General features: G+C 37.0%; 45 protein-coding genes. 39 read left to right on the forward strand and 6 right to left on the reverse strand.

The genetic code is table 11. From position 1 onward, the window contains the following. Positions 1–213 precede the first annotated feature (213 nt). The gene (locus tag ACEN31_RS04235; protein WP_407108738.1) at positions 214–1,212 is read left to right on the forward strand and encodes a bile acid:sodium symporter family protein; all 999 of its coding nucleotides are present in this window, start codon (positions 214–216) and stop codon (positions 1,210–1,212) included. Between the two features lie 164 nt (positions 1,213–1,376). Here ACEN31_RS04235 and ACEN31_RS04240 read toward each other — a convergent pair whose 3' ends face one another. After that, complete coding sequence (locus tag ACEN31_RS04240) at positions 1,377–2,042, reverse strand: DsbA family protein (RefSeq protein ID WP_407108739.1); 666 nt, start codon at positions 2,040–2,042, stop codon at positions 1,377–1,379. Positions 2,043–2,127: 85 nt separating this feature from the next. After that, positions 2,128–2,718 (reverse strand): CYTH domain-containing protein, encoded by a 591-nt coding sequence (locus ACEN31_RS04245; RefSeq protein ID WP_407108740.1) that lies wholly within the window; start codon positions 2,716–2,718, stop codon positions 2,128–2,130. 156 nt (positions 2,719–2,874) lie between these two features. Here ACEN31_RS04245 and ACEN31_RS04250 point away from each other — a divergent pair, with 156 nt between their 5' ends. Genes ACEN31_RS04250 through mgtE form a run of 5 tightly spaced genes read left to right on the forward strand, consistent with a single transcriptional unit; the run spans position 2,875 to position 7,269 of the window. After that, on the forward strand, positions 2,875–3,555 hold the full coding sequence (locus ACEN31_RS04250; protein WP_407108741.1) for a GTP pyrophosphokinase family protein: 681 nt from the start codon (positions 2,875–2,877) through the stop codon (positions 3,553–3,555). Further along, positions 3,552–4,367, forward strand: coding sequence for an NAD kinase (locus tag ACEN31_RS04255; RefSeq protein WP_407089249.1), 816 nt, complete (start codon positions 3,552–3,554; stop codon positions 4,365–4,367). Before ACEN31_RS04250 ends, ACEN31_RS04255 begins: the two co-directional genes overlap by 4 nt. Before the next feature lie 15 nt (positions 4,368–4,382). Then, positions 4,383–4,976, forward strand: coding sequence for a thioredoxin family protein (locus ACEN31_RS04260; RefSeq protein WP_407108742.1), 594 nt, complete (start codon positions 4,383–4,385; stop codon positions 4,974–4,976). A gap of 27 nt (positions 4,977–5,003) precedes the next feature. Continuing rightward, the gene (locus ACEN31_RS04265; protein WP_407108743.1) at positions 5,004–5,918 is read left to right on the forward strand and encodes an RluA family pseudouridine synthase; all 915 of its coding nucleotides are present in this window, start codon (positions 5,004–5,006) and stop codon (positions 5,916–5,918) included. Next, positions 5,905–7,269 carry a magnesium transporter gene (gene mgtE / locus ACEN31_RS04270; protein ID WP_407108744.1) on the forward strand — a complete coding sequence of 455 codons (1,365 nt, stop codon included), beginning with the start codon at positions 5,905–5,907 and terminating at the stop codon, positions 7,267–7,269. The genes ACEN31_RS04265 and mgtE overlap by 14 nt, the downstream gene beginning before the upstream one ends. A gap of 58 nt (positions 7,270–7,327) precedes the next feature. On the opposite strand, the gene ACEN31_RS04275 is transcribed toward mgtE, so the two are convergent. Then, positions 7,328–7,774 (reverse strand): GNAT family N-acetyltransferase, encoded by a 447-nt coding sequence (locus ACEN31_RS04275; RefSeq protein WP_138404836.1) that lies wholly within the window; start codon positions 7,772–7,774, stop codon positions 7,328–7,330. 102 nt (positions 7,775–7,876) lie between these two features. On the opposite strand from ACEN31_RS04275, the gene ACEN31_RS04280 reads away from it, so the two are divergent. From ACEN31_RS04280 to ACEN31_RS04420, 29 genes are all read left to right on the forward strand, one after another. Beyond that, a complete protein-coding gene (locus ACEN31_RS04280; RefSeq protein ID WP_407108745.1) occupies positions 7,877–8,935 on the forward strand; it encodes a M42 family metallopeptidase in 1,059 nt (352 codons plus the stop codon). A gap of 96 nt (positions 8,936–9,031) precedes the next feature. Continuing rightward, positions 9,032–9,682 carry a DivIVA domain-containing protein gene (locus tag ACEN31_RS04285; RefSeq protein ID WP_138404838.1) on the forward strand — a complete coding sequence of 217 codons (651 nt, stop codon included), beginning with the start codon at positions 9,032–9,034 and terminating at the stop codon, positions 9,680–9,682. 91 nt (positions 9,683–9,773) lie between these two features. Then, positions 9,774–11,357, forward strand: a complete 1,584-nt coding sequence (locus tag ACEN31_RS04290) for a peptide chain release factor 3 (protein ID WP_407089243.1) — start codon at positions 9,774–9,776, stop codon at positions 11,355–11,357. Between the two features lie 173 nt (positions 11,358–11,530). Next, positions 11,531–11,797 (forward strand): phosphocarrier protein HPr, encoded by a 267-nt coding sequence (locus ACEN31_RS04295; RefSeq protein ID WP_138404840.1) that lies wholly within the window; start codon positions 11,531–11,533, stop codon positions 11,795–11,797. Then, positions 11,797–13,521: a phosphoenolpyruvate--protein phosphotransferase gene (gene ptsP, locus ACEN31_RS04300; protein ID WP_407108746.1), complete on the forward strand. Its 1,725-nt coding sequence runs from the start codon at positions 11,797–11,799 to the stop codon at positions 13,519–13,521. Before ACEN31_RS04295 ends, ptsP begins: the two co-directional genes overlap by 1 nt. 98 nt (positions 13,522–13,619) lie before the next feature. Next, positions 13,620–14,624 (forward strand): biotin--[acetyl-CoA-carboxylase] ligase, encoded by a 1,005-nt coding sequence (locus ACEN31_RS04305; protein WP_407108747.1) that lies wholly within the window; start codon positions 13,620–13,622, stop codon positions 14,622–14,624. Continuing rightward, a complete protein-coding gene (locus tag ACEN31_RS04310; RefSeq protein ID WP_407089241.1) occupies positions 14,625–15,158 on the forward strand; it encodes a biotin transporter BioY in 534 nt (177 codons plus the stop codon). A gap of 100 nt (positions 15,159–15,258) precedes the next feature. Then, positions 15,259–16,455: a glycosyltransferase family 4 protein gene (locus ACEN31_RS04315; protein WP_407108757.1), complete on the forward strand. Its 1,197-nt coding sequence runs from the start codon at positions 15,259–15,261 to the stop codon at positions 16,453–16,455. Positions 16,456–16,617: 162 nt separating this feature from the next. After that, positions 16,618–16,848, forward strand: a complete 231-nt coding sequence (locus tag ACEN31_RS04320; protein ID WP_138404844.1) for a YkuJ family protein — start codon at positions 16,618–16,620, stop codon at positions 16,846–16,848. Positions 16,849–17,062: 214 nt separating this feature from the next. Further along, positions 17,063–17,587 (forward strand): YqeG family HAD IIIA-type phosphatase, encoded by a 525-nt coding sequence (locus ACEN31_RS04325; RefSeq protein WP_407089239.1) that lies wholly within the window; start codon positions 17,063–17,065, stop codon positions 17,585–17,587. Continuing rightward, a complete protein-coding gene (gene yqeH / locus ACEN31_RS04330; RefSeq protein WP_407089238.1) occupies positions 17,580–18,701 on the forward strand; it encodes a ribosome biogenesis GTPase YqeH in 1,122 nt (373 codons plus the stop codon). The genes ACEN31_RS04325 and yqeH overlap by 8 nt, the downstream gene beginning before the upstream one ends. A gap of 15 nt (positions 18,702–18,716) precedes the next feature. Continuing rightward, positions 18,717–19,034, forward strand: coding sequence for a ribosome assembly RNA-binding protein YhbY (gene yhbY, locus ACEN31_RS04335; protein WP_407089237.1), 318 nt, complete (start codon positions 18,717–18,719; stop codon positions 19,032–19,034). Positions 19,035–19,047: 13 nt separating this feature from the next. Continuing rightward, on the forward strand, positions 19,048–19,731 hold the full coding sequence (locus ACEN31_RS04340; protein WP_407089236.1) for a nicotinate-nucleotide adenylyltransferase: 684 nt from the start codon (positions 19,048–19,050) through the stop codon (positions 19,729–19,731). A 17-nt stretch (positions 19,732–19,748) separates the two neighbouring features. Then, on the forward strand, positions 19,749–20,357 hold the full coding sequence (gene yqeK / locus ACEN31_RS04345) for a bis(5'-nucleosyl)-tetraphosphatase (symmetrical) YqeK (RefSeq protein WP_407089235.1): 609 nt from the start codon (positions 19,749–19,751) through the stop codon (positions 20,355–20,357). Positions 20,358–20,389: 32 nt separating this feature from the next. Beyond that, positions 20,390–20,719: a ribosome silencing factor gene (gene rsfS, locus ACEN31_RS04350; protein WP_407093609.1), complete on the forward strand. Its 330-nt coding sequence runs from the start codon at positions 20,390–20,392 to the stop codon at positions 20,717–20,719. Next, positions 20,719–21,468, forward strand: coding sequence for a class I SAM-dependent DNA methyltransferase (locus tag ACEN31_RS04355; RefSeq protein ID WP_407093602.1), 750 nt, complete (start codon positions 20,719–20,721; stop codon positions 21,466–21,468). The genes rsfS and ACEN31_RS04355 overlap by 1 nt, the downstream gene beginning before the upstream one ends. A gap of 20 nt (positions 21,469–21,488) precedes the next feature. Continuing rightward, a complete protein-coding gene (locus ACEN31_RS04360) occupies positions 21,489–22,661 on the forward strand; it encodes a nucleotidyltransferase family protein (RefSeq protein WP_407089233.1) in 1,173 nt (390 codons plus the stop codon). A 91-nt stretch (positions 22,662–22,752) separates the two neighbouring features. Continuing rightward, positions 22,753–23,304: a YceD family protein gene (locus ACEN31_RS04365; RefSeq protein ID WP_407089231.1), complete on the forward strand. Its 552-nt coding sequence runs from the start codon at positions 22,753–22,755 to the stop codon at positions 23,302–23,304. Positions 23,305–23,333: 29 nt separating this feature from the next. Then, complete coding sequence (gene rpmF, locus ACEN31_RS04370; protein WP_138404853.1) at positions 23,334–23,516, forward strand: 50S ribosomal protein L32; 183 nt, start codon at positions 23,334–23,336, stop codon at positions 23,514–23,516. Between the two features lie 199 nt (positions 23,517–23,715). Next, positions 23,716–25,608, forward strand: coding sequence for a metallophosphoesterase (locus tag ACEN31_RS04375; protein WP_407093603.1), 1,893 nt, complete (start codon positions 23,716–23,718; stop codon positions 25,606–25,608). 196 nt (positions 25,609–25,804) lie between these two features. After that, on the forward strand, positions 25,805–26,404 hold the full coding sequence (gene clpP / locus ACEN31_RS04380) for an ATP-dependent Clp endopeptidase proteolytic subunit ClpP (RefSeq protein ID WP_138405480.1): 600 nt from the start codon (positions 25,805–25,807) through the stop codon (positions 26,402–26,404). Between the two features lie 319 nt (positions 26,405–26,723). Beyond that, positions 26,724–27,770: a sugar-binding transcriptional regulator gene (locus tag ACEN31_RS04385; protein ID WP_407089229.1), complete on the forward strand. Its 1,047-nt coding sequence runs from the start codon at positions 26,724–26,726 to the stop codon at positions 27,768–27,770. Between the two features lie 28 nt (positions 27,771–27,798). Continuing rightward, complete coding sequence (gap, locus tag ACEN31_RS04390; RefSeq protein ID WP_138405478.1) at positions 27,799–28,803, forward strand: type I glyceraldehyde-3-phosphate dehydrogenase; 1,005 nt, start codon at positions 27,799–27,801, stop codon at positions 28,801–28,803. 103 nt (positions 28,804–28,906) lie between these two features. Then, positions 28,907–30,097 carry a phosphoglycerate kinase gene (locus ACEN31_RS04395; RefSeq protein WP_407108748.1) on the forward strand — a complete coding sequence of 397 codons (1,191 nt, stop codon included), beginning with the start codon at positions 28,907–28,909 and terminating at the stop codon, positions 30,095–30,097. A gap of 33 nt (positions 30,098–30,130) precedes the next feature. Further along, positions 30,131–30,889: a triose-phosphate isomerase gene (gene tpiA, locus ACEN31_RS04400; RefSeq protein ID WP_138405476.1), complete on the forward strand. Its 759-nt coding sequence runs from the start codon at positions 30,131–30,133 to the stop codon at positions 30,887–30,889. Beyond that, the gene (gene gpmI / locus ACEN31_RS04405) at positions 30,889–32,418 is read left to right on the forward strand and encodes a 2,3-bisphosphoglycerate-independent phosphoglycerate mutase (RefSeq protein ID WP_407108749.1); all 1,530 of its coding nucleotides are present in this window, start codon (positions 30,889–30,891) and stop codon (positions 32,416–32,418) included. Before tpiA ends, gpmI begins: the two co-directional genes overlap by 1 nt. 105 nt (positions 32,419–32,523) lie before the next feature. Then, entirely contained in the window at positions 32,524–33,825 is a 1,302-nt protein-coding gene (gene eno / locus ACEN31_RS04410) for a phosphopyruvate hydratase (protein WP_407093605.1), read from the forward strand. Between the two features lie 186 nt (positions 33,826–34,011). Beyond that, positions 34,012–35,445, forward strand: a complete 1,434-nt coding sequence (locus ACEN31_RS04415; RefSeq protein WP_407108750.1) for an LPXTG cell wall anchor domain-containing protein — start codon at positions 34,012–34,014, stop codon at positions 35,443–35,445. Between the two features lie 160 nt (positions 35,446–35,605). Then, positions 35,606–36,391, forward strand: coding sequence for a PHP domain-containing protein (locus ACEN31_RS04420; RefSeq protein WP_407108751.1), 786 nt, complete (start codon positions 35,606–35,608; stop codon positions 36,389–36,391). A gap of 37 nt (positions 36,392–36,428) precedes the next feature. Here the strand turns inward: ACEN31_RS04420 and ACEN31_RS04425 are convergent, their stop codons facing one another. The 3 genes from ACEN31_RS04425 to ACEN31_RS04435 are packed head-to-tail and all read right to left on the reverse strand — an operon-like array spanning position 36,429 to position 37,364. Further along, positions 36,429–36,890, reverse strand: coding sequence for an NUDIX domain-containing protein (locus ACEN31_RS04425; RefSeq protein ID WP_407108752.1), 462 nt, complete (start codon positions 36,888–36,890; stop codon positions 36,429–36,431). After that, the gene (locus ACEN31_RS04430) at positions 36,805–37,044 is read right to left on the reverse strand and encodes an NUDIX hydrolase N-terminal domain-containing protein (protein ID WP_407108753.1); all 240 of its coding nucleotides are present in this window, start codon (positions 37,042–37,044) and stop codon (positions 36,805–36,807) included. Before ACEN31_RS04430 ends, ACEN31_RS04425 begins: the two co-directional genes overlap by 86 nt. 29 nt (positions 37,045–37,073) lie before the next feature. Then, on the reverse strand, positions 37,074–37,364 hold the full coding sequence (locus tag ACEN31_RS04435) for a helix-turn-helix transcriptional regulator (RefSeq protein WP_197104493.1): 291 nt from the start codon (positions 37,362–37,364) through the stop codon (positions 37,074–37,076). Between the two features lie 214 nt (positions 37,365–37,578). On the opposite strand from ACEN31_RS04435, the gene secG reads away from it, so the two are divergent. From secG to smpB, 4 genes are all read left to right on the forward strand, one after another. Continuing rightward, positions 37,579–37,809: a preprotein translocase subunit SecG gene (gene secG, locus ACEN31_RS04440; RefSeq protein WP_138405485.1), complete on the forward strand. Its 231-nt coding sequence runs from the start codon at positions 37,579–37,581 to the stop codon at positions 37,807–37,809. Positions 37,810–37,958: 149 nt separating this feature from the next. Further along, positions 37,959–38,708 carry an alpha/beta hydrolase gene (locus ACEN31_RS04445; RefSeq protein ID WP_407108754.1) on the forward strand — a complete coding sequence of 250 codons (750 nt, stop codon included), beginning with the start codon at positions 37,959–37,961 and terminating at the stop codon, positions 38,706–38,708. A 34-nt stretch (positions 38,709–38,742) separates the two neighbouring features. Beyond that, positions 38,743–41,091: a ribonuclease R gene (gene rnr / locus ACEN31_RS04450; RefSeq protein WP_407108755.1), complete on the forward strand. Its 2,349-nt coding sequence runs from the start codon at positions 38,743–38,745 to the stop codon at positions 41,089–41,091. A gap of 25 nt (positions 41,092–41,116) precedes the next feature. Continuing rightward, the gene (gene smpB / locus ACEN31_RS04455) at positions 41,117–41,575 is read left to right on the forward strand and encodes an SsrA-binding protein SmpB (RefSeq protein WP_407108756.1); all 459 of its coding nucleotides are present in this window, start codon (positions 41,117–41,119) and stop codon (positions 41,573–41,575) included. The last annotated feature ends 232 nt before the right edge of the window (positions 41,576–41,807 follow it).

Genomic DNA, 41,807 nt, shown 5'->3' on the forward strand with positions numbered 1-41,807 from the left:
GGCTTAGTTCCACTAAGCGAATTGGTAGAGTCTGCTTACGCAAGGTATTGAACCGCCGTGTACGGAACCGTACGCACGGTGGTGTGAGAGGTCGACTAGTCAAATAATGGCTAGTCTCCTACTCGATTCAAAGGAGTGGTAAAACGATGAGTGACATTGAAAGCGACGTGCATATTTATCAAATTACACAGAAAATAATAGGAGGATTCATCCATGAATTTATTTAAACAATTTAATAGCGCTTTTACAAGTAACCTGTCAATGTTCGTAGTATTAACGGCTTTATTAGCCTTAATGTTCCCAAGTTTTTTCACACCTTTAAGTGGTTATGTGAGTGTATTACTTCAAATCATTATGTTCACCATGGGCTTGACATTGAAAGCATCTGACTTTTCTCATGTTCTTAAAAACCCAACGAGCGTGATTATGGTTTCTGCCATCCAATACTTATTTATGCCACTGAGCGCTTTTGCAATTGCTAAATTATTCGGTCTATCAGGTGATGTGGCTTTAGGTTTAATCATAGTTGGATCAGTTCCTGGAGGGACCGCATCGAACATTATGGCTCTCTTAGCTAATGGGAATGTGCCACTTTCAGTGAGTGCTACAACGGTGTCTACATTATTATCCCCATTCGTTACACCACTTCTGATCGCGACTTATGGCGGAGCATTTATTGAAATTGCTTTTTGGCCAATGTTCTTATCCATCACACAAATCGTCTTAGTGCCAATTGTCTTAGGATTAGTTGTGTCTCATCTCTTAGGGGACAAGTCACAAAAGATCAAGACAGCGATGCCATCATTTTCATCGATGGCAGTACTGTTAGTTCTCGCTGGAACAGTATCAGTGAACCGTGAGAATTTACTAACCGGTGGTCTAACGGTTGTCCTAGCAGTATTAGTTCATCATTTATTAGCTTATGCAATTGTTTACTTTATCTATGGGTTATTCAATGCTTCTGCGATAACAAAACGTACGTGTGCGATTGAAGTTGCGGCACAAAATACAGGGCTATCCGCAAGTTTAGGTTTAACGCATTTTTCACCAGAAGCAGCCTTAGCGGGTGCAGCTGGAACGATCGTCCATACACTTGTTGGAATGATGTTTGGTAGTTTATGTGCTAAGAAAGATATGAAAGAAGCCGAGGGAGGAAAAGCAGCAGCGCGAGCAAGAAATGCGAGATCAACAGTTTTACAAAGAACATATTAATTTTAGATTTGTGTGGAGTGTCAATAGGTAAGTGAGTGAAAAACACACGCACCACCCAAACAAAAAAGGCTCAACAATCGTGGTGACATTTGTCCACAGTGTTGAGCCTCTTGTTATGCGCATAAAAAAGAAGGGCGATAGGTCAGCCCCTGTTAAATTAAGTTTTATAGAAGTCGTAATGCTGGCACATTCGCACCTGATTCTTCATGATTAGTGCCATCACATATTAAAGCATCAATCTCATCTAAGATTGTTTCTAAAGTTATTGGATAGCCTTCTAATAACCTTGCTTCGCCTGTGACGTATTCATAAATAACTAGAGAAGGGGTAGATTCAACTGACATATCGATGGCAGTCTTTTGGTCTTTTAAGAACAATTGTTTAACAAAATCCGACCGCATATCTTGTTGAAATATCTCGACATCTAGTCCAACGTCTTTGGCAAGATCAATTGCGAATTCTTCACTAAATTTAGAAATATCGCCATTGATTGTCTCCTGAAGGCGCATTAAGAAATAACGACCTAATCGTTTCCCTTGCATACAGGCTGCTTTATATGCGAGAGATGCCCGGTATACCGATTGAAAGATGTAATTTCTCTCCTGCAAGTTTATTTTTTTGATACCAAGTTGTTGCATATAGTCTTCAACTAAACGTTGATTATGAAAAGGTAGGATGTGCAAATCTATGTTTGACGTTACTAAAGCAATTAACTTTAAAACTTCATGTTGACAAGTGTAACAATTTTTCCCAAATGGATTAACGAATAAAAATAATTCAAATACACTTGGAACGCCATTGTGTCTATATTCGATTTGATATTGACTCATTTAGAAATTCCTCCTCCTTTCTTATGTTTGGTATAGTTAATATTAACAATAAAGTAAACTATTAGCGAATGATAGGCTTGTTCATTTATTCATTTGTAGAGTATCGATGTGCGCGTGATAACTTCGTTTCTGCTTGTTTGTAAGATATATCAACACTCGCTAACAGTGAATTAAATTGTTCTAAAGCAACTTCAATATCTTGAGATTCAAGTTCCAATTCGTGATCTTCAGCTTGCGGATATTGAGTATAGTCTAACGCATATAATCCATAAGGAACGTCGATATTATAACGTTCTGTAATGAGACTCATTGTTCTTTTAATATTAGTCCAGACGATATTTCTTGAAGCAATAAACTCTTGGATATCCGCTGAATAAATAATGTCTTCATTCAATGATTGTGGCACGTCTATCACTTTCTCTCGATTGAATTGAGTAAGTTCAATCGATTCAAGTTCAGACACTCTCTCTTTAATTGTCCATTCACTCGAACCATTATCAAATACTCTTAATCTCAGCGCTGCATTATTTTGCTTGAAAATTTCATCTGCTGTATCATAATAGTAATTGGATTGAATGATTTTTGGTTGATTTTGTAAATTAAAATAAGTATAAAGCTTGTCATACTCGGCTTTACTTAGTAGTGTTTTTAATTCTCTTTCAATTGAAGATACCATGTATATATCCTTTCTTAGCTAAATTATGTACAATGTAATATATACAAAAAATAAAAAAACTGTATTTCAATTACAGTCTGTTCTATATCCTATAATAACTCATTAATATATGCAAATAAATATACTTATACTAAAGTAAGAAAGTCGGTGACTGAATTGATAGAAGATAATTTTATCGAGAATTGGGACTTATTCTTAGCTCCTTATGAACAAGCTGTAGAAGAATTAAAGCTAAAACTAAAGAATATTCGAAAAGAATACCGAACTTTACATCGCCATACGCCGATAGAGTTCGTCACAGGACGCGTGAAGACACGCGAGAGTATTCTCGAGAAGATGGAAATGCGAGAAATTGAATCTGAAGATATGTTAATCGGTGTTCAAGATATTGCTGGAATCCGCATCATGTGTCAATTTGTTGAAGATATCTATGAAGTAGCCGAATTAATAAAAGAACGGACGGATTTTAAAGTATTATTAATCCGTGACTACATTCACCATCATAAGCCAAGTGGCTACAGATCATATCATATGGTCATTGAATACCCAGTGCAACGCGCAAAGAATGTAGAGACCGTCATTGTAGAGGTTCAAATAAGAACATTAGCGATGAATTTCTGGGCGACGATCGAGCATTCGCTGAACTATAAGTATCAAGGAGAGTATCCAAAGCACATTCTTGAACGACTGGAAAGAGCTTCAGAAGCAGCATTTATGCTGGATCAAGAAATGTCAGAGATTCGAGAAGAGATACGCGAAGCGACACAATTCTTCGAACAAAGATATGAGGACCCCGATACAGCAATAAATAAAGGGAATTATGAGGTGAATCAATGAAACCAACGGTACTAATTTATTCAAATACAAAACCTCAATCTCAATCTATTAAAACTGAACTCACAAACAAATTAAATAAACACCAGATTGAAATTGTGGATGAACGTGAACAACCAGATTTTATTATTTCAATTGGAGGAGACGGAACCTTCTTATCTGCCTTTCATCATTTCGAACAATATATTGAACATTCGAGATTCGTCGGAATCCATACTGGACATCTAGGCTTCTATACGGATTGGCTTAGCAATGAAGTGGATGCGGTTGTGGATGGATTATTAAATGCATCCGATCAATCGGTGTCTTATCCTTTACTCAATGTCGAAATTTATTTAGAAGATGGGCGGTGTAAGAAGATGTTAGCTTTGAATGAATTCTCCATCCGTTCAACGATGGGAACCATGGTGAGTGACGTCTATATTAAAGACCACTTCTTCGAGACTTTCCGAGGAGATGGCATTAATATTTCAACACCAACCGGATCAACAGGCTTGAATAAATCATTAGGGGGAGCAGTCATCCATCCGCGCCTAGATGCGATTCAAATGACTGAGATGGCTTCAATAAATAATCGAGTGTATCGTACCTTAAGTTCTCCAATTATTATTCCTTCAGATGAATGGTTTACTTTGAAACCAGAGAATACGCAATCTGCGATTCTTTCCGTGGATAATCAAAGTTGGTTGAATTATGAAGTATCCAAAGTGACTTGTCAGGTTGCTAAACAACGGATCCATTTCGCAAGCTTCAAACATACCCACTTTTGGGATCGGGTTGAAAATGCGTTTATTGGGAGAAAACAATCACTTTAAAGGAGAATGTTATAAATGCAGCGGATTTTGAAAGTTATAGGTCTAGTCATGACGGTTGGTTTGGTAGTGGCTTGTAGTAGCCAGAGCGATGAGTTTGAACATACCGCACTCGCCGGAGTTGAGCGAATCAACGCACCCGTTACTATTCCAGGAGATACGTCGTTGTTAACAATGAATGAGGACGCTAAAGGAATGATTTATGAATCCCTAGATAAGATAGGAACATATGCAGAAGGGACACAATCGCCTGTGGATTATTCACAGATTGAAGCAGTTCAAACAGAAGCAGATTATATTGAGTTTCTTCAAATGACGAGTGAACAAGCGAGTTTATTATATATTGGCTTTGATGAATGTCCTTGGTGTAAAGCTTTCTCACCAAAGATTAACCAAATTGCTAGTGATTTAAACGTTCCAATCTATTACTATAATACTCGAGCACACGAACAAGATGCGACCTTCCAAGGAGCCATGCAAACATTCGGTGTCGATACTGTTCCTTATGTCTTAGTGATGGAAGATGGCGAAGCAAAAGAGCGAATCAGTCATGAGTCATCTATGGAACAAATTGAACAATTCTTGACGCTCTATACTGAAGAATACCAATAGAAAATTTTAACGAGTTAGGAAGATAATGTGATTTTAACATGGGAGTATCAAGATACTTTAGAACAAACGATTAAACGCTTTTTACACTTTGAAGGGATTCCAAGAAATTTTGTAAAAGCGGTGAAGCATAACGGCGGGCAAATCTTACTGAATCAAGAAGAAGTGACCGTGAGAGCGACCTTAAACCAAGGGGACGTGTTAACACTCATTGCCCCGGATGAACACGGGCATGAGACAGTGGCACCGTCAGACATTCCAATTGATGTCGTATACGAAGACCGTGATTTCTTGATTGTGAACAAACCGAGTGCTTCGGTCTCCATTCCTTCAAAGCAGAATCCAGATAGTTCGATGGCAAATCGCATTAAAGGTTATTATGTAAGAGAAGAATATAAAGACCAAGTGATTCATATCGTCACTCGTTTAGACCGTGATACGACCGGATTGATGTTGATTGCCAAACACCGACTTGCCCATGCTTATATGGACCGGATAATCCAAAGCAAAGGTCTAACTAAAATCTATTACGGTTTATCACATAAAGTGGATTGGGACAAGCATGGTTATATCGACGCACCGATTGGGCGCAATCCTGAATCAATCATCAGTCGGATTGTGGACCCAGATGGGCAAGCCGCTTTAACAGAATTTTGGTTAAAAGAACAAGTGGAAGAGGCAAGCCTACTTAGAATGCAACTTCATACAGGGCGTACGCATCAAATCAGAGTTCACTTAGCTCACAAAGGTGGGCCTTTAGTTGGGGATGATTTATACGGCGGGGTAAAAGATTCAGTGATTTCAAGACAAGCCTTGCATTGTGGTGAGTTACAATTTATTCATCCTTTTACAGGTGATGACATCCACATTACCCAAGCGATTCCTGAAGATATGCACACGTGGTTAAATATCAGAAAAGGGGAGATAGAATATGGAGATATTTGAAAGATCTCTTGAAGAGAGTATTGAAACGTTTAAAAAATTATTGAACGAAAACCGGATGACTCGATTTAGAACCGAGTATCTAGCCTTACATAATTATGAGCAAAGTAAGATATTTGCGAATTTGGAAAAAGAGGATCGTGAAAAGATTTATCAATATTTATCTCCTTCAGAATTAGCAGATGTCTTCGACATGCTCGAATCGCAAGACGAGACGATTGATATCTACTTTGAAGAGATGTCTCCACCTTATGCTGCGTCAGTTCTAGGCGAGATGTATGCCGATAATGCGGTTGATGTGTTGAATAGCTTAAAAAACCGTGAACGTATTAATCTCTATATGAACCTAATGCCTGCAGAAAGTGCTCGTGAAATCAGCTCGCTGATTAATTATTTAGACGAGACAGCTGGGGCGATTATGACGACTGAATTTATCTCTGTTCAAGAAGGCTTAACTCTAGGTGCCGCTTATCACAGACTGAGAGAGCAAGCGATTAAAGCTGAGACAATTTACTATGTATATGTTGTAGATGAAAATAATCGTCTCGTTGGTGTAATCTCATTAAAGGATTTAATTATTAATGATGAAGATAAGCTGATTCATGACGTGATGAATACGCGTGTGATTTCGGTTCAAGTAAATGATAACCAAGAAGAAGTAGCCAAGATGGTTCAAGATTATGACCTTTTAGCGCTTCCTGTTGTTGGTTTTGACCGTGAATTATTAGGTGTTATTACGGTTGATGATGTCTTAGATGTTATGCAAGATGAAGCAGATAGTGACTACTCTGGTTTAGCGGCGGTTGACGTTAGAGAGACCCATGACACGCCACTATCAGCAGCAAGAAGTCGTCTACCTTGGCTAGTAACCTTACTATTCTTAGGAATGGGAACAGCGACTTTAATTAGTCAGTATGATGCGCTAATCGCTGAAGCAAGTGTCTTATCCGCCTTTGTTACTTTAATTACAGGTACTGCCGGGAATGCTGGAACCCAGTCATTGGCCGTAGCCGTAAGGAAATTAACAAATAAATACGATGACGATAATTTCTTTTCTTCAATAATGTTTGAATTAATTACCGGTGCGATTACTGGATTAATTGTCGGAATTACCGTGATGTTAATCGTCTTAGTTTGGAAACAAAACCTTCTTCTAGGAGCGGTCATTGGAATTGCGATGATGGCTGCAATTATCGTAGCGAATCTTGCAGGTTCATTTATACCGAAGATTATGGACAGACTTGGTTTTGACCCTGCAGTTGCGAGTGGACCATTTATTTCAACACTGAGTGACTTAACTTCAGTATTTATTTACTTTAGTATTGCTCAATTATTCTTATCAGCAATTATTTAAAGCAATACACAAAAAGAACAACCCTTTGACTGTTTTAAAATAGTCAAAGGGTCGTTTTTTAATTGATTTGTTTTTCCATGTCATGATGAGGGATGTTGGCATCCAAGTAGCCTTCTTCATTTGTGATTGCGTAATTTAATTTCTCATAGAAGGGGATAGCTGGATCTTGAGCAGATAAGCTAAGTACCTCAATGGAAGGGTTAGTTTCTCTTGCCCATCTTTCAATTTCTTCCATCAATTTAAATCCTAAGCGCTGACCTCTTTGTTCTTTTAGAACTGCCACACGTTGGATCTTTGCTTTTGTCTTAGCGTCATTAAGATTGATTCGTGCCGTTGCGACGGGACGATTGTCAATATATCCAATTAGGTGAATTAATTGCTGATCCAAACCATCTAATTCAAGTCCTGGATCAACATTTTGTTCGTAAATAAAGACTTTCTTACGAATATCGAATGCGTCCTTTAATTTTGAAGTGTCTCCATCTAATACCCAAGTAAATTTCATTTAAAACCCTCCACGATTTCATGTATAATTAATCACAGTGATATTATTGACGTTATTTTACTATAATACAGAATATAAATACAATGAGCAAAGGGTGTTTTTATGACAGAAATAAAAGAAGTATCAAAAAAACGATTAGAAAATGTAAAAAACTTAACAACGATTCCATCTCCAACGGGTTATACCGCAGATATTATCCATTATATTTGTGGCTTGTTCGATGAGATGGGTGTAACTTATGAAGTGACGCCCAAGGGTGGCTTACTTGTAAGTATCGATGGTAAGAATAAGGAAAGTCATCGCTTTGTGACAGCTCATGTGGATACTTTAGGTGGAATGGTTCGAGCGATTAAACCGAATGGTCGCTTAAAACTTGATTTGATTGGTGGCTTTACATTTAACGCCATTGAAGGGGAATACTGTACCGTTCATTCAAGTTTAGAAGATAAAAAATATAACGGAACAATCCTCATGCACCAAACGAGTGTGCATGTCTATAAAGATGCGCGTACAGCAGAACGTAATCAAGACAATATGGAAATTCGCTTAGATTATAAAGTGAAGAACCAAGAAGATGTTGAAAAACTTGGTATTAAAGTGGGCGATTTTATCTCATTCGACCCAAGAGCTACTATTACAGACGAAGGCTTTATTAAATCACGTCATTTAGATGACAAAGTCAGTGTTGCGTTATTAATTGAATTGGTTGAGAATATTCATCGTAATCAGATTGATTTAGCACATACGACGCACTTCTATATCTCAACCAATGAAGAGATTGGTTATGGAGGTAATTCTAATATTGCTTCTGAAGTGAAAGAATATCTTGCGGTAGATATGGGAGCCATGGGCGATGACCAACGGACGGATGAATATAGTGTGTCGATTTGTGCGAAAGATGGATCTGGTCCATATCACTTAGGCTTACGTAATCAATTCGTTCAATTATGTAAAGCAAATGATATTGAATATCAATTAGATATTTACCCATTCTATTCAAGTGATGCATCAGCAGCCATGAGAGCTGGGGCAGATGTTCGTCACGGTTTAATCGGAGCAGGCATTGATTCTAGTCATGCTTACGAGCGCACTCACTTCGAATCTGTAGACGCTACATATGAATTAATTGCAAGTTATTTAGAATCAGAAATGATTGATTAAATTAATATGTAAAAAGAACGTGTAAAATGCCTTGAAATTTGCTACTATAAGAAGTACATAACATAGTGAGAGTTAGAGTGTAGAGGAGTGATATGAGTGGTAGATATATCGAAAAGTTTATTTGGCTATAATACAAGTCAAGTAGATTCGATGATGAGTCAACAGACAAGTAAAATTGACGAATTGGAAAAGAAGATTGAAAGCTTAGAAAGTCAACTAGCGACCTATATCGAATTAGAGTCAGCCCTAAAAGAAGGAATCGTTGACGCAAGACAAAAAGGTTCACAAATAATCGAAGATTCAGCTGGACAAGCTGAACAAATCATTAGTAAAGCGAATGAGCAAGCAACTCAATTAAAAGAGGAAACAATTAATCGTGGAAATGATTTATTGAATGGTGGGAATGCTTTAAGAGATCGCTTAACATTCATGAAAGACGAAATGCGTGAAATGGTTGATCAAGTATCAGAGTTTATTGATGGCACAGATTTTGAATCACTATTCCCTAAAAGTGAAGTGGATCAATTTACGATGCAGATTAACGAATTTTCAGATGGCAAAGTTGAAAAACGCAAAGAAAGCGACGAAGAGTCAGTCTCTGAGAGTACTTTAACAGATGAAGAGAAACGTGAATTAGAGAAATTAATTCATGAAGTGATTGCCAATGATGCAGCTTCAAAAGAAACTCAAGGACCTGAACGTAATATCGAGAAAAAATTAATCGAGTTGAGAACACTAAACGGATAATTTTTATGTTATGAACAATGCAATGATGAACTCAATCACATTGCATTGTTCCATTTTTTTGAAACGGACAATAACGAAAGGAAGTAACTATTTGGTAAATAATTTAGAGCAAGAAGTCAAAAGAAGACGGACATTTGCGATTATCTCCCATCCAGATGCGGGTAAGACAACCATTACCGAAGCAATGCTGTTATACAGTGGAGCCATACGTGAAGCAGGGACAGTTAAGGCAAAGGGTAAAAAATCAAACAAATTCGCAAAATCTGACTGGATGGAGATCGAGAAACAAAGAGGGATCTCTGTAACCAGTTCGGTGATGCAAGTAGATTATGACGGACATCAAGTTAATATTGTCGATACACCGGGACATGAGGATTTCTCAGAGGATACGTATCGTACATTAATGGCCGTGGATGCGGCAGTTATGGTTGTTGACTCTGGTAAAGGGATTGAGCCACAGACGAAACGATTATTCGAAGTTGTAAGTCACCGTGGAATCCCCATCTTTACCTTTATTAACAAATTAGACCGTGACGGACGTGAGCCTTTAGAGTTAGTGGCTGAATTGGAAGAAGTCTTAGGTATTGACGCGTACCCAATGAATTGGCCGATGGGTATGGGACGAAATTTAATCGGTCTTTATGATTTATATAATGAGCGTGTTGAATTAAGAGGGAATGATGAAGAAGAGGAAGATATCTTTATTCCTTTAGATGAAGACGGTGAAGCTCAAGGTGAGCATACGTTTAAAGAGTCATCGATATATTCTCAAGCTTTAGAAGACGCACAATTATTGCATGAAGCAGGAAATGAATTTGATTTAGACAAGATCGCTAACGGTAAGTTAACGCCAGTCTTCTTTGGATCAGCTTTAACTGGTTTTGGTGTTCAAACATTCTTAGATGCATTCGTTGAGTTAGCACCAGCACCAGAATCTATTGAACTTGAAAGTGGCGATGAAGTAGATCCAGTTGAGGATGACTTTACTGGCTTTGTCTTTAAGATTCAAGCGAACATGAACCCGGCTCACCGAGATCGTATCGCCTTTATTCGTATTGCTTCAGGGCAGTTTGAACCGGGCATGAACGTGACCTTAAACCGTACACAAAAGAAAATTCGTATGGCTCATACGACACAATTCATGGCAGACACTCGTGAAGAAGTAAGTACAGCCGTTGCCGGAGATATTATCGGTCTGTATGATACAGGGAATCTGCAAATTGGAGATACGTTGTATTCAGGTAAGAAGGCTGTTGCTTTCCCGCCATTACCACAATTTACGCCTGAGATGTTCATGAAAGTCAGCCCTAGAAATGTTATGAAACAAAAATCATTCCATAAAGGGATTGAACAATTAGTTCAAGAAGGTGCGATTCAGTTATACAAAACATATCATACGGAAGAATATATTATCGGAGCCGTAGGACAACTTCAATTCGAAGTCTTCCAATACCGCTTACTGAATGAATATAATGCCGAAGTTGATATGACTCCAATGGGGAATAAAATTGCACGTTGGATTAAAGAGGATGACTTGGATCCAAGTATGTCATCGAGTCGTAATTTACTTGTTCGTGACCGCTTTGGAGCTCCAGTATTCTTATTTGAGAATCAATTTGCTGAACGCTGGTTCCAAGATAAATATCCAGATATTGAGTTAGAACAACTGTTATAATCACGGATATTATTGAAGGATATATTTAAATAGAGGATGCTTTAAACATTAAAGATATTAAATCAAGAGTTTTATATTGTTGAAACGCTAAAAAAATGGTATTCTTATATAAGTAAGGGTTTTATTTATTTGAAACTCGTATTAAAATTTCATTTATAAAGGAGATTTTTCGAATGGAAAAGAAAGAATTTAACGTAATTGCTGAGACTGGGATTCACGCACGTCCCGCGACATTATTGGTGCAAACTGCAAGTAAATTTGCTTCAGACATTAACTTAGAGTATAAAGGTAAATCAGTTAACCTTAAGTCTATCATGGGGGTTATGTCTTTAGGTGTTGGGCAAGGTGCTGATGTTGTAATCACTGCTGAAGGTGACGACGAAAAAGAAGCCATTGAAGCTGTTGCAGAGACAATGAAAAACGAAGGATTATCTGCATAATGACAAAAATCGAAGTTACTGGGATTGCTGCTAGTGATGGTATTTCAATTGCACCAGTGTATCTATTAACAGAACCAGATTTAACTTTTGATCGCACTACAGTGGAAGATGCTGAAGCAGAAGCAGTTCGCTTTGATACAGCGGTTGAACAAGCGACAGCTGAAATCACACAAATTCGCTCAATTGCTGAAAAATCATTAGGTGAAGAAGAAGCACAAGTCTTCGATGCTCACTTAATGTTCTTATCTGACCCAGAATTTACTGGGCAAGTAAGAGAAAAAGTTTCGAGCGAAGGAATCAACGCTGAAGCTGCATTAGGCGACGTGAGTGATATGTTCATTCAAATGTTTAGTGCCATGGAAGATAACGCTTATATGCAAGAACGTGCTGCAGACGTTAAAGACGTTTCAAAACGTATTCTTGCTGCATTATTAGGCGTTAAATTACCTAGCCCAGCGACAATTAGCGAAGAAGTTGTTATTATTGCTCATGATTTAACACCAAGTGATACTGCTCAATTAAACAAGCAGTTTGTGAAAGCGTTCGTTACAAATATTGGTGGACGTACTTCTCACTCGGCAATCATGGCGCGTTCTTTAGAGATTCCAGCAATTGTTGGTACAAACTCAATTGTATCTCAAGTTAAAGATGGCGATTTAGTTATCGTTGACGCAATGGAAGGTCACATTATTGTTGATCCGACAGAAGAACAAGTGAAAGAATACGAAGAAAAAGCACAAGCTTTTGAAGAACAAAAAGCAGAATGGGCTAAACTTGTGGATTCGCCATCAGAAACTAAAGATGGCCACGCAGTTGAACTCGCTGCCAACATTGGTACGCCTAAAGACGTGACGGCTGTTCTTGAGAATGGTGCCGAAGCGATTGGTTTATACCGTACTGAGTTCTTATATATGGATTCTTCTGACTTCCCAACTGAAGACGAACAATACGACGCATACCGTGAAGTGCTAGAAGCAATGGATGGTAAAGCAGTTGTTGTTCGTACGATGGATATTGGTGGAGACAAAGAGTTACCATACTTAGAATTGCCAGAAGAGATGAACCCATTCTTAGGATACCGAGCAATTCGTATCTCGTTAGACAAGAAAGATATGTTCAAAACTCAATTACGTGCTTTATTACGTGCATCTGTACATGGTAAGTTACGTATTATGTTCCCGATGATTGCTACTTTACAAGAATTCCGTGAAGCAAAAGCATTCTTACTAGAAGTTAAAGAAGAATTATTATCTGAAGGTGTAGAAGTTTCAGAAGATATTCAAATTGGTATTATGGTTGAAATTCCTGCTGCAGCAATGCTAGCGGATCAATTCGCCAAAGAAGTTGACTTCTTCAGTATCGGAACAAACGACTTAATTCAATATTCAATGGCAGCAGACCGTATGAATGAACGTGTCTCTTACTTATACCAACCATATAATCCATCAATTCTACGTTTAATTAAGAACGTGATTGATGCTTCACACGCTGAAGGTAAATGGACAGGTATGTGTGGTGAGATGGCAGGAGATCAAACGGCTGTACCATTATTACTTGGTTTAGGCTTAGATGAGTTCTCTATGAGTGCTTCAAGTGTATTAAAAACACGTAGTTTAGTGAGACGTTTAAACTTAACTGATATGCAAGCATTAGCTGAAAAAGCAATTAATGAATGTACATCATCAGAAGAAGTTGTCGCATTAGTTGAAGAAGCAATAAAATAAATTTAATAAAACATCCTAGGTTATTTACTTAGCCTAGGATTTTATTATTCATTCTACGTCAACCAAATATAATATATGGTTGACCAAAGGAGTAAAAGATGACACTAAAAAATAAATTATTAAAGAAATTATCTGAAGGAAACAACACTGTCCATTCAGGTCAAGAATTAGCCGCTGAATTTGCTGTCACACGAAGTGCTGTTTGGAAAGCAATCGAAGAGTTACGTGATCAAGGTTATGTGATTCAAAGTATCCCTAGAAAAGGGTATCAGTACATTCAAAGTTCGAAAAGTATTGATCCAGAACAAATAAGTTTATTACTAGGCGAACATGGATCAGACTTAAAAATCACACTTTATGATGAAGTCACTTCAACGAATGATGTCGCAAAAGTACATGCAGCTAACCATCCGAACGAAAGTAAGTATGTGATCTCAAGAAAGCAAACGAAAGGAAGAGGTCGATACGGCAAGACTTTTCATTCAACTATCAAAGAAGGACTTTACTCATCTTTACTCGTTCCAGTTAACCAAACACGACCAGAACATATTCCATTATTCACGATTGCAACGGCTACAGCGATGTCAGAAGCGATTGAGGAAGTCACTGGGAAAGTCATTGATATCAAATGGGTTAATGACTTATTTTATGAAGGAAAAAAAGTCAGCGGGATTCTATGTGAAGCAATCAGTGATATCGAAAGTGGCCAGATTACATCGGTAGTTATAGGTTTAGGGCTGAATCTAGCAGGTGACTTCGATGAAGCTGATGAGATGACACAAGGTGTTGCAGGAACCTTGTATGGGAGTGAGTTACCTAAAGAACTAAACTTAAATGTATTACTCTCAACTTACGTCTATCGCCTCCTCACTTATATTAAAGAGATTGATAAGAAAGAATATTTACCTTACTATTCGACTCATCTATTAGGGATTAACAAACCTGTGACGTATTCCGTTAAAGCTGAGGAAAGACATGGTATCATACGCGGAATAAACGAAGAAGGTCACTTAATTGTGGAGTTGCCTTCAGGTGAGATGGAAGAATTATTCGGACAAGAAATTCATTTATCAAGTAGTCAGTTTGCTAAGGGAGGAAACTAAATGAAAACAAGACAATTGACACAAATGGCTTTAATGCTAGCTTTACTAATTATATGTTCACAACTAACCATTCCTTTTGGTCCGGTCCCATTAACATTACAAACATTTGCAATATTAATGATAGGTTTAGTATTACCAGCGAAATACGCGGGATTAACGACGTTAATTTATTTAGTTATTGGACTATTCGGACTGCCTGTATTTAGTGGTGGAACTGGAGGGTTTGGATCATTCATATCGCCATCCTTTGGGTTTGTGATTGGTTTTATTCCAGCGAGTTTTATTATTAGTTATCTCAAACAACGATTGAAACCTGAAACAAATTCGAAACTTATTGGTATCACATTAATTGGAACGGTTATTTTATATATAATTGGTTTAAGTTACATGTATATTATCTTTCGAAACGTATTAGATATTGAAACTGGCTTTATGCATGTTTTACAACTAGGGTTGATACCTTTTATACCAGGAGATATATTTAAAGCGCTCTTAGCAATCTTTATCTATAAAAGACTTCAACGCATCTTATAAATGTAAATCTACACATTGAAAATACCTTGTGATACAATAAGTCTACACTTTAAAAAGTACTATAATTTGTATGAGAAATTATAGTCGAGAGGGGTATTTGATGCGAATTGGCATGTTTACTGACACATATTTTCCACAAGTAAGTGGAGTGTCGACTTCAATCAAGATACTTTGTGATCAGTTAAGAAAAGTTGGCCATGAAGTCATAATATTTACAACAACAGATCCAGAAGCACGACCAGAAAATGGCGTAGTTAGATTACCAAGTATACCTTTTGCGAGTTTTGAAGATCGCCGAATAGCTTTTGGTGGTTTAGATCGATGCGTAAAGATATCAAGAGAATATGACTTAGATATAATCCATACACATACAGAATTTAGCTTAGGTTTAGCAGGTAAATATGTTGCAAGTCGATTAAAAATTCCAACGATTCATACTTATCATACGATGTATGAAAATTACACTCACTACATTTGGGATGGGCGTTTAATTAAACGACAGCACGTACGTTGGTTTTCAAAAGTATTCTGTGGACAAGCAGACGGAGTGATTACACCAAGTGAATTAACTTACGCAACGTTAAAAGACTATGGTGTTGAATCGCCGATGCGCATTATTCCCACAGGCGTTCTTTTACCAGAATTCAACGAAAATTATCGTGCGATGACCCGTAAGAAATTGAATATACCACATGATGCACCGGTATTACTATCATTATCGCGCTTATCGAAAGAGAAGTCTTTAGACGAGGTTATTATGGCATTCCCGGCGGTTCAAGAAGCGTATCCAGCGGCTCATTTAGTCATAGTTGGAGACGGACCTTACCGAGAGACTCTAGAAACCATTGCTAAAGGATATGAATTGGAGAATGTTCACTTCATAGGTGAAATTTCATATAATGAAGTCAATCAATATTACCAAATGGCTGATTTATACATAAATGCGAGTGAATCGGAGTCCCAAGGTTTAACATACTTAGAGTCAATCGCGAATCGATTGCCAATTGTGGCGAAAGAAAATGATTACTTAAACTTAATTATTCAAACAGGAGAATTCGGACAACTCTATGCACCGAATGGGTCATTATCAGAAGCCATCGTTAAATATTTAAACAAGAAGTACGCGGGTGAAATTGAGAATATTAATCCTGAATCATTAGAAAGTATCTCTGCTGAACGCTTTGCAGAGAATGTTTATGCGTTCTATGATAATATCATTCAAAACACAGATCAGTCACGATCAAATTTCTTTGATAGAATGTTAAGTGAGATTAAAGAACCGTGGAGTAATATGTAACTTATGCAGTAGATGTAGAAAAATAAGAATGAATCAAAAATAGTTTATGTAACTTCTTGCAATTTCAATGCATTTTGTTAACATATACTATATTGAAAAACTAACCTAGTTTAGTTTTGCTGCTCACATATTGAGCAATTCTGTTAACGAAAGGAATCAACTATGAAAACTTCAGTTTTGACAGGTATTATCCAACGCTTAGAAGCAATGGTAAATGCTAATAATAGTGAACCAGAGGTTCGCCGTTTTGAATTAGATGGTGTTGAAAAATGCCAAGTAACTTATCATGCAGATGATAAAGCATTCGAATTATCAGATAGTCAACGAGGAACAACTTACCGTTTCGACGATATCGATTTAGTAGCAATTGAAATTTACGAATTATTAGGTTAATTAAACTCAGCAAATAATCCCAATAAATTATTCAATGTTATAGATTTATAACATGAAGTAATAATTTATTAGGATTATTTTTTTGTTAGATAGAGGTTTTATTTGTCAATGTGATCAAATAGTGTTCAGTACTCTGATTTAATATGTTATTATAGTATGTTGGAATAATATGTTATAATATCAAAGACAATATAAGAATTTAAAAGGGGACTATATGAAAAAATTATTGACTCCAACCTGGACCATCAATTCAATTTACGCAATTAAGCCAGATGATTTATTGAGACATGATATTAAAGCAATCATATGCGACTTAGATAATACGCTTATTGCGTGGAATCAGTGGGAGCATACTGAAGAGATGGCTGAATGGTTAACAAGATTTAAAGACGCAGGGATTGGTATTTATCTCTTATCAAACAACAACTATGATCGAGTACTTAAAGTAGCAGAACCATTAGAGTTAAGGTTTACTTCTAGTGCTTTAAAACCACGCAGAAAGCATTTTGTACTTGCTATCGAGGATTTACAAGTACCTAAGGAGAATGTCGCTGTTATTGGAGATCAAGTTATGACAGATGTGATTGGTGCGAATCGTAATCATCTTAAGAGTATCTTAGTCAAACCGATTGCACCAAATGACAATATATATACAATAATTAATCGTATGTTAGAAAAGCTAGCATTTAAAATCGTCGGCATAGACCGAACAGGTGATTGGGGGAATACGCTTGAGTGAGCAAGAAACATTTCAATGTATCGGTTGCGGGGCAACCATTCAAACAGAGAATCCAGATGAGATAGGTTACTTACCACAATCTGCGTTAAATAAAGGAATTGAAAAAGGTGAATTTTACTGCCAACGTTGTTTTAAACTAAGACATTACAATCAATTACAAGATTTAGATATTGATGATGATGTATTCTTAAATAAATTGGGTGAAATTGCTAATGATGATGCCTTTGTTGTATTAGTCGTAGATATCTTTGATGTTGAAGGAAGTTTAATCTCTGGTTTACATCGATTTATCGGGAACCAACCATTTATCATTGCAGCAAACAAATTTGATTTACTTCCTAAAGTAACGCGTAAATCAAAAGTAAAAGATTGGATAAGACAAACAGTAAACCGTCATGGTTTGTATCCTGAAGATATCGTATTAACTTACGGGACAAAGCGCGCGGGGATTTATTCTTTAGCTGAGAAGATTGAAGAAGTGATTAGCGATCGCAATGTTTATATCGTAGGGGTGACGAACGTTGGAAAATCAACATTGATTAATCAATTGATTGGTTACTACGGTGGAGATAAAGAAGTGATTACAACGTCAAACCATCCTGGTACAACGTTGGATTTAATTCAAATTCCATTAACGGATGCACATGCTATCATTGATACACCAGGTATCATCCGTCGTACTCAATTAGCACATCATTTAAGTCGTTCTGACAACCAAAAAGTGTTACCAAATAAACCTATCAAACCAAAAACCTTCCAATTAAACGAAGGACAAACAATCTTTTTAGCCGGTGTGGGGCGAGTGGATCTCGTTCAATCAGAAGTTGAAAAGACAGCGATGACTTTTTACGTTTCAACTGATCTGTACTTACATCGGACTAAAACTGAGAATGCAGATGAGTTGTATCAGAAACATGTTGGTGAGATGTTAACACCACCAAGCAAGGATTATGTAGATGAGTATCCAGAGCTGGAAGAACAAACATTCACACTCGACCCAACCCAAGACATTAGTATCACAGGTTTAGGTTGGTTAACAGTAAATGCAAAAGCAGAAATAAAAGTTTGGCTACCTAAAGAAATTAGCGTATCTAAACGTACAGCAATTATTTAAACGAAGGGAATTAATATGATTACATTAAACAAAGCACAAACAAAATTTTTGCGTAAATACTCGCATAATTTAAAACCTCTTTTCCAGATGGGGAAATTAGGATTAACAGATGTATTTATCGAGCAAGTGGACAACGCAATTGAAAAGCGTGAATTAATTAAATTTGTCATCTTACAAAACAGTGATGAAGATTTAGATGACGTTGCTAACAAAATTGCGGATGAAATCGGTGGTGTTATTATTCAAACAATCGGAAGTACAGCGATATTATACCGTCCATCATCAAAAGAAAAACATCAGGAAATCAGTCAACAAGTAAATCGATTAAGCTAAGGGGACGTGTAGAATGGGTATTTCAAATGGCACATTAAATGCGCAAGAGTTTATGTCAATTGAAGAAGCACTCGAACCGATTATTCTGAGCCAATTTACTCCGGATTCATCGGGAGATGAGCGTAAACGGATTGGTATTTTAGGTGGAACATTTAATCCACCTCATCTCGGTCATTTATTAATGGCAGAACAAGTTGGGAACCAATTGGAATTAGATGAAGTTTGGTTTATGCCTACAGCGAAACCGCCTCATGCACCTGGAAAGACAACAATTGCTTCACAACATCGTGTTCAAATGATTCAATTAGCAATTGAAAACAATCCACTATTCAAAGTTCAACCTTATGAAATTCATCGTGGTGGCGTGAATTATACTGTCGATACAATGAGACATTTCGTTGAGACTTATCCAGAATCTGATTTTTATTTCATTATCGGTTCGGATAGCGCGAACGATTTGTCAACTTGGAAGCAAATTGATGAATTAGTTCAATTAGTTCAATTAGTTGGAGTCAGACGTCCGGGTGAATTCCCTTACCAAGGTCAATATCCTATTCTTTGGGTCGATTCACCTTTGATTGAATTGAGTTCAACCGAGATACGACTCAGAGTATACTTAGAACAATCAATCCGCTATCAGGTTCCAAGTAAAGTGTCAGCTTATATCCAAGAACACAGACTTTATGAGATGGATTAAAGAAAGAAGGCAAGAGTTTGGTATCAGAAATCCTATACACTAAAGATTATATAAATGTGACACGAGAAGAACTACTTAATAATCTTAAAGAAGAACTCAAACCAAAAAGATTTAAGCATGTTCTTCGTGTTGAAGAAACAGCCTTAGAATTAGCAGGACAATATGATTACAAAGATATAGAAAAAGTGAGTATCTCTGCTTTAATGCATGATCATTGTAAAGATTATTCAGACGAAAAGATGTATCAACTTGCGACAATGTATGCACCGTATGAGCCCTTAAGAGTTGCGAACGAAGCAGTATGGCACGGCCTAGCTGCGGCAGAATTAGCGCGTGCGAAATATAGTGTGTTAGACGATGAAATCATTCATGCCATTGCACAACACACGATAGGTGCTAAGGAAATGAGCTTACTGAGCAAATTACTCTTTGTGGCAGATTATATTGAACCGGGTCGTAACTTTGATGGGGTGGCTGAAGCTAGAAAATTAGCCGAAACAGATTTGGATGCAGTTGTCTTTTACAAGATGAGAGAAACAATCAAACATCTTGTTGAAACGAATAAGAAAGTATATGTTGAAAGTGTGGTTATTTATAACCACTGGGCAAAAAAACAGGAGGGTTAATTATTATAAACACAAAAGAAAAATTAGAAGTAATTGTACGCGCCGCAGATGATCGTTTAGCACATGACATCATGGTCTTAGACGTCGCACAATTGACACCATTAGCAGAGTACTTTGTCGTGATGGATGCTAAAAATGACCGTCAATTATCAGCAATCGTTAATGAAATTACTAGCGTGATTGATGAGAATAATTTCGAATTGAAAAACGTTGAAGGTAAAAACGGTGGTAAATGGGTATTAATTGATATGAATGATATTATTATTCATGTATTCAACTATTCTGAACGTGCAAATTACAACTTAGAAAAAATCTGGCAAGATGCACCATTAGTTGACGTTAGCGACTGGATCTCAGAATAATGAGTTTCAGCCAAATAGCAGATGTATATGATCGATTCAATGATCTATCTGTGTATGAATATTGGGTTGACTATACTTTAAATAGTTTAGACCGAAAGCCTAAAAAAATGTTAGATATCGCCTGTGGAACAGGTTGGTTTACTCAATTGATGATACCTTTCGTTGATTCAGTTACGGGAATTGATATCGATGAAGATATGTTAGCGATTGCTCGTCAAGAAGTGATCAATTTACCGAATGTTGAATTCAAGTATGGAGATATGACGCGTTTATCAAAGGATTTAAAGGACTTTGACTTAGTCACTTGTTACTTGGACTCACTATGCTTTCTTAACGACTACAAGGCCGTTAAAGAGGCATTTAAAGGGATGTACCGAGCTTTGTCTGATCAAGGAACGTTATTGTTTGATGTTTGGACGCCTTATCAAATGACGGATGCTTTTTCTGAATTTGAATACTTTGATCAAGACGAGTCAGCAACTTTAATTTGGGAAAGCGCCAGTGATGCTGAATCACTTAGCGTTGAGCATTACTTGACTGTCTATAGACAAGTTGAGGGGGCGCAGTTTGAACGTGTCGATGTTGAACTTCAAGAGCAAACTTTCCCATTAGAGAAGTATATGGATGCTTTAATTGAAGCAGGCTTTCAACCGGATAAGATTGAAGTGTTTGTTGATTACGGAAGTAAATATTATGACAAGAGAACAGATGAAGAGGCAGACCGTTGGTTCTTTAGATGTAGTAAGTAAGAGTTGGGGAGTGTTATAAGATGAAGCTTGTTTCAGTCATTGCCGAATATAATCCTTTCCATCTTGGCCACCAATATCAATTAGAACAAATGAAGCAAAGAACTTCGGCAGATGCGCTCGTTGTATTGATGAGTGGAAATGTTGTTCAACGCGGAGAATTTGCTGTAATTGATAAATGGCAAAGAGCTGAGATTGCATTGGAATACGGTGCTGACCTCGTCTTAGAGTTACCACTCTTAGCAAGTTTACAAGCAGCGGATTACTTCGCGTATTGGGCGGTTAAGACACTAGAATTATTAGGTTCAGATCAGCTTGTTTTTGGAACAGAATCTGCTACCTACGAAGCCTTGAATTCTTATGTTGATTGGTTAGTTGAGAACGAAGAAGCAATCGATAGAAGTGTTAAAACTTATCTCAACGACGGCTATTCTTATGCAGCGAGTTATCAATCTGCTTTAGAAGCTATAGATAACTCTTCTGAAAAGGCGAAACTTTTAACAGACTCACCGAATCATTTATTAGGGATTCAATACATTAAGGCATTGAAGCAATTAAATTCTAAGATGGATGTTATAGCTATTTCTAGAATTAAACACAATGAAAATATGCAAGAAGTCTTAAGTGGCAGCCAAATAAGAGAATTGAATCGTCAACAATTAGTCACCGAGGATACTGTACCTAAGCGGATGTTTCAAAAACTAGTGAGTCATCCAAACGTGCAACTTGCTGATTATTATGATTTACTAAAGTACCAAGTACAAAGTCAAAGTGCTGAACGCTTAACTCAATATCAAGGCATTGATTATGGTGTTGAACATTATATTTATCAGCAAATTTTGGAAACTAGTAATTTTGAATCTTTAATTGATGCACTCACATCTAAAAGATGGACGAAAGCATCCATCCAAAGAAAGCTAATGATGATTTTGTTGAATATAACAAATAAGGAATGGCAGGAAAGCATTGATTTAAATAATGAAGAGCTGACTATTCGAGTGTTAGGTTACACAGATGTAGGAAGAAAAGTACTTAAGATGAAGCGAAACCAAACTGGATTAAAATTATTTAGTAATTTGACTCAAGACAACGCACAAAATTATCAATTAAATTTACGTGCGGATACAGTCTTTTCACTCAATCCAAAACATAGAATAATGCAACAAAACACTGGAAGATTCCCAATTCACTATTAATTGAAAAGGAATCGTGTTAATATTAAAATAATCTTGACAAGAATTGTAAACTTCAATATAATAAATCTTGTCGTTTTAGAGGTGATAATAGATGAAATGGACAATCCGCCAATTAAAAGATCATCCTGATGATATGATTAATTTTGAAGAATCTTTAGATATAAAAGAACAGCTCATGGAGCGAAACCCTTCAATCTTAGATGTGGAATCAGTGATTGTAAACGGATATTTCGTACCTTCTAATGAAGATATCATTCTTCATGGTCAAATCGATACTCGACTGACGGTGCCGTCATCGAGATCATTAGAACCAGTATCATTACACTTAAACATTCCAATTAGCGAACGTTATGTGTATGAGGAATATGATGGAAACGTCGGGGAATATGAAGAGACTACGATTGTACTTCAGTATGATTATATTGATTTAGATGCAGCAGTGACTGATAACATCGCGATTAATATACCTACAAGAGTATTGAAACCAGGAGAAGAAGACGGAGATTTACCGTCGGGTAATGATTGGACAGTCGTCACCGAAGAAGAATACGAGCAAAACTTAGCGGAAGAGAAAGCCGAAACGGTTGATCCTCGCTTTGCAGCCTTAAAAACGCTATTAGATAACGAAGATGAGGAAGAATAACCTCAAACATCAACTAGGAGGTGTAGAGAATGGCAGTACCTAAACGTAAAACATCAAAAGCAAAGAAAAGAGCACGTCGTACACACTACAAGTTACAAGTACCAGGAATGAATACTTGTGCTAACTGTGGAGAATTAAAATTAAGCCACCGTGTATGTTCATCATGTGGACACTACGATGGAAAAGAAGTTGTATCTAATACAGCTGAATAATTTTGTTGAGCTAATCTTTTTGATTAGCTCTATTTTTTTTGCTTTAAATTCAGAATAGTATAAAAACACTGTATTTATGAAACTTTGTAAAGTTTACGTAACATTTACATAGAATTTACATTGTATTTACAATGGCTTGTTAAACTATATTTATAAGCACTGTGGATAGCTTATAAAAATATGAGGAGGATTTCAAAGAATGAAAAATTTAAGTCTTAAGAAATTGATCACTGGATCATTACTTGCTGCTCAATTACTCTCACCAGTAGCGACATTAGCACAAGATATTGAACGAAGTGAAGAAAAGCCAACTGTAGCGGAGGTAGCACCTAATAATACGCCAAACCGTCTTATTACTACGTTTAATGGTGATCCTAGTACGCAAATGGGATTCAACTGGTACACAACTGAATTAGCTGAAGATGCTAAAGTTTGGGTTTCTACTAATGAAGATTTAAGTGACGCCTTAGAATTTGAAGCGACTGCAGAAGAAGTAGTAAACACTTATGGTGAACGTGATGAGAATGGTTACTTTATCTTTGCTGACATCGAATATGATGAAGAAGGCGAAGTAGTCACTGACGATAACGGCGAACCACAAGTTAACGGATACTATACTGACGAGAATGTTTCAGGTCCAGAATGGACTTCAGGTTCAGCTGTTGGATCGATGGATTTAGTAGAAGTGACTGAATATTCATATAAAGCAAATGCAGAAGGCTTAGAGCCAAACACAACTTACTACTATCAAGTAGGTAGTGAAGCAGGAGAAACAAGTGAAGTAGGTACTTTCACAACTGCTGGTGAAGCAGGAGAAGAATTTACATTCGTACAATATACAGATACTCAAAACGCATACTGGAATGAGCATGTATATAACGAAGCAGCATTTGGTGCTGACACTGTTGCTACAGCATTAGAAGAAACTGAAGCAGATTTCGTATTACATACAGGTGACGTGGTTGAAGTTGCTGAAGTTGAAGATGAGTGGGTTGACATCTTAGAGCAATCTAAAGAGTCTATCTTACAAGTACCATTCGCTGTTGCAGCAGGTAACCACGATGAGTATGCCTTATCATATGGAGATCCTCAATTAACAACTAAATTTAATGAGCATATTAACGTTCCAGCTGAAAACGATGCTGTCGATGGTGGATCATACTACTCATTCGATTATAACGGTGTTCACTTTGTTGTAGCAAACACTAACGACAACAAAGAATCTGAAGATAATCCAGAAGGAAAAGCTTTAGGACAAGAACAAATTGATTGGATCAGAAATGACGTTGAAGAAGCACGTGCTAATGGTGCTGAGTGGGTTGTATTATCTTACCACAAACCATTATTCTCTAAATCATATCACTCATTACAAGATACAGATGTTCAATTAGTTCGTGAAGAATTCATGGAATTAATTGACGAGTTAGATGTTGATTTAGCTTTACAAGGTCATGACCACGTAATTTCACGTACTAAACCATTAAACTATGTTCCAACTGATGAGAACTTCTCTAACGGTGTTGTGGATGAAGCTGAAACGACTACAGAAGGTGATGTAGAGTATTACGTAAATCCTCAAGGAACAATCTTCGTATTACCAAACACTGGTGGTACTAAAGAGTATGACGATATTTATTCTAAAGGTGTAGAACACGTACACACTGTTCGACCTAACTTAGATTGGATGACTCAAGAAGACGTTGATTACTATAACAACTTATTCGCATTCGGTGGACAACCACAAGAATCAGAAGCATTCGATACAAGTCATTCAAACAACCGTGATTCAGCAGTTCAAAACTTCGCTGCATATACTGTAAGTGGAGATGAATTAAGAGTAGATATCTACCAAATCGAAGGTAACTTACACGAAGGTGAAGAACGTACAGTATCAATCGTTCACTCATTCGGAATTACTAAAGGTGGAGAAACTACAGAAGAAGGTACTGAAGAAGCAGCTTCAGAAGAAACATCTGAAGAGAGCTCAGAAGAAAGTTCAGAAGAGTCATCTGAAGAAAGCTCAGAAGAATCTTCAACTGAAGAAGAAACATCTGAAGAAAGTTCAGAAGAATCTGAAGAGTCTGCAGAATAATCAAGATTGATAAAGAACTAATCAGAAGCTGAGTGTAAAAACTCGGCTTCTTTATTTTTGTATATTAGTACGTCGATATAAGGGGTAAATAATGCAAAAAATCTTACCGAGTAATATTCTTGACCTTTATTGACCTATGAGTTATACTTGGTTAGAAAGTTGTTTAACAGCTTTAAATTCGCGAAGGAGGAATACTATGAATTTAGTACCTACAGTAATAGAACAAACATCACGTGGAGAACGTGCTTATGATATTTATTCACGTTTACTAAAAGACAGAATTATTATGTTAAGTGGTCAAATCGATGATAACGTAGCAAACTCAGTGATTGCTCAACTTTTATTCTTGGACGCACAAGATCCAGAAAAAGATATCTTCCTATATATTAACTCACCAGGTGGGAGTGTAACAGCTGGGATGGCTATGTACGATACAATGAACTTTATTAATGCAGATGTACAAACAATTGTTATCGGTATGGCAGCATCAATGGCTTCAGTTTTATTAGCAGCCGGAGAGAAAGGTAAACGCTGGGCTTTACCAAATGCTGAGGTAATGATTCACCAACCATTAGGTGGCGCACAAGGACAAGCAACAGAGATTGAAATTGCTGCTCGTCATATACTTAAAACTCGTGAGCGTTTAAATAAAATCTTAAGTGACAAAACAGGTCAACCAATTGAAGTCATTGAGCAAGATACTGATCGTGATAATTTCAAAACAGCTGAAGAAGCACTTGAATACGGCTTAATTGACGGAATCATGGAAAGTAGCAAAGCATTAAATAAAAAATAAAAATGATAAAAATAAATAAACTATAATTTATACGTCCGTTCAATGGATATTACTCGCAATACTTAGGTATTTCGTGCGATAATAGCATTGTACGGGCGTATTTGTTTGGTTTTATTCCTAATAAATTAATAATAACTGACCTCGTTGGACATATTGTGACCCGTTAGGTTGTTTTTTAGCCAGGATAAAGAGCTTTTCAGTTGCAAGGAGACTCAAGTCATGGTATGATAATGACATGGTGTGAGACTCATTTAGATTTTCTGAGTGAGTTGTAGCTCTGTATGTAATGGTCGCCTTTTGACCATCTAGGAGGGAATTAATGGCCGATATATTCACAATTATTCAGTCAATTGTTCCTGAAGTGAGTGATTTGTTAGCTGAGAGGCTCGCAGTATTACGTGTTTTGGATGATGTAAACAAACGAATTGGTCGTAAGTTTATTTCACAACAGACTAATTTCACTGAAAGAACGGTAAGAACGATATTAGAGATGCTGAAAAGTCAATCACTCGTATCCGTAAACCGTAGTGGCGTAAAACTAACACAACAAGGGAGAGACCTTATTGTGATGATTGATGAGCATTTGCTTAATCAACAACAACATAAGTTTTACGAAGTGGAAGAGGCTGTAAAGAGAAAGCTTAATATTGAACATTGTCGGATTGTACCAGGTGATGCAGATAAAGATGCATCAGTTTATCAGTTCTTAGGTCAAGTCGTTCATTTAATTTTGGACAAACACTTACCTGAAGGTGATAATGTGGTTGCAGTTACAGGTGGATCTACTTTATCTAAAGTAGCAGAATCATTCACACCAGAATTATCAGATGGAAGAAGTATTACATTCGTTCCTTCACGTGGAGGATTGGGAAGTTCGATTAATATCCAATCAAATAGCGTGGGGAGCTTAATGGCGCAGCAAACAGACTCTAAGTATATTCCGTTGTTTATACCTGAGAATTTAGGTAAAGAAACTTCGGAGATATTGCTCAAAGATCCAATGATTAAAGAAGTCATTGATATGAGTAAGAGTGCAAATTGCTTGTTATTAAGTATAGGAACTGCTAATGTAATGGCGGAACGTAGAGAGATTACAGACGAACAACAAGAAATTATCGAGAATGGACACGCCGTTGGAGAAGCATTTGGTATATTTTTCGATTCTTATGGAGAAACGGTTTTACGTTATCCTAGGATAGGGTTGAAATTTAAAGATTTATCTAATATACCTTTGTTACTTACAATCGTGGGAGGATCTTCTAAGGCGAAAGCTTTAGAAGCGTTCTTTCAAAAAGCCCCGAGTCATGGATGGTTAATCTGTGATGAAGGTTTAGCAAATATGGTTTTAAATGGGGAGACCCTTTGAAATAAAATCCTTAAGGAGGAATTTTTTAATGGCAGTAAAAGTTGGTATTAATGGTTTTGGACGTATCGGACGTTTAGTATTCCGTCGTATTTTAGAAACAAACGCAGATTTAGAGGTTGTTGCAGTTAACGATTTAACTGATAATGATAACTTAGCTTACTTATTAAAATATGATACAGCTCACGGACGTTTTGATCACGATGTTGAATTACAAGGTGAAAGTTTAGTAGTTGACGGTAAAGAAATTAAAGTATTTGCTGAAAAAGATGCTAATAACTTACCATGGGGAGACCTTGGAGTAGATATCGTCATCGAAAGTACTGGATTCTACACTTCAGCTGAAAAATCACAAGCACATATCAATGCAGGTGCTAAACGTGTAGTTATCTCTGCACCAGCTAAAGATGCAGATACTAAAACAATTGTATTCGGTGTTAACGAAGATATCTTATCTTCTGATGACGTTATTATTTCAGCAGCATCATGTACAACTAACTCATTAGCTCCAGTAGTTAATGTATTACATAATGAATATGGAATTAAAGCTGGTAACATGGTTACAGTTCATGCTTACACTTCATCACAAGTATTACAAGATTCACCAAGCGGAAGCTTCCGTGATGGACGTGCAGCAGCACAAAACATTATCCCATCATCTACTGGTGCTGCAAAAGCAATCGGTAAAGTAATCCCAGAAGTTAATGGATTATTAGATGGATCAGCATTACGTGTTCCAACAATCACTGGTTCACACACAATCTTCTATTCATTATTAGAGAAAAACACTACTGTTGATGAAATCAACGCAGCTATGAAAAAAGCTTCAAACGATTCATTTGCATACAATGAAGATGCAATTGTTTCTTCAGATATTATTTCAACACATGCAGGATCAATCTTTGATTCTACATTAACTGAAATCCAAGAAGCAGCTGATGGATCTCAATTAGTTAAAACTGTTGCTTGGTATGACAACGAAGCTGGCTTCGTAGGAAACATGGTTCGTACTTTAGAATACTTCGCTAAATTATAATTAATTGCATAGCGTTTATACCTAAGCGTCTATCCAAAATAGCGGGGAGGCTTAAGCTTCCCCGCTATTATTTTTTTAAGGACTTTATATAGGAGGATATATAATGGCAAAGAAAACATTAAATGATATTCAAGTAAATGGTAAGACAGTCTTAGTCCGCGTTGACTTCAACGTACCTATGGCTGATGGGAAAATCACTAACGATAACCGTATCGAAGCGGCTTTACCAACAATCAATTATTTAATAGAAAACAATGCGAAAGTAGTATTGTTCTCTCACTTAGGACGTATTAAAACTGAAGAAGATAAAGCTAACAACAGTTTAGAACCAGTTGCAAAACGTTTAAGCGAGTTATTAGATAAAGAAGTTCTTTTCTCAGACAAAACACGTGGAGAAGAATTAGAAGAAGCAGTAGCTAACCTATCTGAGGGTGGCGTTTTATTAGTTCAAAACACTCGCTACGAAGATTTAGAAGGTAAGAAAGAATCTAAGAATGATCCAGAATTAGGTAAATACTGGGCTTCATTAGGTGACTTATTCGTAAACGATGCATTCGGAACAACTCACCGTGCTCACGCATCAAACGTTGGAATTGCATCAAACTTAGACTCTGCTGTAGGATTCTTAGTTGAAAAAGAATTAAAATTCTTAGGAGACGCAGTTGATAATCCTGAACGTCCATTTGTAGCTATCTTAGGTGGTGCGAAAGTATCTGATAAGATTAAAGTTATCGAATCATTATTAAACAAAGCTGATAAAGTAATTATCGGTGGAGGAATGGCTTACACATTCTTGAAAGCACAAGGTAAAGAAGTTGGAGAATCATTATTAGAGGAAGACCGTATTCCTTTAGCTAAAGAATTACTAGAAACTGCTGGAGACAAAATTGTTTTACCAGTAGATGTAGTCATTGCAGATGATTTTTCAAATGACGCAAATACAGACGTTGTTTCTGTAGATGATATCCCTGCTGACTGGCAAGGATTAGACTGTGGACCAGAATCTGTTAAAGTATTCGAAGATGTATTAAAAGATGCTAAAACAGTTGTATGGAATGGCCCAATGGGTGTATTCGAGATGGAATCATTCGCAAAAGGAACCATTGGTGTTTGTGAAGCCATCGCTGATCTAGAAAATGCGACGACAATTGTTGGTGGGGGAGATTCAGCAACTGCGGTCGCACAATTAGGTTATGAAGATAAATTCTCACACATCTCAACAGGTGGAGGAGCTTCATTAAACTATCTAGAAGGTACTGAATTACCAGGTGTTTCTTCAATCGACGAGAAATAATTATTGAGACTTTAAATTAAGGAGAGTATATATATGTCACGTAAACCAATTATTGCTGGTAACTGGAAAATGAACAAAACAGCTCAAGAAGCTGCAGATTTTGTTGAAGCAGTTAAAGGGAAAATCCCTTCAGCGGATGCTGTAGATTCTGTCGTAGGTGCACCAGCACTATTTTTAGAAACAATTAAACGTTTAAGTGAAGGTACTGAATTAAGAACAGCTGCACAAAACAGCTACTTCGAAGATGAAGGTGCATTCACTGGGGAAACAAGTCCTAAAGCATTGGCTGATTTAGGTGTTGAATATGTAATTATCGGACACTCTGAACGTAGAGAATACTTTGGAGAAACTGACGAAGACATCAACAAAAAAGCAAAAGCAATCTTACGTAACGGTATGCTACCAATCATTTGCTGTGGAGAAACTTTAGAGCAACGTGAAGCTGGAGAAACAGCTGACTTTGTATCTGGACAAGTAAAAGCAGCATTAGAAGGTTTAACTGAAGAACAAATCGCTTCATCAGTTGTTGCTTACGAACCAATCTGGGCAATCGGAACAGGTAAATCATCATCTGCTGAATTAGCAAATGAAACTTGTGGCGTAGTTCGTAAAGCTATTGCAGAAGTTACATCAGAAGAAACAGCTGAAAAAGTACGTATTCAATACGGTGGATCTGTAAAACCAAATAATATTGCTGAATATATGGCACAAGAACATATTGACGGTGCATTAGTTGGAGGAGCAAGTCTAGAAGCTGATTCATTCATCGAATTATTGGAGGCAGTAAAATAATGAGTAAAATCCCATATGCCTTAATTATCTTAGACGGATTCGCAATTCGCGATGAAGTCAGTGGTAATGCGGTAAAAGCAGCGAAAAAACCTAACTTTGATCGTTATTGGAACCAGTTTCCACATAACCAATTAAAAGCATCAGGACGAGACGTCGGTTTACCTGATGGCCAAATGGGGAACTCTGAAGTTGGTCATTTAAACATCGGTGCAGGTCGTATAGTATACCAATCTTTAACTCGTATTAATTTAGCGATTGAAGACGAATCATTTTACGAAGTGCCTGAATTAGTTAAAGCTGTTGAAGAAGCAAAAAGAAAAGGAACAGCTTTACATTTAATGGGGCTATTATCTGACGGTGGTGTCCACTCACATTACGAACATTTAATTGCTTTAGTTAAATTAGCTAAAAAGTATGGATTAGAAGAAGTATATGTTCATGGTTTCCTTGATGGGCGTGATGTTGGACCGAGAACAGCTGTGAAATATATTGATGATTCTGAGAAAGCATTCGAGGAAATTGGCGTTGGTAAATTCGCAACAATTTCAGGTCGTTACTATGCAATGGACCGTGACAATCGTTGGGAACGTGTTCAGTTAGCTTATGATGCAATCGTTCATGGTGAAGGTAGAACAGCTTCTTCAGCTAAAGAAGGCGTAGAGCGTTCTTACGAAGAAGATATTGTTGATGAGTTTGTTGTTCCATTTACAATTAAAGATGAAAACGACAAACCAGTCGGTACAGTAAACGATGGTGACTCAATCGTATTCTTCAACTTTAGACCTGATCGTGCGATTCAATTAGCTACAGCTTTATCAAATCCAGGCTTTAACGATTTTGAACGTGGAGAGACTCCAACAGACAACTACATGACAACTTTCTCACCTTACAGTGATACAGTTATAGCAGAAGTTGCATTCAAGAAAGAAGACTTAGTCAATACAGTTGGGGAAGTATTAGCAGATGCCGATAAGACACAACTAAGAATTGCTGAGACTGAAAAATACCCACACGTTACATTCTTTATGAGTGGGGGACGACATAAAGAGTATGCAGGTGAAGAACGTATCTTAATCCCTTCACCAAAAGTAGCAACTTATGACTTACAACCTGAAATGTCAGCTTATGAAGTGAAAGATGCCTTAGTGCAAAAAATCAACGAAGAAACGATCGATGCGATTATCTTAAACTTTGCAAACCCTGATATGGTTGGACACAGTGGTATGTTAGAACCAACTGTGAAAGCAATTGAAGCAGTAGACGAGTGTCTTGGTGCTGTGGTTGATTTAATACTAGAAAAAGGTGGAGCTGCGATTATTACAGCTGACCATGGTAACTCCGATGAAGTGATTGATATCGAAGGAAATCCAATGACAGCTCATACAACAAACCCAGTTCCAGTGATTGTGACTAAAGAAGATGTTGAATTAAGAGACGGAGGTCGCTTAGCTGACCTTGCTCCAACATTACTAGACTTAGTTGGTGTTGAGAAACCTGAAGACATGACAGGAACAAGTTTAATTAAATAAGCAAAACATCCGATATGCTTTGCTTTTTGAGTGAATAATTTATAGAATAGAAGAGTAAGGTATGGAGTCAATTCATGCCTAACAAATTAAAGGAGAGAATAAAATATGCCATTTATTACAGATATTTATGCAAGAGAAGTTTTAGACTCACGTGGGAACCCTACAGTTGAGGTAGAAGTTTATACAGAAAGCGGAGCTTTTGGTCGCGGAATCGTACCTTCAGGTGCGTCAACTGGTGAACACGAAGCTGTTGAGTTACGTGATGGAGACAAAGACCGTTATTTAGGTAAAGGTGTCCTTAAAGCTGTTGATAACGTGAATAACGTAATCGCTGAAGCATTATTAGGCTATGATGTATTAGAACAACAAGCCATTGATAAATTAATGATCGAGTTAGATGGTACTCCGAACAAAGGTAAATTAGGAGCTAACGCTATCTTAGGTGTATCTATTGCTGTTGCACGTGCAGCTGCAGATTTCTTAAATATTCCTTTATACCAATATTTAGGTGGATTTAACACTAAATTATTACCAACACCAATGATGAACATCATTAACGGTGGATCTCACTCAGATGCACCAATCGCTTTCCAAGAATTCATGATTATTCCATCTGGAGCAGAAACTTTCAAAGAAGCTCTACGTTGGGGTGCTGAAATCTTCCACGCACTTAAATCATTATTAAGCGAACGTGGATTAGAAACTTCTGTTGGTGACGAAGGTGGATTCGCGCCTCGTTTCGAAGGTACAGAAGATGGTGTTGAAACAATCTTAGCAGCAATCAAAAAAGCTGGTTTAGAACCAGGTAAAGATGTATTCTTAGGATTTGACATTGCTTCTTCAGAATTCTACGAAGATGGCGTATACAACTATGCTAAATTCGAAGGTGAAAACGGAGCAAAACGTTCTGCTAAAGAACAAGTTGACTACTTAGAAGAATTAGTTAATAAATACCCAATCATCTCTATCGAAGATGGTATGGACGAAAACGACTGGGACGGATGGAAATTACTTACTGAACGTTTAGGAAGTAAAGTTCAATTAGTTGGTGACGATTTATTCGTTACAAATACTGAAGTTCTTGCTCGCGGTATCAAAGAAAACGTTGGTAACTCAATCTTAATCAAAGTTAACCAAATCGGTACTTTAACTGAAACATTTGACGCGATTGAAATGGCTAAAAAAGCTGGTTATACAGCAGTAATTTCTCACCGTTCAGGAGAGACAGAAGATACAACTATCTCTGACATTGCTGTTGCAACAAACGCTGGTCAAATTAAGACTGGTTCATTATCACGTACTGACCGTGTTGCTAAATACAACCAATTATTACGTATCGAAGATATGTTAGCTGACGTTGCAGCATACGACGGAAAAGACGTATTCTACAACTTAGATAACAAATAATTATTTGCAAGGTAGAAAAGGGCGACTAGCTAAGCTAGTTGCTCTTTTTTTGTGGTTCATAATTTCTATGTCGAAAACACTTACAATTTTAAGTAATCCTTCATAAAATAGTCATACTTGTCATGCATACTAGAGATAGTAGAGAAGTAAGAAAATGTATATCTACTTTTAAGGAGGATATAAAAAATGAAAATCAATACAAAATTCAATAAAAAACTTCTCGCAATTCTGTCCCTTGCTGCACTGGCAAATGTTGCTCCTTTGGCACCAAATGACGGTTTAGCAAGTAACTTAGCACTTGTAGAAGCGCAAGCTTCAAGTGAAACAAATGCAAGTGATATCGAAGCAATTAAACAATCAATGATAGATGCAACTCCTATAACAGAAAATCAATTTGCGCAAATCTCTGAAGATGCGTGGTTGGCTTATGTTGAACAAGGTAATAATCAAGGAGGAGACCCAAGTGCAGTTTATGACTGGGCCATCGAAGATTATCCAGAAGTATTTGAACCAGAAGCGATAAATTTCCGTATAGCAATGGTTGAAAACTATAATCTTGATGGAGAAAGTTTAAATACTGTAAGTGATCGAGATTTATTATGGTTAGAATATCAAATTTGGATGGCTGCAGGCGGTCAAGAAGATCTATCGGCACTTGCTGATGCTTTAGTGGAAGAACACGGAGTAGAGTATAACCAAGAAGATAATGAACGAGTAGAAGCATTGAAAGAAACAATGTTAGCTTCTACACCTTTAACAGATGACCAATTTGAAGCCATTCCAGCAACTAGCTGGTTAGAGTATTCAGATCGAGTGAATGAAGGTGGTGGAGACCCAAGTACCATTTATAATTGGGCTGTCGAAGATTATCCAGAAGTGTTTGAAGATACCATTGCTTATATTCGTGGAACATTAGTTTCAGATTATAATTTAAATGAGGAGTCTTTAAACTCAGTATCAGATATTGACTTACTGTGGTTAGAATATTCGGTATGGGTGGAAGCAGGTAACACCGAAGACTTTGAAACATTAGCACAACGTCTAATTGAGGAACATGATGTTATTCAAGATGACGAAGAGACACCTGGAGAAACTGAACTTGAAAGAATTAGAACGGTGATGATTGAGTCAACACCAATTACACCAGACCAATTCGAAGCGATTCCGGCAACAACTTGGATTTCATATACAGAGCAAATTAATGAAGAAGGTGGAGACCCAAGTACTGCTTATAACTGGGCATTACGTGATTATCCTGAAGTATTCGAAGATACGATTGCTTACATTCGTGGAGAATTAATCAACCGTTATAATCTAGAAGAAGCTTCATTGAATGAACGTGTATCTGACCAAGAATTATTATGGGAAGAGTATACCGTTTGGTTACAGAACGGTGAAGAGAATTTAGAAGCATTAAGTCAAGTCTTAGTTCAGGAATACGGAGTGCGTACAACATCGACTCAAGTTCCTGATGAAGATGAGGAAAATACAGCACCAACATTACCGAATACAGGTGAAACTAGAACAAGTTATAGCACATATATTATGATTGCTATTGTAGGACTAGTTGGAGCTGCCCTCTTATTAAGAGATTACTTTGTGAATAATAAAGAAGCTTAATGAATCTCAAGTCGCTAGTTAAGGCTAGCGGCTTTTTTATTATGCTATTTTTAGCTCTCAAATACAGTGCAAGAATTTTGAAGTGTTGCGTATTTTCGATATAATTAAGGAGGATTTGTTTAAACCGTATTATAGTATATTCAGATGAAAAGGAGCTATTATGCAATATTACGATCAACACTTACACACATATTTTTCTCCCGATTCGAAAGAGGAATTTGAGAATTATTTATCTCAAAGTGAATTGCCTGTTGTAACGACAGAGCATATTGATTTTTATAGTCCGAATCAGTCGCATGATGATGTGATTCCAGATTACGAAGGTTATTCGAAGAAGATTGCGGAGTTGAACCAAGAATTTAATAATCGTCTACTTCGAGGAATTGAGATTGGTTTTACATATGCCGATCGTGATAAGATTGAGCAGTTTTTAGAAGGAAAAGACTACGATATTAAATTACTCAGTATCCATCATAACGGAAGACATGGTTTTATGACCTTAAACCACGATGTGAAGGACTTGAAGACACATCTAGAGGAATACTTCGGTTTGATGCTGGAAGCCGTTAGAAACGCTCCATATGCGAATGTTTTAGCGCATTTTGATTTTGGGCTGAGAGGCTACGATGCAGTGAAGGTTGAAGATTTACATGATAGTGAGGACTTACTTCTTCAAATCTTTGAAACCATGGTGTCAAATGAACAAGCATTAGAATTAAATACTCGAAGTATGTATCGTTATGACAACGACCATCTTTATGACTATGCGATTGATTTATATAAAAGTGTTGGGGGAGACATGTTCACAGTAAGTTCTGATGCGCATGTGGCCGGAGATTATCAGTTAGGGTTTGAAGAAGCTTTTAACAAATTGAGAAATCATGATGTGAATCAATTAGTTGTATTCCAAAAAGGTGTCCCACATTACGTTGATATACCCCAATAATAAATAAAACCTTCTTGCTGAGGCAAGAAGGCATTTTTTAATCGAATTCAATTTTAAATGACTCATCTTTATGTGCACGCCAGCATAGTTCTATTTGTTCATAAGTTGTTTTGCCGTCATTTAACGTTGGTAAATGGTCCATATCGAAAAAGTCCATGCCGATTGTTTCACTGTTTAGTTTGAATTCACCGTTAATATAGTGACATTCTACGAAAATTTTAATAATAGTAAAAATTTGATTCACAGCGTTATGGCGGTGATGGTCATGGATGGCAATAATTCGGTCTGCTTTTCCAACCACACCAGCTTCTTCGAACAATTCTTTTTCGGCATTAGATGAGACGGTTTCTGTAATGTCCATCCAACCACCAGGAAGGGCCCAACGACCGTCATTCTCTTGGACTAAAAGGATCTTATCCTCTTTCCAAACAACCCGCTCGTGTATCGACTTTGGGTGTTTGGTAGCCGTCTTCAATGTGGAATAATGCTTTGATCTCATTCATGTCGCTATCGTTTAAGGTTGCGAGCATTTGCCAACTCATCTCGCGGATTCTCTGGAATCGTTCTTTATCATAGACATCTTTTGTGTAGTGAAGACCGGTTTGGGCAAGGGCTTGCAATTCTTTTGCCCATTCTAACCATTGCTTTGACACATGAATCATTTCCTTTCAATTAGCTAGACTTATTCGTTTTCTTGGACGTGATCAACAATTTGATGAAGGATAGTGAAGACATGATCATCATCTAATTCATAAATCATTGATTTACCTTGTCGTTCCGCTTTGACTAAGCGTGAGTCTCTTAATATTTTTAATTGGTGTGATACCGCTGATTGCTCTAAATGCAAGGCTTCAACAATCTGAGAGACTGAACGTTTCTGTTCTTTGAGTAAGTAAAGAATTGATAAGCGATTATAATCACTTAGTATTTTAAAGTAGCGACTGACCGCTAGTATGTTCTCTTCATTTTGCATTTGATTACTCCATTCTTTATCAATACTCATAATTTATCATGTTTGAATTTGCTGTGTCAAAGAAAGTCGCATGGGTGATGATAATTTCGTCAGATTGCGGTTGATTGTTAATTAGGATTTACAGTATAATGATTATTAGCAGGAACATTAATTGATAATATATATAATAAATGATATTATGAGTAATGGATATTTTATAGAGGAGGTAAGACCTTTGTATCAAGTTTTACTTACAGCTTTGATTATTGTAGCAATTTTAATGATTATTTTTGTTGTTATGCAACCATCTAAGAGTAATGCAGCAAGTATGCTCGGTGGGGGCGATGACGGACAACCGAAGACACGTGCAAGAGGATTTGAAGTTTTCTTAATTCGTGCAACAACTATTTTAGGAATTTTATTCTTTGTCTTAACAATTACATTGGCTTATTTATCAAGTAAATAAGTTTTATATTAATTAATCAGAACAATGTTCAAAGTAATTCGTGCTTGATGGATTGCTATATGGGCTTGTTCTTTTTTTAATCTAATTAGTTTAACTATTAGTCAATATCATGTAAACTTTGTTTATAAAGTTTTTGGGAGGGTTCATACTTGAAATTAAACGAAATAAAAGATGCAAAGTATTATGAAGGTGAGAACAAAGAGACTGGAATCATATTATTCCACGCCTATACCGGATCACCAAATGATGTAAATCTATTAGCGAGAGAGCTAAATCGTAGCGGTTACGGCGTATTATGTCCAAAATTTGAAGGGCATGCCACAAAAGATGTGAACGATATTTTGGATGCAGATATTACTACATGGAAGCAACAAGCCCTTGATGCGGTTGAAGCGATGCAAGGTGAGTATGATAGAATACTTGTCTTTGGCTTGTCATTGGGTGGTATTTTTGCGACATGGTTAATGACACAGCCAAAACTTGACGTTCAAGGTGGGGGCGTATTTAACTCACCTGTATATACTGGGAACCCGATTGATGTAGAAGTGCTTTTTATTTCTTATGTTAAAGCGATATTTAAACGCTTTTCATCTGAAGAAAATTATAATCAAGAGATCGATGGCATCCTCGTTAAGCATAGAGATCAAATGAAGCAACTTGAAGCTTTCAAGAGCGAATTCCAAGGTCAACTTGAAAATATCGAACAACCATTTTTTATCGCACAATCAGGTAAGGATGAGATGATCAATGAAGACGATGCAGAAAAATTACAAAGTGTGTTAGTAAACGCGAAAGTGGACTTCAATTGGTTCCCAGAAAACACGCACGTGATTACGGTGAATCGAAATCGTAAAGATTTTGAAGCAGCACTTTTCGACTTTATAACAAGATTTAAATAGTCGTACAATAAATATTGTACAGAAGGAGGGCACTATGAGTTTATCAAAATTAGAACAACGAATTTTAGAATTCTTACAACAGAATCCCGATAGGAATTATCAAACAAATGAAATCGCCCAACATTTTAATTATCAGGGAAGTAAAAATTTCAAAAAATTAGTCAAAGCTCTAGCATTTTTAGAGCGAATTAATGAATTAGAAGTAACAGACACAGGCCGTTTTAAAGCGAAAAGCACTAAAAAAGAAACGGCTGTCGGAACTTTCCGTGGGAATGACCGTGGATTTGGCTTTATCGATTACGATCCTGAACAACCGGATTTATTCGTACCACCTGGAAAAGTAGGGAATGCCATGGATGGCGATACGGTTGAAGCAACGATTATTAAACACGTCAATCCATCGACAGGAAAAGGGTCTGAAGCTCGTGTAGATAACATTGTTGAAAGAGCATCAACACAAATTGTGGGAGAATTTGTCGCCTATGACAAAGAAATGCGCGATTCAACAGGCTTTTTAGGCTTTGTAATTCCTCAAGGGAAATTCAGCGATGAATTGAAAGTTGAAGTTCTACCAGACGGCTTGAAACCAGTGAATCATTCGATTGTGATTGTAAAGATTAAAGAATATCCAACGATGGATAAGCCAAATAATCTAACTGGTCTAGTAGCGAAAGAAATTGGTCATAAAGATGCGCCAGGTGTAGATATTCTAGCTATCTTGTACCAATTCAATATTCCATCAGAATTCCCAGAACAAGTCTTAGAAGAAGCACAAGCGATTGAACAAGATATCGATCCAAAAGATATTGAAGGTCGTCGTGACTTAAGAGATGAATTGATTATTACAATTGATGGGGCAGACGCAAAAGACTTAGATGATGCGATTTCATTAGAAAAACTTGATAATGGTCACTACCGTTTAGGTGTGCATATTGCGGATGTTTCTCATTACGTGACTGAGAATTCACCGATTGATTCCGAAGCTTTAGCAAGAGGGACATCTGTCTACTTAACAGATAGAGTGGTTCCAATGCTTCCACAAAGATTATCGAATGGGATTTGTTCGCTATTACCGAATGAAGACCGTTTAACTGTATCTTGTGAGATGACCATTGATTCAAATGGTCGCGTCGTTGATCAAGATATCTTCCTAAGTGTGATCAATTCTTCATACCGAATGACTTATACAGATGTGAATGCCATTCTAGCTGGTGATGAAGATTTAAGAAAAGAGTATCATGAAATTTCTGAAATGCTTGATCAGATGAGTGAATTACACTTTATTCTGGAAGGTATGCGTCAAAACCGTGGAGCGTTAAGCTTTGAAACACCTGAAGCGCAAATTATCGTTGATGAAGACGGGAAACCTATAGATATCGTTCACCGCCAAAGAGGGGTCGGAGAAAGATTAATCGAGTCATTTATGTTAGCAGCAAATGAAACAATCGCAAGAACATATACTGAGAAAGACTGGCCAATGATTTACCGTGTCCACGAGCAACCAGATGAAGAACGTATGCAACGCTTTGCGGAATTTATTACCGCTTTTGGTGTGGTCTTAAGAGGTCGTGCTGAATCAATTAAACCAAAACAATTACAAGAAGCTTTGGATGAATTATCGGATACACCTTATGAAGAAGTTGTATCGATGATGATGTTAAGAAGTATGCAACAAGCACGCTATACGGATGAGCCATTCGGTCATTACGGTTTAGCTGCAAAAGATTATACTCACTTTACTTCACCGATTAGACGTTATCCAGACTTAATGGTTCACCGTTTAATTCATAAGTATCTAGAAGCAACGCCAACATCAGAGCAAAAGAGAAATATTGCACAAAAATTAACAGATATCGCAGATCATTCATCTAAGATGGAACGTCGTGCGGTTGAAGCTGAGCGTGAAACAGATGCATTGAAGAAAGCTGAAGATATGTTAGATAAAGTTGGAGAACAATTTGAAGGAACTGTGAGTTCAGTGACGTCATTTGGAATGTTCATTCAATTAGATAACACGGTTGAAGGATTAATTTCATTGCAAGAATTAAAAGATGATTATTACCGTTATGATCAACAACACTTAATTCTCATTGGCGAGAACACAAACAACGTGTACCGCATTGGTCAAAGAGTCTTAATTGAAGTTGAACGTGTAAGTATTGAAGACCGCGAGATTGATTTCAAACTCATTGAAACGTACCCAACGGATAACAAAGACTTAGAACATGTCATTAGTGAGAATAAGAATCGAAGCGAGAAAAAAAGTCGCAAACCTAAAAGACAAAGTAACAATAGACAATCCTTTAAACAAGTTGCGAAACAATCGTCTAAAGGGAATAATAAAAAAGGCAAGAAATTCCAAATTAGAAAACGGAAAAAATAGCCTTTGATGTAAACGAGGGATGACTATGGCGAAACAGCAAGACAAACCATTAGCACAGAATAGAAAAGCACGGCATGACTTTACGATACTCGAAACCGTCGAAGCGGGACTAGTATTACAAGGAACTGAAATTAAATCGATCCGACAAGGGAAGATTAACTTGAAAGATGGGTTCGTTTCAATCCGTCAAGGCGAAGCTTTCCTTAAAAATGTTCATATAAGCCCTTATGAACAAGGGAATATATTCAATCATGATCCGTTGAGAAATCGGAAGTTATTACTTCACAAAAAAGAAATTGAAAAATTAGAACGTGAAGTCAAACAAAATCGACTAACAATTATACCTTTAAAAGTATATATTGTTAGAGGGAGAGCAAAAGTTCTTATTGGTTTAGCCAAAGGTAAAAACCGATATGACAAACGTCATTCATTAAAAGAACAACAAATGAAACGTGATATTGACCGTGCTTTAAAAGCGAGATAATAAAAAGGGTTCTTGAATTTTTGGTGTTGGTGAGAGAAATCTCACTGACACCTTTTTTTGTATGTACACAAAAGCCAGTGAATTCCTATATAATAAAGTTACCATACATTACTAAAAGGAGAATTCACTTGGCTCATATGAATTATATCGCAGACTTACTAAATATTAAAGATAAACATGTTCAACTTCAAGATGACATCATGGAGGAAATGCACAAGGGGGTGCGGTGTAA

The organism is Ruoffia sp. FAM 26255 (assembly GCF_045528525.1).
GTDB lineage: Bacteria > Bacillota > Bacilli > Lactobacillales > Aerococcaceae > Ruoffia > Ruoffia tabacinasalis.

Bases quoted from the DNA above. Each gene is read 5' to 3' on its own strand.
- ACEN31_RS04235 (WP_407108738.1), top strand. From the start codon at position 214: ATGAATTTATTTAAACAATTTAATAGCGCTTTTACAAGTAACCTGTCA.
- ACEN31_RS04240 (WP_407108739.1), bottom strand. From the start codon at position 2,042: ATGAGTCAATATCAAATCGAATATAGACACAATGGCGTTCCAAGTGTA.
- ACEN31_RS04245 (WP_407108740.1), bottom strand. From the start codon at position 2,718: ATGGTATCTTCAATTGAAAGAGAATTAAAAACACTACTAAGTAAAGCC.
- ACEN31_RS04255 (WP_407089249.1), top strand. From the start codon at position 3,552: ATGAAACCAACGGTACTAATTTATTCAAATACAAAACCTCAATCTCAA.
- ACEN31_RS04260 (WP_407108742.1), top strand. From the start codon at position 4,383: ATGCAGCGGATTTTGAAAGTTATAGGTCTAGTCATGACGGTTGGTTTG.
- mgtE (WP_407108744.1), top strand. From the start codon at position 5,905: ATGGAGATATTTGAAAGATCTCTTGAAGAGAGTATTGAAACGTTTAAA.
- ACEN31_RS04275 (WP_138404836.1), bottom strand. From the start codon at position 7,774: ATGAAATTTACTTGGGTATTAGATGGAGACACTTCAAAATTAAAGGAC.
- ACEN31_RS04280 (WP_407108745.1), top strand. From the start codon at position 7,877: ATGACAGAAATAAAAGAAGTATCAAAAAAACGATTAGAAAATGTAAAA.
- ACEN31_RS04295 (WP_138404840.1), top strand. From the start codon at position 11,531: ATGGAAAAGAAAGAATTTAACGTAATTGCTGAGACTGGGATTCACGCA.
- ptsP (WP_407108746.1), top strand. From the start codon at position 11,797: ATGACAAAAATCGAAGTTACTGGGATTGCTGCTAGTGATGGTATTTCA.
- ACEN31_RS04305 (WP_407108747.1), top strand. From the start codon at position 13,620: ATGACACTAAAAAATAAATTATTAAAGAAATTATCTGAAGGAAACAAC.
- ACEN31_RS04310 (WP_407089241.1), top strand. From the start codon at position 14,625: ATGAAAACAAGACAATTGACACAAATGGCTTTAATGCTAGCTTTACTA.
- ACEN31_RS04315 (WP_407108757.1), top strand. From the start codon at position 15,259: ATGCGAATTGGCATGTTTACTGACACATATTTTCCACAAGTAAGTGGA.
- ACEN31_RS04320 (WP_138404844.1), top strand. From the start codon at position 16,618: ATGAAAACTTCAGTTTTGACAGGTATTATCCAACGCTTAGAAGCAATG.
- ACEN31_RS04325 (WP_407089239.1), top strand. From the start codon at position 17,063: ATGAAAAAATTATTGACTCCAACCTGGACCATCAATTCAATTTACGCA.
- yhbY (WP_407089237.1), top strand. From the start codon at position 18,717: ATGATTACATTAAACAAAGCACAAACAAAATTTTTGCGTAAATACTCG.
- ACEN31_RS04340 (WP_407089236.1), top strand. From the start codon at position 19,048: ATGGGTATTTCAAATGGCACATTAAATGCGCAAGAGTTTATGTCAATT.
- ACEN31_RS04355 (WP_407093602.1), top strand. From the start codon at position 20,719: ATGAGTTTCAGCCAAATAGCAGATGTATATGATCGATTCAATGATCTA.
- ACEN31_RS04360 (WP_407089233.1), top strand. From the start codon at position 21,489: ATGAAGCTTGTTTCAGTCATTGCCGAATATAATCCTTTCCATCTTGGC.
- ACEN31_RS04365 (WP_407089231.1), top strand. From the start codon at position 22,753: ATGAAATGGACAATCCGCCAATTAAAAGATCATCCTGATGATATGATT.
- rpmF (WP_138404853.1), top strand. From the start codon at position 23,334: ATGGCAGTACCTAAACGTAAAACATCAAAAGCAAAGAAAAGAGCACGT.
- ACEN31_RS04375 (WP_407093603.1), top strand. From the start codon at position 23,716: ATGAAAAATTTAAGTCTTAAGAAATTGATCACTGGATCATTACTTGCT.
- clpP (WP_138405480.1), top strand. From the start codon at position 25,805: ATGAATTTAGTACCTACAGTAATAGAACAAACATCACGTGGAGAACGT.
- ACEN31_RS04385 (WP_407089229.1), top strand. From the start codon at position 26,724: ATGGCCGATATATTCACAATTATTCAGTCAATTGTTCCTGAAGTGAGT.
- gap (WP_138405478.1), top strand. From the start codon at position 27,799: ATGGCAGTAAAAGTTGGTATTAATGGTTTTGGACGTATCGGACGTTTA.
- ACEN31_RS04395 (WP_407108748.1), top strand. From the start codon at position 28,907: ATGGCAAAGAAAACATTAAATGATATTCAAGTAAATGGTAAGACAGTC.
- tpiA (WP_138405476.1), top strand. From the start codon at position 30,131: ATGTCACGTAAACCAATTATTGCTGGTAACTGGAAAATGAACAAAACA.
- gpmI (WP_407108749.1), top strand. From the start codon at position 30,889: ATGAGTAAAATCCCATATGCCTTAATTATCTTAGACGGATTCGCAATT.
- eno (WP_407093605.1), top strand. From the start codon at position 32,524: ATGCCATTTATTACAGATATTTATGCAAGAGAAGTTTTAGACTCACGT.
- ACEN31_RS04415 (WP_407108750.1), top strand. From the start codon at position 34,012: ATGAAAATCAATACAAAATTCAATAAAAAACTTCTCGCAATTCTGTCC.
- ACEN31_RS04420 (WP_407108751.1), top strand. From the start codon at position 35,606: ATGCAATATTACGATCAACACTTACACACATATTTTTCTCCCGATTCG.
- ACEN31_RS04425 (WP_407108752.1), bottom strand. From the start codon at position 36,890: ATGAGATCAAAGCATTATTCCACATTGAAGACGGCTACCAAACACCCA.
- ACEN31_RS04435 (WP_197104493.1), bottom strand. From the start codon at position 37,364: ATGCAAAATGAAGAGAACATACTAGCGGTCAGTCGCTACTTTAAAATA.
- rnr (WP_407108755.1), top strand. From the start codon at position 38,743: ATGAGTTTATCAAAATTAGAACAACGAATTTTAGAATTCTTACAACAG.
- smpB (WP_407108756.1), top strand. From the start codon at position 41,117: ATGGCGAAACAGCAAGACAAACCATTAGCACAGAATAGAAAAGCACGG.